General features: G+C 40.1%; 56 protein-coding genes. 26 read left to right on the forward strand and 30 right to left on the reverse strand.

What is annotated here, in order from left to right:
- The 8 genes from Q0X72_RS02145 to Q0X72_RS02180 all read left to right on the forward strand — a co-directional run.
- A partial coding sequence (locus Q0X72_RS02145; protein WP_297761378.1) for an SRPBCC domain-containing protein occupies window positions 1–328 on the forward strand: 328 nt, incomplete at its 5' end.
- Window positions 329–360: 32 nt separating this feature from the next.
- The gene (locus Q0X72_RS02150) at window positions 361–1,848 is read left to right on the forward strand and encodes a glycoside hydrolase family 30 protein (RefSeq protein ID WP_297761381.1); all 1,488 of its coding nucleotides are present in this window, start codon (window positions 361–363) and stop codon (window positions 1,846–1,848) included.
- On the forward strand, window positions 1,845–2,618 hold the full coding sequence (gene modA, locus Q0X72_RS02155; RefSeq protein ID WP_297761384.1) for a molybdate ABC transporter substrate-binding protein: 774 nt from the start codon (window positions 1,845–1,847) through the stop codon (window positions 2,616–2,618). The genes Q0X72_RS02150 and modA overlap by 4 nt, the downstream gene beginning before the upstream one ends.
- Window positions 2,611–3,015, forward strand: coding sequence for a TOBE domain-containing protein (locus Q0X72_RS02160; protein WP_297761387.1), 405 nt, complete (start codon window positions 2,611–2,613; stop codon window positions 3,013–3,015). Before modA ends, Q0X72_RS02160 begins: the two co-directional genes overlap by 8 nt.
- Entirely contained in the window at window positions 3,012–3,683 is a 672-nt protein-coding gene (modB, locus tag Q0X72_RS02165; protein ID WP_297761390.1) for a molybdate ABC transporter permease subunit, read from the forward strand. Before Q0X72_RS02160 ends, modB begins: the two co-directional genes overlap by 4 nt.
- Window positions 3,680–4,564: an ATP-binding cassette domain-containing protein gene (locus Q0X72_RS02170; RefSeq protein ID WP_297761393.1), complete on the forward strand. Its 885-nt coding sequence runs from the start codon at window positions 3,680–3,682 to the stop codon at window positions 4,562–4,564. Before modB ends, Q0X72_RS02170 begins: the two co-directional genes overlap by 4 nt.
- Window positions 4,565–4,579: 15 nt before the next feature.
- Window positions 4,580–5,140 carry a cysteine hydrolase family protein gene (locus tag Q0X72_RS02175; RefSeq protein ID WP_297761396.1) on the forward strand — a complete coding sequence of 187 codons (561 nt, stop codon included), beginning with the start codon at window positions 4,580–4,582 and terminating at the stop codon, window positions 5,138–5,140.
- An 18-nt stretch (window positions 5,141–5,158) separates the two neighbouring features.
- The gene (locus Q0X72_RS02180) at window positions 5,159–6,556 is read left to right on the forward strand and encodes a TIGR00366 family protein (protein WP_297761400.1); all 1,398 of its coding nucleotides are present in this window, start codon (window positions 5,159–5,161) and stop codon (window positions 6,554–6,556) included.
- A gap of 74 nt (window positions 6,557–6,630) precedes the next feature.
- Here Q0X72_RS02180 and Q0X72_RS02185 read toward each other — a convergent pair whose 3' ends face one another.
- The gene (locus Q0X72_RS02185; RefSeq protein ID WP_297761403.1) at window positions 6,631–7,152 is read right to left on the reverse strand and encodes a fasciclin domain-containing protein; all 522 of its coding nucleotides are present in this window, start codon (window positions 7,150–7,152) and stop codon (window positions 6,631–6,633) included.
- A 120-nt stretch (window positions 7,153–7,272) separates the two neighbouring features.
- Between Q0X72_RS02185 and Q0X72_RS02190 the strand changes: the two genes are divergently transcribed.
- The 3 genes from Q0X72_RS02190 (at window position 7,273) to Q0X72_RS02200 (ending at window position 9,238) form a co-directional block, all read left to right on the forward strand.
- Entirely contained in the window at window positions 7,273–7,830 is a 558-nt protein-coding gene (locus tag Q0X72_RS02190) for an RNA polymerase sigma factor (RefSeq protein WP_297761406.1), read from the forward strand.
- Entirely contained in the window at window positions 7,823–8,611 is a 789-nt protein-coding gene (locus tag Q0X72_RS02195) for an anti-sigma factor (protein ID WP_297761409.1), read from the forward strand. Before Q0X72_RS02190 ends, Q0X72_RS02195 begins: the two co-directional genes overlap by 8 nt.
- A 183-nt stretch (window positions 8,612–8,794) precedes the next feature.
- Window positions 8,795–9,238 carry a hypothetical protein gene (locus Q0X72_RS02200; protein ID WP_297761411.1) on the forward strand — a complete coding sequence of 148 codons (444 nt, stop codon included), beginning with the start codon at window positions 8,795–8,797 and terminating at the stop codon, window positions 9,236–9,238.
- Window positions 9,239–9,359: 121 nt separating this feature from the next.
- Here the strand turns inward: Q0X72_RS02200 and rimO are convergent, their stop codons facing one another.
- Window positions 9,360–10,670, reverse strand: a complete 1,311-nt coding sequence (gene rimO / locus Q0X72_RS02205; protein ID WP_297761414.1) for a 30S ribosomal protein S12 methylthiotransferase RimO — start codon at window positions 10,668–10,670, stop codon at window positions 9,360–9,362.
- A 119-nt stretch (window positions 10,671–10,789) separates the two neighbouring features.
- Here rimO and Q0X72_RS02210 point away from each other — a divergent pair, with 119 nt between their 5' ends.
- Complete coding sequence (locus Q0X72_RS02210; protein ID WP_297761417.1) at window positions 10,790–11,887, forward strand: serine hydrolase; 1,098 nt, start codon at window positions 10,790–10,792, stop codon at window positions 11,885–11,887.
- Window positions 11,888–11,901: 14 nt separating this feature from the next.
- On the opposite strand, the gene Q0X72_RS02215 is transcribed toward Q0X72_RS02210, so the two are convergent.
- From Q0X72_RS02215 to recR, 12 genes are all read right to left on the reverse strand, one after another.
- Window positions 11,902–13,596, reverse strand: a complete 1,695-nt coding sequence (locus Q0X72_RS02215; protein WP_297761420.1) for an amidase family protein — start codon at window positions 13,594–13,596, stop codon at window positions 11,902–11,904.
- Window positions 13,578–14,381, reverse strand: coding sequence for a DUF2911 domain-containing protein (locus Q0X72_RS02220; protein ID WP_297761423.1), 804 nt, complete (start codon window positions 14,379–14,381; stop codon window positions 13,578–13,580). The genes Q0X72_RS02215 and Q0X72_RS02220 overlap by 19 nt, the downstream gene beginning before the upstream one ends.
- Window positions 14,382–14,431: 50 nt before the next feature.
- Window positions 14,432–15,385: a signal recognition particle-docking protein FtsY gene (ftsY, locus tag Q0X72_RS02225; protein ID WP_297761426.1), complete on the reverse strand. Its 954-nt coding sequence runs from the start codon at window positions 15,383–15,385 to the stop codon at window positions 14,432–14,434.
- 88 nt (window positions 15,386–15,473) lie between these two features.
- Complete coding sequence (locus tag Q0X72_RS02230) at window positions 15,474–15,626, reverse strand: DUF4295 domain-containing protein (protein WP_297761429.1); 153 nt, start codon at window positions 15,624–15,626, stop codon at window positions 15,474–15,476.
- 6 nt (window positions 15,627–15,632) lie between these two features.
- Window positions 15,633–15,815: a 50S ribosomal protein L33 gene (gene rpmG, locus Q0X72_RS02235; protein ID WP_297761432.1), complete on the reverse strand. Its 183-nt coding sequence runs from the start codon at window positions 15,813–15,815 to the stop codon at window positions 15,633–15,635.
- A gap of 19 nt (window positions 15,816–15,834) precedes the next feature.
- Entirely contained in the window at window positions 15,835–16,071 is a 237-nt protein-coding gene (gene rpmB, locus Q0X72_RS02240; protein ID WP_297761435.1) for a 50S ribosomal protein L28, read from the reverse strand.
- 72 nt (window positions 16,072–16,143) lie between these two features.
- A complete protein-coding gene (locus tag Q0X72_RS02245) occupies window positions 16,144–17,391 on the reverse strand; it encodes a competence/damage-inducible protein A (RefSeq protein ID WP_297761438.1) in 1,248 nt (415 codons plus the stop codon).
- Window positions 17,391–17,729 carry an Hpt domain-containing protein gene (locus Q0X72_RS02250; protein ID WP_297761441.1) on the reverse strand — a complete coding sequence of 113 codons (339 nt, stop codon included), beginning with the start codon at window positions 17,727–17,729 and terminating at the stop codon, window positions 17,391–17,393. The genes Q0X72_RS02245 and Q0X72_RS02250 overlap by 1 nt, the downstream gene beginning before the upstream one ends.
- A complete protein-coding gene (locus Q0X72_RS02255; protein WP_297761444.1) occupies window positions 17,730–18,341 on the reverse strand; it encodes a fumarylacetoacetate hydrolase family protein in 612 nt (203 codons plus the stop codon).
- 21 nt (window positions 18,342–18,362) lie between these two features.
- Complete coding sequence (locus Q0X72_RS02260; RefSeq protein WP_297761447.1) at window positions 18,363–19,136, reverse strand: 3'-5' exonuclease; 774 nt, start codon at window positions 19,134–19,136, stop codon at window positions 18,363–18,365.
- A gap of 54 nt (window positions 19,137–19,190) precedes the next feature.
- Entirely contained in the window at window positions 19,191–20,549 is a 1,359-nt protein-coding gene (locus Q0X72_RS02265; RefSeq protein ID WP_297761450.1) for a dihydrolipoamide acetyltransferase family protein, read from the reverse strand.
- An 87-nt stretch (window positions 20,550–20,636) separates the two neighbouring features.
- Entirely contained in the window at window positions 20,637–21,257 is a 621-nt protein-coding gene (gene recR / locus Q0X72_RS02270) for a recombination mediator RecR (protein WP_297761452.1), read from the reverse strand.
- 58 nt (window positions 21,258–21,315) lie between these two features.
- Here recR and Q0X72_RS02275 point away from each other — a divergent pair, with 58 nt between their 5' ends.
- A complete protein-coding gene (locus tag Q0X72_RS02275; protein ID WP_297761455.1) occupies window positions 21,316–22,776 on the forward strand; it encodes a sodium:solute symporter in 1,461 nt (486 codons plus the stop codon).
- 7 nt (window positions 22,777–22,783) lie between these two features.
- Here the strand turns inward: Q0X72_RS02275 and Q0X72_RS02280 are convergent, their stop codons facing one another.
- Window positions 22,784–23,146 (reverse strand): CoA-binding protein, encoded by a 363-nt coding sequence (locus tag Q0X72_RS02280; protein WP_297761457.1) that lies wholly within the window; start codon window positions 23,144–23,146, stop codon window positions 22,784–22,786.
- A gap of 277 nt (window positions 23,147–23,423) precedes the next feature.
- Window positions 23,424–24,431: a 3-oxoacyl-ACP synthase III family protein gene (locus tag Q0X72_RS02285; protein WP_297761460.1), complete on the reverse strand. Its 1,008-nt coding sequence runs from the start codon at window positions 24,429–24,431 to the stop codon at window positions 23,424–23,426.
- A gap of 207 nt (window positions 24,432–24,638) precedes the next feature.
- Here Q0X72_RS02285 and Q0X72_RS02290 point away from each other — a divergent pair, with 207 nt between their 5' ends.
- The gene (locus Q0X72_RS02290; protein WP_297761462.1) at window positions 24,639–27,098 is read left to right on the forward strand and encodes a prolyl oligopeptidase family serine peptidase; all 2,460 of its coding nucleotides are present in this window, start codon (window positions 24,639–24,641) and stop codon (window positions 27,096–27,098) included.
- 7 nt (window positions 27,099–27,105) lie between these two features.
- Here the strand turns inward: Q0X72_RS02290 and Q0X72_RS02295 are convergent, their stop codons facing one another.
- Together Q0X72_RS02295 and Q0X72_RS02300 are read right to left on the reverse strand one after the other, a co-directional pair.
- Window positions 27,106–28,413: an AarF/UbiB family protein gene (locus Q0X72_RS02295; RefSeq protein ID WP_297761465.1), complete on the reverse strand. Its 1,308-nt coding sequence runs from the start codon at window positions 28,411–28,413 to the stop codon at window positions 27,106–27,108.
- A gap of 29 nt (window positions 28,414–28,442) precedes the next feature.
- Window positions 28,443–29,102, reverse strand: coding sequence for a TetR family transcriptional regulator C-terminal domain-containing protein (locus Q0X72_RS02300; RefSeq protein ID WP_297761468.1), 660 nt, complete (start codon window positions 29,100–29,102; stop codon window positions 28,443–28,445).
- Window positions 29,103–29,467: 365 nt separating this feature from the next.
- Between Q0X72_RS02300 and htpG the strand changes: the two genes are divergently transcribed.
- Both htpG and Q0X72_RS02310 read left to right on the forward strand, forming a co-directional pair.
- Window positions 29,468–31,351: a molecular chaperone HtpG gene (gene htpG, locus Q0X72_RS02305; protein WP_297761471.1), complete on the forward strand. Its 1,884-nt coding sequence runs from the start codon at window positions 29,468–29,470 to the stop codon at window positions 31,349–31,351.
- Window positions 31,352–31,409: 58 nt separating this feature from the next.
- Window positions 31,410–31,763, forward strand: coding sequence for a MauE/DoxX family redox-associated membrane protein (locus Q0X72_RS02310; protein WP_297761474.1), 354 nt, complete (start codon window positions 31,410–31,412; stop codon window positions 31,761–31,763).
- A 36-nt stretch (window positions 31,764–31,799) separates the two neighbouring features.
- On the opposite strand, the gene Q0X72_RS02315 is transcribed toward Q0X72_RS02310, so the two are convergent.
- Both Q0X72_RS02315 and Q0X72_RS02320 read right to left on the reverse strand, forming a co-directional pair.
- The gene (locus Q0X72_RS02315) at window positions 31,800–32,219 is read right to left on the reverse strand and encodes a hypothetical protein (protein WP_297761477.1); all 420 of its coding nucleotides are present in this window, start codon (window positions 32,217–32,219) and stop codon (window positions 31,800–31,802) included.
- The gene (locus Q0X72_RS02320) at window positions 32,209–32,790 is read right to left on the reverse strand and encodes a sigma-70 family RNA polymerase sigma factor (RefSeq protein WP_297761480.1); all 582 of its coding nucleotides are present in this window, start codon (window positions 32,788–32,790) and stop codon (window positions 32,209–32,211) included. The genes Q0X72_RS02315 and Q0X72_RS02320 overlap by 11 nt, the downstream gene beginning before the upstream one ends.
- Window positions 32,791–32,920: 130 nt before the next feature.
- Between Q0X72_RS02320 and Q0X72_RS02325 the strand changes: the two genes are divergently transcribed.
- The 4 genes from Q0X72_RS02325 (at window position 32,921) to Q0X72_RS02340 (ending at window position 36,023) form a co-directional block, all read left to right on the forward strand.
- Window positions 32,921–33,274 (forward strand): DUF6249 domain-containing protein, encoded by a 354-nt coding sequence (locus tag Q0X72_RS02325; protein WP_297761483.1) that lies wholly within the window; start codon window positions 32,921–32,923, stop codon window positions 33,272–33,274.
- Window positions 33,275–33,485: 211 nt separating this feature from the next.
- Entirely contained in the window at window positions 33,486–34,547 is a 1,062-nt protein-coding gene (locus Q0X72_RS02330; RefSeq protein WP_297761486.1) for an AraC family transcriptional regulator, read from the forward strand.
- Between the two features lie 284 nt (window positions 34,548–34,831).
- Window positions 34,832–35,305 carry a hypothetical protein gene (locus tag Q0X72_RS02335; RefSeq protein WP_297761489.1) on the forward strand — a complete coding sequence of 158 codons (474 nt, stop codon included), beginning with the start codon at window positions 34,832–34,834 and terminating at the stop codon, window positions 35,303–35,305.
- An 88-nt stretch (window positions 35,306–35,393) separates the two neighbouring features.
- Window positions 35,394–36,023, forward strand: coding sequence for an MOSC domain-containing protein (locus Q0X72_RS02340; protein WP_297761492.1), 630 nt, complete (start codon window positions 35,394–35,396; stop codon window positions 36,021–36,023).
- 42 nt (window positions 36,024–36,065) lie between these two features.
- Here Q0X72_RS02340 and Q0X72_RS02345 read toward each other — a convergent pair whose 3' ends face one another.
- Window positions 36,066–36,431 carry a hypothetical protein gene (locus tag Q0X72_RS02345; protein WP_297761496.1) on the reverse strand — a complete coding sequence of 122 codons (366 nt, stop codon included), beginning with the start codon at window positions 36,429–36,431 and terminating at the stop codon, window positions 36,066–36,068.
- A 211-nt stretch (window positions 36,432–36,642) separates the two neighbouring features.
- Between Q0X72_RS02345 and Q0X72_RS02350 the strand changes: the two genes are divergently transcribed.
- From Q0X72_RS02350 to Q0X72_RS02360, 3 genes are read left to right on the forward strand one after another with little or no spacing between them, the layout of a single operon-like run.
- Window positions 36,643–37,515 (forward strand): AraC family transcriptional regulator, encoded by an 873-nt coding sequence (locus Q0X72_RS02350; RefSeq protein WP_297761498.1) that lies wholly within the window; start codon window positions 36,643–36,645, stop codon window positions 37,513–37,515.
- Between the two features lie 5 nt (window positions 37,516–37,520).
- A complete protein-coding gene (locus Q0X72_RS02355; protein WP_297761500.1) occupies window positions 37,521–38,114 on the forward strand; it encodes an alpha-ketoglutarate-dependent dioxygenase AlkB in 594 nt (197 codons plus the stop codon).
- A 31-nt stretch (window positions 38,115–38,145) separates the two neighbouring features.
- A complete protein-coding gene (locus Q0X72_RS02360; RefSeq protein WP_297761502.1) occupies window positions 38,146–38,424 on the forward strand; it encodes a TIGR03643 family protein in 279 nt (92 codons plus the stop codon).
- Here Q0X72_RS02360 and Q0X72_RS02365 read toward each other — a convergent pair.
- Window positions 38,421–39,194 carry a S1/P1 nuclease gene (locus tag Q0X72_RS02365; protein ID WP_297761505.1) on the reverse strand — a complete coding sequence of 258 codons (774 nt, stop codon included), beginning with the start codon at window positions 39,192–39,194 and terminating at the stop codon, window positions 38,421–38,423. The genes Q0X72_RS02360 and Q0X72_RS02365 overlap by 4 nt on opposite strands.
- A 133-nt stretch (window positions 39,195–39,327) precedes the next feature.
- Here Q0X72_RS02365 and Q0X72_RS02370 point away from each other — a divergent pair, with 133 nt between their 5' ends.
- The 3 genes from Q0X72_RS02370 (at window position 39,328) to Q0X72_RS02380 (ending at window position 43,518) form a co-directional block, all read left to right on the forward strand.
- Window positions 39,328–41,562: a DUF5916 domain-containing protein gene (locus tag Q0X72_RS02370; protein ID WP_297761508.1), complete on the forward strand. Its 2,235-nt coding sequence runs from the start codon at window positions 39,328–39,330 to the stop codon at window positions 41,560–41,562.
- 66 nt (window positions 41,563–41,628) lie between these two features.
- Complete coding sequence (locus Q0X72_RS02375) at window positions 41,629–42,768, forward strand: DUF819 family protein (protein ID WP_297761510.1); 1,140 nt, start codon at window positions 41,629–41,631, stop codon at window positions 42,766–42,768.
- 45 nt (window positions 42,769–42,813) lie between these two features.
- The gene (locus tag Q0X72_RS02380; protein WP_297761513.1) at window positions 42,814–43,518 is read left to right on the forward strand and encodes a DUF4369 domain-containing protein; all 705 of its coding nucleotides are present in this window, start codon (window positions 42,814–42,816) and stop codon (window positions 43,516–43,518) included.
- Window positions 43,519–43,524: 6 nt separating this feature from the next.
- Here the strand turns inward: Q0X72_RS02380 and Q0X72_RS02385 are convergent, their stop codons facing one another.
- The 8 genes from Q0X72_RS02385 to Q0X72_RS02420 all read right to left on the reverse strand — a co-directional run.
- On the reverse strand, window positions 43,525–43,794 hold the full coding sequence (locus Q0X72_RS02385; RefSeq protein WP_297761516.1) for a hypothetical protein: 270 nt from the start codon (window positions 43,792–43,794) through the stop codon (window positions 43,525–43,527).
- A gap of 65 nt (window positions 43,795–43,859) precedes the next feature.
- Window positions 43,860–44,822, reverse strand: coding sequence for a type I phosphomannose isomerase catalytic subunit (locus tag Q0X72_RS02390; RefSeq protein WP_297761536.1), 963 nt, complete (start codon window positions 44,820–44,822; stop codon window positions 43,860–43,862).
- A gap of 5 nt (window positions 44,823–44,827) precedes the next feature.
- On the reverse strand, window positions 44,828–45,283 hold the full coding sequence (locus tag Q0X72_RS02395) for a peroxiredoxin (RefSeq protein ID WP_297761519.1): 456 nt from the start codon (window positions 45,281–45,283) through the stop codon (window positions 44,828–44,830).
- A 3-nt stretch (window positions 45,284–45,286) separates the two neighbouring features.
- On the reverse strand, window positions 45,287–45,694 hold the full coding sequence (locus tag Q0X72_RS02400) for a 6-carboxytetrahydropterin synthase (protein WP_297761522.1): 408 nt from the start codon (window positions 45,692–45,694) through the stop codon (window positions 45,287–45,289).
- Between the two features lie 5 nt (window positions 45,695–45,699).
- Window positions 45,700–46,224 (reverse strand): isopentenyl-diphosphate Delta-isomerase, encoded by a 525-nt coding sequence (gene idi, locus Q0X72_RS02405; protein ID WP_297761525.1) that lies wholly within the window; start codon window positions 46,222–46,224, stop codon window positions 45,700–45,702.
- A gap of 83 nt (window positions 46,225–46,307) precedes the next feature.
- Complete coding sequence (locus Q0X72_RS02410) at window positions 46,308–47,276, reverse strand: type IX secretion system membrane protein PorP/SprF (RefSeq protein ID WP_297761528.1); 969 nt, start codon at window positions 47,274–47,276, stop codon at window positions 46,308–46,310.
- A gap of 4 nt (window positions 47,277–47,280) precedes the next feature.
- On the reverse strand, window positions 47,281–49,296 hold the full coding sequence (locus Q0X72_RS02415) for a gliding motility-associated C-terminal domain-containing protein (RefSeq protein ID WP_297761530.1): 2,016 nt from the start codon (window positions 49,294–49,296) through the stop codon (window positions 47,281–47,283).
- A 25-nt stretch (window positions 49,297–49,321) separates the two neighbouring features.
- The coding region (locus tag Q0X72_RS02420; RefSeq protein WP_297761533.1) for a hypothetical protein at window positions 49,322–49,988 on the reverse strand (667 nt) is incomplete at its 5' end.

Consider the following 49,988-nt stretch of genomic DNA (forward strand, 5'->3'; position numbering starts at 1 on the left):
CTGGAAATGGCATAACTGGGACGGGGAAGAAACAGGCAAGATACTAATGGCCAACGGCACCGATCAGATCGAATTTTCATTTGCAGGTCATTGTAAGGTAACCATTACCTTGCAAGAAGAAAAAAATAATGTACTGGTGATGTTGAAACAAAGCAATATACCGACAGATGAAAAAAATAAAATGAACATTTATGTTGGTTGCAGTAATGGCTGGACCTTCTGGCTTGCGAATCTCAAGGCCTTTTTAGAACACGGTATTTTGTTGAATGAAACAACAATGGATCTAAAAAAGATCCCATTGTCGAGCTTTCAATTTGTAAATATGTGACCTTTAAAATATAATTTATAAATTTTAGTACTATGAAGAAGCTCTGCGCGATCATTATCCTGGTCCTTTTACTAAGTAGCTGTGGAAATGATAAGGAAACAAAAACCCTGGAGCCGGAAACAGTAGAATCTATTTCCAATCCGTATTCCGCAAAGGATAAAAAACTGGAGGTCTACACCACGGCAAGTGAAACTGATTTGCGTCTCAGCAAGACAGAAAATCTATCTTTTGCAGCGGGCAAGCAACCGCTAGAGAATGAAGTTTCCATTTTTGTGAATCCGAACAAAACTTTTCAAAAATTCCTGGGAATTGGTGGGGCTATTACAGATGCCTCCGCCGAGGTTTTTGCAAAATTGCCTGAAGCCCAACAGGAAGAACTCTTGAAAGCTTACTACAGCAAAGAAGAGGGTATTGGATATTCCCTTGCCAGAACAACCATTCACAGCTGTGATTTTAGCAATGGCAGCTATACTTATGTGGAAGAAAATGATAAAACACTGGCTTCTTTTTCAATAGATCATGACCAGCAATTCAGGATCCCTATGATAAAAAAAGCTATCACGGTTGCCGGGGGAGAACTTCTACTATATGCCAGCCCATGGAGTCCTCCTGCCTACATGAAAGACAACAATAATATGTTGCAGGGTGGTACATTACTACCGGAATATTACGACACCTGGGCTCTTTATTACACAAAATTTATAAAGGCCTATGAGGCCGAAGGAATGCCCATATGGGGTATTACCATCCAGAATGAGCCAATGGCCGTACAACGATGGGAATCTTGTATCTATACTGCAGAGGCAGAACGCGATTTTTTAAAGAATCATTTAGGGCCTGCTATGGTAAAAGAAGGTTTGGGGGACAAGAAGATCGTGGTCTGGGATCATAACAGAGACCTAATTACTCACAGGGCAAATACCATTTTTGATGATCCTGATGCAGCAAAGTACGCCTGGGGGATAGGATTTCACTGGTATGAAACCTGGGCGGGCGGTGATCCTATGTTCAATAATTTGGGCGCCATAAAGGAATCTTACCCCGATAAAAACCTGCTTTTTACAGAGGGTTGCGTTGAAGGTTTTAAGGCTGAAAAATATCAGTTTTGGGCTAATGCAGAACGCTATGGTCGTTCTATGATCAATGATTTTAATCAGGGTACTGTAGGTTGGACAGACTGGAATATCTTGTTAGATGAACGTGGCGGCCCCAACCATGTTGGGAATTTTTGTTTTGCTCCTATTCATGGAGATGTAACGGCGGGTTCCCTGATCTATACTCCCTCCTACTATTATATTGGGCACTTTTCAAAATTTGTTAGACCAAATGCGTTGCGGGTAAGCACTGTAAGCAGCAGAAGTGTATTGCTAAGCACTTCATTTATCAACGAGGATTCTTCCCTCATTACTGTAGTGATGAACCCGGGTGATAAGGCAATCTCATACCAGTATTATGTAGGAGCAGAAGCTACCATAATAAAAATACCACCTCATGCAATGCAAACCCTGAGGGTTCTATGAGCAGGAATAAAAGGGTCCTCTTTTATTGTTTAGTTGCTACTATTATTGCATTTGGTTGTAAAAAAACAAAAGAAGATGAGACCATAGTCCGAATGGCAGTTGCTGCAAATATGCAGTATGCAATAAAAGAATTGGCAGATCAGTTTGAGAAAGATACAGGCTATACATGCGAGGTGATCTTAGGTTCTTCCGGAAAGTTATTTGCTCAGATCAAAGAAGGCGCTCCCTATGACCTATTTCTTTCGGCCGATCTAACATATCCTGAAGCACTTCACGCTATTGGCCTAACTTACGAGCTTCCTAAGGTCTATGCCTATGGAACCCTGGTACTTTGGAGCTACACCTCAACATTAAAGCCTTCCCTGGAAGTATTGCAAACCGACAGCGTTGGGCATATCGCCCTGGCCAATCCTAGAACAGCACCTTATGGCAAAGCGGCCATAGAGGTACTAGATTTCTACGGATTAACAACATCTTTGCAAGATAAATTGGTATTTGGTGAAAGTATTGGGCAGACCAACCAATTTATCACCTCGGGAGCTGCAGATATTGGATTTACTTCGCAGTCTGTTGTTGTGAGCCAGGCAATGAACAAGAAAGGTGTATGGATACGGATCAATGAGAAAGCCTATACACCAATGCCACAAGGTGTTGTATTAACTAAAAGTAAAAAGCCGAAAAAGCGAGGAGCTCAGGCCTTTTATGAGTATCTTTTTTCCGGAGAAGGAAAAGACATCCTGCAAAAATTTGGATATTCGGTACATGAATAGATTAGAGGGGCATATTGAGCATCTTGAAGTTTCGGGAGATCTTTCCCTGGTTACGGTGTTATTGTCTGGGGATTTAAGAATAAAGGCAATTGTGATTGATACTCCTAAAAGTGCGCCCTATCTGGAAAAAAATAAAAATGTAGCTATCCTTTTTAAAGAAACAGAAGTTGTGATCGGCAATCACAGCGATCATAAGGTGAGTTTACAAAACAAGATGTTAGGCCCCCTCAAGTCCCTAGAACAAGGCCAATTGCTAAGTTGTCTGACCATACAAACCGAAGCAGGACAAATTCGTTCAACAATTAGTACCGCTGCAGTTTTAGCACTAAAATTAAAGCCTGGTATGCGGATCATGGCCATGGTAAAATTAAATGAAGTAATGTTGTCGCCATTATGAATTGGGAACCACTTCTATTAACTTTTGAACTGGCATTTACCACAACCCTTGCTTTGTTGGTAGTTTCCATACCGCTGGCCTATTGGCTTTCCAAAACCAACTCCAGAATTAAACCCATCATAGAAACCATGGTTAGTATGCCTTTGGTATTACCTCCAACTGTGCTTGGTTTCTATTTTTTAGTGGCCTTTAGTCCTAATAATGCCTTTGGTGAATGGTTAAATTCCTGGTTGGGCCTGCAATTGGTATTTTCATTTGGAGGTCTTGTACTTGCCTCCATGATCTATAGCCTGCCTTTTATGGTGCAGCCAATACAGGCGGGATTGTCATCGCTCCCCTCCTCATTGTCAGAAGCGGCTGCCGTTATGGGGAAATCCCGAAATATTACCTTGTTTAAGGTCTTACTTCCCAATATCAAAAAGTCTCTTTTAACGGGTATCGTTTTGGCCTTTGCCCATACTGTTGGCGAGTTTGGTGTGGTTCTAATGATAGGAGGAAATATTCCGGGTAAAACAAGAGTGGCCTCTATCGCTATCTATGATGAAGTGGAAGCCCTAAACTATGAAGCGGCCAATTTCTATTCCCTGACCTTGTTTGCGATCACTTTTGGGATGTTGCTGCTGGTATACCTTATCAATGGAGGTTATTTAAAACGATTTTGGAAATGATAAACCTTAGCTTTCAAAAACACCTAAAGACCACAGATGGATCTTTCGAGCTCAGCATCGATCTCGATATCCCAAAAGGTACTTTTGTTACTTTATACGGGCCTTCAGGTGCAGGTAAAACCTCGTTTCTAAGGATGCTGGCCGGATTATTAGTCCCGGACAAAGGAAGTATCCTGGTAAATGATATTCCCTGGTATCATACAGAAAGAAAGATCAATATATCACCTCAAAAACGCAATATTGGGTATGTTTTTCAGGATTACGCCTTGTTTCCCAATATGACTGTAAAGGAGAATCTGAAATTTGCACAGAGAAAGGGACAAACAAAGGATCTGATTCCTGAACTTATGGAAGTTATGGAACTATCCACGTTGGAAAATCGTACCCCGGATACGCTTTCCGGTGGTCAGAAACAAAGGGCTGCATTGGCCAGAGCACTCGTACAACAGCCCGATATACTTCTTCTGGACGAACCCCTGGCGGCTTTAGATGCACAAATTAGTACAAAACTGCAGGACTATATCCTGCAAGCGCACAATAATTATGGACTTACTACCATCCTTGTGAGCCATGATCTTGGAGAAATAATGAAGCTTACAGATACCGTGGTTGTAATGGAGCAAGGGAGGATAACCAAAATAGGTATGCCACAGGAAATTTTTATGAACAAGAAATTAAGTGGAAAGTTTCAATTTACGGGAACGGTGTTGTCCATAGAACAACAAGATGTCATTTATATAGTAACCGTCCTTATTTATACTACTATTATTAAGGTAGTAGCCGATGCTTCAGAAATAAAGGATCTCCACAATGGGGATAGTGTTGTAGTGGCATCCAAAGCATTTAATCCTGTGATCTATAAGGTTTCCGAAGGAGCTTAAATAAACAATAAGACTATGACCCTAAGTGATAACCCGGCACTTTTACTTATCGACATTCAAAAAGGGTTGAATGAATTAGCGTATTACGGCGGTAATCGGAATAATCCCCGGGCGGAAGAACGGGCCGCAGAACTACTTGCCTATTGGCGTGCGCATCAACTCCCGGTGATCCATGTGAAACACAATGGAAGTCCGCCATCTCCCCTGGCAAAAGGCACTCCCGGTAATGATTTTAAGGAGATCATAAGGCCCAATAAGGGAGAACCTATATTTGAAAAGGAAGTGAACAGCGCTTTTATTGGAACCGAACTGGATGCGTACCTTAAAAAAGAAGGGATAGGGCAGTTGGTCTTGGTTGGCTTAACAACTGCCCACTGTATTTCGTCCACTGCTCGTATGGCCGGAAATTTTGGGTATGATACCTATATTATTTCAGATGCTACGGCAACTTTTGATACCTTAGGAAACGATGGACGAAGGTATGATGCCTCTCTGGTGCATGACATTTGCCTGGCCACTCTAAAAGATGAATTTGCTGCCATTTTAGATACAGCAAGTTTATTAGATCAGTTATAGACGATAAAAAGAATTCAAATGATCCAAAAATTAGGGAAGAAGTTTACAGATATCTTTCAAAGGAACATGCCCGATGCATTCGTCTTTGCTCTTACCTTAACTCTTATCACCGGCATCCTGGCATTGGTATGGGTAGATGTTACGCCCTTTGAGGTCTTAGAATCGTGGTATGACGGTTTCTGGATGTTGCTTGAGTTTGGTATGCAAATGGTTTTGCTGGTGATCACAGGGTATTCTATAGCCTTATCTCCCGCAGTTAAAAAAGGGATCGACCTCTTAGCGAAAAAGATAAAATCCCCACAACAGGTATATCTTCTGGTAGTTTTTATTGGATCGTTACTTTGCATGATAAGCTGGGGGTGGGTGGTCATAACCGCCGTTCTGGGCAGAGAACTGGCCATCAGGATCAAAGGGATCAATTATCCTTTTCTGATTGCGTGTGTTTATTTTTCACACCTAGGATGGGTCACCGGACTATCAAGCTCAATTCCATTGTTACTAAATACGGAAGGGAACTTTATCATAGAGGCTGGTATTCTGATCACAACTATCCCCACTACTGAAACCCTTGGATCCGGACTGAATATCGCAATTCTCGTAAGTTTTGTCCTAATTGCACCTTTGATCATGCGCTTTCTCCTGCCAAAGACGGATGATATTCAAACTCTGGAGAGCATGTTGGAGCCGGAGACACAACAAGGGTCGGTTACAATCCATGAGGAAGCACGCTTGCTTACATTGCCTTACAGGGCCCTATCGGACCTGATGAACAATAGCAGTCTTCTGCAATATGTTATTGCCGCCCTGGGAGCTATCTACCTTGGATCTCATTTTATAAGCAAAGGATTCGACCTTAATCTGAATATTATGATCTTTTTGTTCCTGATGCTGGGTTTATTGCTGCATCGCACCCCTATGCGCTATGTGATCGCCATGAAAAGGGCCAGTGGAAATGTTTCGGGTATTTTGTTTCAATTTCCTTTTTACGCAGGAATAATGGGCATTATGATCTATACCGGGTTAGGGGAAAAACTTGCCTACTGGTTGGCATCAGTGGCTACTGTAGACAGTATTCCTTTTTTTTCATACCTGGCGGGAGGGGTGGTTAATTTTGCAATTCCTTCTGCAGGAGGTGAGTTTGCGGTTATTGGCCCTACCATTATAAAAGCCGTACAAGAAATTGGTGTGGGTCTTCCACCTCAGGAAATGTCTGCACTTATCTCTCGTACCGCAATGTCTATCGCTTATGGGGAAAGCCTAACCAACCTTATGCAGCCATTTTATTTACTACTGATCATTCCCATTATGGCAGTTGGTATAAAAATACAGGCACGAGATATCATGGGGTACCTGGTGATCCCATTTTTTATACTTTTTATAGTACAGACAGCATTGGTTACCTGGTGGCCGCTTTAACAAATAATGTTTTCAATTACCTAAAATAAAAAAGGCACCGTTTGCACAGTGCCTTTACTTCAACAACCAACCAACTATTGTGGCATAACCACATCTTCGATGATGTGAATCACCCCATTAGAGGCCATTACATCTGTCTTAGCTATTTTGCTGTAATTTCCGTTGGCATCCATTAGATAGATTCCCCCGTCTTTTTTTACTGCCGTTACAGTTCCCCCGTTCAAAGTAGTAAGGGCCGCTTTTCCATTTCCTGCTTCCAAAGCATTCACTACGTCTGTAGCTGTAACTTTGCCGGATACTACATGATAGGTTAAGATAGCGGCTAACTGCTCTTTGTTCTCTGGCATTAATAAGCTATTTAAAGTATTCGCATCAATTTTTGCAAATCCTGCATTAACTGGTGCAAAAACGGTAAAAGGTCCGTCCCCTTGTAAAGCTCCAACCAGGTCTGCTGCTTTTAGAGCAGTAACCAATGTTGAGAAATCGTCTACAGAAACTGCAATGTCTACGATGTCCTGAGAATTGTTTTGAGCATTTACTTTTGGAGTCATTGCCATCAAGGCAATAGCGGAAATAATAAAGATTACTTTTTTCATGATTTGTTTTTTTAGATTTTGTGTTAAACTTCTAATAGTTGCACTATGCATTAGTAAGTACACCAGTACAGACCGTATGGATGACAAAAGCAGATTTTTATCATATCTTTAACACTTGCTATGAATGATGACCACCATATAGAACTCCTCAAAAAAGGTGACAAAAATGCGCTCTATGCCCTGTACGATAAGTACTCAGGGGCTCTCTATGGAGTAGTGATCCGTATGTGCAGGGATAAGGAATTATCAGAAGATCTTCTTCAAGAAATATTTTTGACCATCTGGAAAAAAATTGATCAATACGACGCCTCTAAAGGCAAATTTTACACCTGGGCATATAGAATTGCCAGGAATAAAACCCTGAATGCTTTACGAAAAACAGATACCCTCATCCAAAATGAGGATATGAGTGTATATAAGAATATAAAGGAAGAGGAATTGCCCCAGGAATATGATGAATTGAATGGGGTTCTGAAAAATTTAGAAGATCATCATCAGAAAGTAATAGAGTTGGTGTATTTCAAAGGGTATACCCATAGGGAAGCTCACAAAATGATGGGTGTTCCTTTAGGGACTTTTAAGTCGTATGTAAGGCAGGCACTAGTTCAGCTAAGAACGAATTATCAGCTTCCCCTTGGATTTATCTTGATATGTTTTGAAGTAATTGGATATGGATAGGAAGGACATTTTAGAAAAAGGCCTGTTAACACAATACCTGCTGGGAGAATTAACCCAGGAGGAGGGGTTGTTGTTGGAATCGGAAATCCAAAAAGATAGTGTCTTACAAGAGAAGTTACATCAGCTAGAATCCGATCTTGAAAAAATGGCCATGGAAAATGCCATTTCACCTCCGGAAAGTATACGTGCTTCACTGGTAAGAGCAATAGATAGCGAAGCAAAAGATACTACTATTCCACTTCATCGAGATTCTCCTAAAAACGCCTTTAATCCTATGCGCTTGCTCGTAGCGGCCAGCTTGGCGGCACTATTTGCCTTAACCTCCTTCTTTTTTTACACCCGTTGGCAATCAGCGCAAGAGAATTTTATCCTGGCTCAGCAAGAACAACAACAATTGCAAGAAGAGGTACAAACTCTTTCGAACGAGGTAAAAGTGACCCAGGCCATGGTTAGTGTTTTGAATAGTAAGGATGCCATCCCATTTCTATTAAAAGGAAATCAGTTATCTCCGAAAGCCAGGGCTGTGGCATATGTAAACCATAAAAACAGGTCCGTTTGGGTAAATCCACAAGCGTTACCGAAACTTAAAGAAGAGGAAACATATCAGATGTGGGCCGATGTAGATGGGGAGATGATCAGTATGGGGTTACTACCTACAGATAAAGAGCTCATTGCTCTGACCTATATTGATAAAGCAGCATCATTGAATATTACAATAGAACCCAAAGGAGGTAATGATCATCCCACGGTAGAGCGACTGATCTCCAATGTTTACCTTTAAGTAATGGTATTACAATTAGTTGAATAGATCTCCAATTACTTAAGTCATTTAAATCCTGTGTAAAAAAATAAAAAATATTTCAAGAATTTTTCCGTTAAAATTGTTCTATACATATAATCTTAAAAAATTATTACTATGTATTTTCAAAATTTGACAAGAAAAAACAATTTCAAAACACTGTGCATGTTCTTACTGTTACCCGCTATGGTTTTAGTAACATCCTGTAGTAAAGATGATGATGCCTTTGTTAGGGTAACCGTTAATGGAACCCAGCTAAGAACTGATCCTTCAGATTTTACTGTTGGGGACCGGTCGGATTTCAATGGGGATATTGATGCGAGCTTTACCGGAAACGGAGGTACTGCTACCCGTATTTTTAGCTGGAATAACAACCTGAGTACCGCAGACTACAATGCCGATATTACAGCTACCACAGAAGGGAGCTTCCGGATGATCGTAGAGGATTCCGAAGGAATAGTGGTTTTGGACAGGTCTATCCAGGGAGGTACAGAACCTGATAGCATTGATGGTGTTACCTCTGCCGGAACTTCCGGTATATGGACCGTGACCATCGAAGTGACCAACTTTATAGGAGATGGCAGTTTTTCCTTGAGTGAAGGAAATTAATGTAATATATATATAACAAATAAAAAGCGCTGTAGGATCATTCCTTCAGCGCTTTTTATTTACCATTTACTCCAACGTGTAAACTATAAAAACGCTGTGTGTCCTGTAGTGGGTTTACTTACTACTCTGCTCTCTCCGGTATTCCATACAGATCAAAATCCGCAGCATCTGTGATGGTTATAGAAGTAAAATCGCCTTGTTTTATGTAATATTTAGAGGCATCAATAAGTACTTCATTATCCACATCGGGGGAGTCGAATTCTGTTCGTCCTACGAAATAATTTCCTTCCTTACGGTCAATGATACAACGAAAGGTCTTTCCGATCTTTTGCTGATTCAATTCCCAGGAGATCTGTGACTGAAGCTCCATGATCTCATTGGCCCGTTGCTGCTTAACATCCTCAGGAACATCATCCTCAAGTGCAAAGGCATGCGTATTTTCTTCATGGCTGTATGTAAAACATCCCAAACGTTCAAATCGCATCTCCGCAACCCAGGACTTTAATGTTTGATAATCTTCTTCTGTCTCACCGGGATACCCAACAATCAAGGTAGTTCGGATGGTCATGTTTGGAACTGCCTTTCTGAAATCTTCCAGTAACCTGGTTGTTTTTTGTTTGGTGGTCCCTCTGCGCATACTTTTAAGGATAGGATCAGAAATATGCTGTAAGGGGATGTCTATGTAGTTGCAGACCTTGGGTTCTTGCCGCATTACTTCCAGCACATCCATAGGAAACCCTGTGGGAAATGCATAATGCAGGCGGATCCACTCAATGCCTTCTACATTCACCAGCGCCTTGAGCAATTCTGCTAAATTCCGTTTTTTATAAAGATCCAGGCCATAATAGGTCAGATCCTGGGCAATAAGAACTAGCTCTTTTACACCTTTAGCCGCCAATTTTTCTGCCTCTATGACCAATTCTTCAATGGGCTTACTTCGGTGTTTCCCACGCATCAGAGGAATAGCACAAAAAGAACAAGGCCTGTCACACCCCTCAGCGATCTTGAGATACGCATAGTTCTTAGGGGTTGTAGTTAAACGCTCCCCCAGCAGCTCATGTTTATAGTCTGCTTCCAGGGCCTTTAATAGATTTGGTAGATCGCTGGTGCCGAAATACGCATCCACATTGGGGATCTCCTTTTGCAGATCTGGCTTATAACGTTCGCTTAGGCACCCGGTGACAAACACCTTATCTACAATGCCTGCTTCTTTTTGCTGTACGTATTCCAGTATAGTATTTACACTCTCCTCCTTGGCATTGGCAATAAAACCACAGGTATTGATCACTACAATATTGCCATCTTCTTCGTGCACCACCTCTTTGTCATTGGCACGCAGTTGTCCCATGAGTACTTCAGAATCGTACACATTCTTGGAACACCCGAGGGTTACCACATTTATCCTGTTCTTTTTTAGCGTTTTAGTTCGCATTCATTATAATTGAGGTGCAAAAATACGGTAAGGAAAACCATATTTTCCTGCTTTACACGATTTCTTTTCTTTTTTCGTTAAACCTAAAGTGAGATTATTGATCTAAAGCTTAGGCAATTATGATAAGGCAAACATTCTACCTTCCGTTATTTCTGTTCGTACTACTAATGGTAGCATGCTCTTCAAATGATGACAGTGAGGATCCCATTCTAGATGATCCTTCTCCTGCGCTATATTTCCCGCCCTTAACTTCTTCTGCCTGGGAGACCGTTTCACCCGAAGAACTTGGCTGGAATGACGATGCTACTCCTAATCTTAATGCGCTACTGGAAGAAAAAGGAACCAAGGCCTTTATAATCCTTAAAAATGGGAAGATAGCCATGGAAACCTATTTTGGATCCTTTACCCGCGACAGCATTTGGTATTGGGCCTCGGCAGGAAAAACTTTAACCGCCTTTACTGTGGGTATAGCTCAGGAAAATAACCTCCTTAGTATAGATGATCCCAGTTCACAATACCTTGGCGAAGGATGGACCTCCGCTGAACCGGAAAAGGAAAATGCCATAACCGTTCGGAATCAACTTACGATGACCTCCGGTTTAAACGATCTTTTCTTTGATTGTGTAACCCCGGACTGCCTCCGGTATACTGCTGATGCCGGAACACGCTGGGCATATCACAACGGGCCTTATACCTTGTTGGAAAGTGTTGTAAGCGCTGCAGCAGGAACTACCTTTTCCTCGTATTTTAATACCGAACTACGTGATAAAATAGGAATGAACGGATTTTGGCTTAGCACCAACGGCAAAAACAATGTCTATTTCAGTAATACCAGAAGTATGGCGCGTTTTGGATTATTAAACCTTAATATGGGCGTCTGGGAAAATACAGTAATACTTGGAGATATGGACTTTATAACCTCTATGAGCACCACCTCCCAGAATCTAAACCTATCTTATGGGTATTTATGGTGGTTAAATGGTAAAGGCAGTTATATGGTTCCCGGTTCACAAACACAATTCAATGGGCTCCTTATTCCAAATGCCCCTCCTGACACCTATGCCGGACTAGGGAAAAATGACCAAAAACTATATATTGTTCCAGACCAGGGGTTGGTAATAGTCAGAATGGGCGAAGATGCCGGTGAAGATCAGGCAGGTCCTTCCAGTTTTGACAATGAACTTTGGGGAGTTCTGCGGGATCTAATTGGATATTAATTCAATAGGCTATTCTATCGATACCCGTCCGGAATTTCTCGCACCCTATTGATCTTTTCATAGGCAGCGCCCAATTGCAATAGTTTTGCTTCCTCAAACTGTTTCCCAATAAAGGTAAGACTAATGGGTTCTCCATCTGATTTATACCCCATTGGAATGGTCAATGCCGGATATTTAGCAACTGCGGCATAGGCCGCATGGTAATTATTGATAGACAGTATGGCATCTAATTGATTGCTGTCTATAGCCTCATTAAAAAAGTTTCTTGTCTGAGCTTCTAAACTGCTTTTTATGATCGATAATTGCTCCATTGAGGTGGTATCCGAAACAACGTTATTAAACCTACCCTGTCCGTAGGGAATACGAACTAAGCTATCCTGCAGGTTGTATTCCATGATATCGGCAACTCCTTTCACTGTTATCTCCTTCTTATTCTCTACATGTTTGGAAATATATGCGGGCAGATCTACCTTCATATCCAGGTTAAGGATACTGATAAAGCCATCAAGAGGCGTAGCAGGTGGTTCTATCACAACTATTTCTGCACCTGCTGCTTGCATTTTATCAAGTGTCAATTTGTAAATGCTATCGCGTTCCAATAAATTGGAAAAAGCTCCAAATCTCTTACCCTTAATCTCCGAGGATGATGAGTTTTGCAACCAGTTCTTTCCAAAGTCTTTATGAACAGAACTTATATCTTCGGAATCTTTACCCATTAATGCATCCAATACAATCGCATTATCGGTCACATTTCGCGTCATTGGTCCGGGCGTATCCAGCGTACTTGAAATAGGTACTATGCCGGTTCTGCTCAACAGACCTATAGTTGGTTTAAGTCCCACTACAGAGTTTTGACTCGATGGTGATAGAATAGAACCTGAAGTTTCTGTACCAACAGCTGCCACCGCATAATTGGCGGCCATGGAGGTGCCACTTCCTGCGCTAGAACCACCAGTTTCAAAGATCTTACGTCCATAAGGATTCAATGTTTGTCCGCCAAAGGCACTATAGCCTACCGGGCAGCCATCGCAGAGGTAATAGGCCCATTCACTAAGATTAACCTTTCCCAGAATAAGCGCACCGTTTGCCTTGAGTTGTTCTACAATAAAAGCATCATCTGTATTATTTTCAGTGAATACCAGTGCTCCTGCCGTAGTATTCATTCCCTTTGTATTTATGTTATCCTTTAAAAGTATGGGCATTCCATAAATAGGGTGGTGACCTTCTTTTCTTTCCTTATCCATTTTACGCGCCTCATTTACCACTTCTTTATTCAGAGCTATGATAGTGTTTAAGGTAGTTTCATTATCCAATTCATATTTGTAGATCCTGTATAAATAAAACAAGACCAGTTCCTCATATGTTAATTTACCCTCTTGAACAAAGGCCTGTATATTGGGGATATCCTGCTCAAGGATCATTGGTTTTAATCGCTCATACTCCTCCTCTGAAACTTGAGAAACTTCATGATATAAGGGTCTGAAAATTTCATTTTTATCAAGGACTTTAGATTGTATCAACTTATAGCGCATACGTGTTTTTGCATGCTCTTTATTGGCCACCACCTCCGCAGAATCATTGTAGGGAGTCCATAAGACAACGTTTTCATCTACAGTTGACCCATTTTTGCAACCTCCCATCCATAGGAGAGAAATAACTAAGGTCATTAAAACAGTGATACTTCGGGGCATTATTTCAATTTTTTCCATCTAGCAATATTTTCTTGATTCATACGAACAAATTCATCCTTCCCTTCTGCCTGAGCCAGGACCAAGGAGCGTTGAGCCGATTTAATAGCTCCCTGATAATTTTTCAAGGAAGCCTCTACCAGCGATTTAACCCTGTAAAAATAATAGGTATCTCCTCCAATAACTATTGCCTTTTCCAAGTAGTGTAGTGCCCTGGTATATTCTATTTCTTCTTCCTGAAGGTATCTTGCGGCTTCGTAATAGGTTTGTGCGCTGGGATTACCATCAAGGCTTTTCTCAATAGCATGCATCATCTCTTTTTGTGTATTAATTACCAAGGGGATAGAGACAGTGGTATTGCCCCATTTCCATTGCATTATGGCACCGTTATGAGAAATAGAATCGAATGAAATTAAGAAGTTCTCCTGCCATTCTGAATTTTCTTCAGGTTCTATATGCACCCTAAAAGCATCTTCTGAAGGATCATAAGCGGTGCGGCCGTCGCCCCAATGAGATGTATTCTTATGAAATACAACTTCCCACGAAAATTCTTCCGGAAAGGCGTAAAGTGCATAGGTTCCCGGTAGCAAGGTATTTCCCAGGACCTCAATTTCACTATTTACGGTAAATTTCGTGGATTCATTTGCTCCAACTCGCCAGATACGGCCGTAAGGAACAAGCCTGCCGAATATCTGTCTGCCTCTAGCAGCCGGGCGCGAATACTCAATTAAAATGGTAGTTAATCCTATATCTTGTGTAATTTTTGAGAAAGGACTGGCCTTTGGGTGAATAAGCTGACTCTGCACTGTAAGGGACAGTAGGAATATAAAAAAATACGGTATGATCTTTAATGTCCTCAACTGAAGAAGGAATCAACAAATTCGTACTTATTAAACACCTGTAGATCTTCAATTTTCTCCCCTACTCCTATATATTTCACCGGGATTTGGAACTGATCCGAAATACCGATAACCACACCTCCTTTTGCTGTTCCATCTAGCTTTGTCACCGCCAGAGAAGTTACTTCTGTAGCCTTGGTGAACTGTTTAGCCTGTTCAAAGGCATTCTGGCCGGTAGAGCCATCGAGAACCAGCAGTACCTCATGAGGAGCGTCAGGAACTACTTTCTGCATTACCCGTTTTACTTTGCTCAACTCATTCATTAAATTAACCTTGTTGTGTAGTCGTCCGGCAGTATCAATAAGCACCACATCGGCATTCTGTGTTAAAGAAGCACTAAGCGTATCGAATGCCACCGAAGCAGGATCACTACCCATCTTTTGTTTAATGATAGGAACATCTACCCGGTCTGCCCAAACCTGCAACTGATCGATGGCTGCAGCGCGAAAAGTGTCTGCTGCACCTAAGATGACGGAATATCCATTATTTTTTAATTGATGTGCTAATTTCCCGATAGTGGTGGTCTTTCCAACACCATTGACCCCAACAACCATGATGACATATGGTTTTTTGTCTTTTGGAATATCAAAATCTGTAGCCTCCCCTACATGCGTCTCTGATAGTAGCCCAGCAATTTCCTCCCTTAGAATTACATTGAGTTCATCTGTACCAAGGTATTTGTCTTCTGAGACCCTTTTTTCTATACGTTCAATGATCTTAAGTGTTGTTTCCACACCTACATCGGAGGTAACCAAGACTTCCTCCAGGTTATCCAGGACGTCATCATCTACTTTCGATTTTCCCGCAACGGCCTTACCTAATTTTGAAAAAAAACTGGTTTTCGATTTCTCAAGACCCTTGTCCAGGCTCTCTTTTTTTTCGGAAGAAAATATTTTCTTAAAGATACTCATGGGTGGCGTTTGCTTGGCGGCTCAAATATAAGAAATAAAAAAAGCCGCTATCCTGGGATAGCAGCTTATTTATTATGAATAATGGTTGCTATTTTTTAGCTAACCATTCGTTTACCATTTCCGGTGACATTACTGATTCAACAAAGGTATAAGCACCACTTTTAGGTGATTTTACCATTTTGATAGCTTTAGTTAGTCTTTTTGAACTTCCCTGGAGGGTTGCTACGGTCTTCTTTGCCATGATGTATTACTTTATCTCTTTATGAACAGTCATTCTTTTCAGGATGGGATTAAATTTCTTAATCTCCAACCTATCGGGCGTATTCTTTTTGTTCTTGGTGGTTATGTACCTGGAAGTACCTTGCATACCAGATTCTTTGTGCTCTGTGCATTCCAAAATTACCTGAACCCTATTTCCTTTTTTTGCCATGATGTATTATTTATTTGGCTTACTTCAGTATTCCATTCTTACGTGCCTCTTTCAACACCGCAGAAATTCCTTTTTTGTGGATACTTTTAAGAGCCCTTGCAGAAACTTTCAATGTAATCCAACGATCTTCCTCAGGAATATAAAACCTCTTCTTAGAAAGATTTACGTCAAATCTCCTTCTCGTTTTATTCATCGAAAAGGAAACGTTATTTCCGAACATCGCCCTCTTTCCAGTAATTTCGCAAACTTTAGACATGGTGCTCTTATTTACTTTGTTTTAAACAGGATGCAAATTTACGTCATTTTAACGGAAGCACAAAAATCTTTTTTAGAATTTTAAAATTTCTTTCTGCAACATTTCCAAGGCCTTATGAACCCCTTTTTGTACGATCCTTGTGCGGTGGTTTCCCATGGAAAACTCCTGTACTTGCACCCCTTTTTCAGAGGCTATGGCTATATATACTGTTCCAATTGGTGCCTCAGAATCGCCTTTAGTTGGACCGGCATTTCCTGTTGTGGCCACTCCAAAATCTGCCTTCATCATTTCCCGTATATTATTGGCCATGGCAGCTGCAACTTCTGCGCTTACCACGGAATGCTTTTTAATTAATTTCTCAGGGACCTTTAGAACGTCAACTTTGGTCCTGGTAGCGTAGCATACCAAACTCCCAACAAAATAGGCAGAAGCTCCCGGAACGGAAGTGATCTGTTCAGCGATCTTGCCCCCTGTAAAACTCTCTGCTGTGGCCATCGTGAGTTTTTTTGCTGTTAGGAATTTTCCAACAACCGCTTCTATGGTTCCTTCTTCCTCTTCTCCTGTGATAATATCTCCTATGAGTTCATAAAGTTCTGAAGAAACGGCTTTGATCCCATTTTCGAGCACTTCCTTCTCTACTCCTTTTGCAGTAAGGCGTAACCTCACCTTTCCCAGATTTGGCAAATAAGCTAGTTTTATAAAGCTCGGCAAACTATCTTCCACGGTGGCAATGCGTTCTGCGATGGCACTCTCCCCTAACCCATATGTCATTATGGTCTTATGAATAATAAAGGGTCTTTTATATTTCTTTACGAGTTTTGGAAGTACCTGCTTCGCCATCAGATCTTTCATTTCATAAGGAACGCCGGGCATGGATATAAAGACACTGTCATCTTCTTCCATCCACATTCCGGGTGCAGTTCCAAAATTATTGTGCAAAATATGGGCTTTGGAAGGAACAAGGGCCTGATCTCTGTTGATGTCTGAAATTGGCGTTGATATGTACTTTTTAAAAAGCGTTTCTATATGTGCTAGCACCTCGCCATTCTGGATGAGGGTATCATTAAAGAATTCACAAAATGTATGTTTGGTGATATCGTCCTTGGTAGGACCAAGACCCCCTGTGATAAAAACGATCTGGGCCCTGGACCGCGCCTCTTTCAAGGCATCCAGAATATGAGCCTTGTCATCTTGAACAGAAGTAATCTGGTATACAGAAATTCCTATTTTATTGAGTTCATTTGCAATAAAAGCGGAATTGGTATCTATGATCTGACCAATGAGGATCTCATCGCCAATAGTAATAATTTCAGCAAACATTAAACGTCAAAATCTTTTCCAAGTTCCGAAATGACCTGAAGGATATCTTGTTTTAATACCGGGAATTTGGTTTCTATCTGGTCTTTGTTCTCAGCACTTTTTCCAAGTGTTTCAATTTCCAATGCAATGGCCCGGGTTTGTTCCATCCCAAGCAGGTCTACATTAGGCTTTATTTTATGAGCAAGCTGATATACATTTTCGTAATTTCCTTCCTCAATGGCCTTTTCAAGATCTTCAAGATCCTGTGGAACTTCTTCCAGGAATACGGTAATCACCGATAGTACGAAGTCTTCGTCACCATCTGCCATCTCATTTAATTTATCAAGACTATAGATCATCTATTTAATTTTTAAGCGCAATAATTCTTTCCCTTCCAAACTTCCCGAAAGGTAGTCATTTGGACTTACTCTGCCAACACCCGCCGGGGTACCTGTAAAGAGTACATCCCCTTTTTTTAAAGTAAAGAATTTGGACACATACCCAATAAGTTCGTCAATCGTCCAAAGCATTTGTGCCGTATCACCATTCTGAACCAGCTCATCGTTTTTGGTTAAGGTAAAATGGAGGTTCTTTAAGTCCTTGAAATCTGCTTTTGGAACCCATTTACCAATAACTGCTGCGCCATCAAATCCTTTAGCCTTTTCCCAGGGCAGTCCTTTCTCTTTTAACTGAGCCTGAAGGTCCCTGGCAGTAAAATCAATTCCCAGACCTATTTCATCGTAATATTTGTGGGCAAACTTTGGATCAATGTGCTTACCCACTTTTTTGATCTTTACCAGAACTTCAACTTCATAATGGATATCCTGTGAGAATTCCGGAATATAAAAATCCTGATCTTTTGGCAACACAGCAGAATCTGGCTTGATAAAAACGACCGGGTCTGTTGGCCGTTCATTAGACAATTCCTTTATATGCTCTGCATAATTGCGTCCAATACAGATAATTTTCATTGCCTATACGCTTAATTTCTATTAAAGTTTGTTATTGAGCTTGCTCAATTTTATTTGTGTGAGGACCTTTTTGGTATACAAGGGGAAATCGGCATTCAGTATCCAACCAAAATAACCCGGCTCCTCCTCTAAAACAAGTCTCACCTTTTTTCCTTTATGTTTCCCAAAGGTGAAGATCTCCTCCTCATCTTCATCCAAGCCAATAAAGCCAGCAAAATCTACGCTCCGTTTGTGTGTAGAAAATGCAGCAAGTTTTTTTATGTTGTTTTCCAGTTCCGGATAACGTTCTAACTGAGATAGCAACACTTCATAGGTGGCTTCAGTATCTGCCTTGGCACTGTGTGCATCGGTCAGATCTTTATCACAATAGAATTTGTATGCTGCAGAGAGAGTTCGCTGTTCCATTTTATGGAAAATAGTCTGAACATCTACAGATACCATACTCTTCATATCAAAATCAATATCGGCTCTTAGCATTTCTTCGGCTAGGAGAGGAATATCAAAACGGTCAGAATTAAATCCTGCCAGATCACTATCTTTTATAAACTGATAGATCTCTTTGGACAAGGCCTTGAAAGTTGGTTCGTTAGCCACCTTTTCGTTTGAAATACCATGTATAGCCACTACTACTGCAGGGATCTCACATTCCGGATTTACTAGCCAGGTACGGTGTTCCTTTTCCCCATTGGGCGATATTTTAAGGATAGATATTTCTACGATCCTGTCTTTTGCCACGTTAGTGCCTGTAGTTTCAAGATCGAAGAAGCAAATAGGTTTGCTAAGGTTTAATTCCATTTTATTAAATTATATACCGCAGGTGAGATAAATAAGAGGCCTTGTTTATATGAACTAAATATCCCGGTTGATGTCCCAGTTCTCGAGATAATCGGCTACTGCTTTTACAAACATGCCTCCCAACGCCCCATTTACTACCCGGTGATCATAGCTATGCGAAAGAAACATTTTACTGCGAATCCCTATAAAATCGCCTTCAGCTGTCTCAATAACGGCAGGTACTTTGCGTATGGCTCCCAGTGCCAGGATCGCAACTTGCGGCTGATTAATGATAGGAGTACCAAAAACACTTCCAAAGGTTCCAACGTTTGTCACCGTATAGGTCCCTTCTTTAATTTCATCGGGTTTTAGGGCATTGTTGCGTGATCTATTGGCAAGATCGTTTACAACTTTGGCCATACCTACCAAATTCAACTGGTCTGCATTCTTAATGACAGGCACAATAAGATTTCCATCGGGAAGGGCAGCAGCCATCCCAATATTGATGTTCTTCTTTTTAATTACGGTATCGCCCTCAACGGAAATATTCACCATTGGGAATTTCTTTAAGGCCTTGGCCACCGCTTCAATAAAAATAGGTGTAAAAGTGAGCTTCTCCCCTTCCCGTTTCTCAAAAACATCCTTTATTTTATTTCTCCAGCTAACCACTTTGGTCACATCTACTTCAATAAAACTCTGAACATGTGCCGAGGTTGCAATACTATTAGTCATATGTTGAGCAACAAGCTTGCCCATACGGGTCATTGGGATTACCTCATCCCCAGTGACTGACTGAGCAGTGGTAACTTTATGAGGAGTTTCTGTGAGTTGTGGAGCAGAAGGTATAGCGGTTTCCTTTTCCTCAATGACCGGGGTTGTAATGGGTTGTTTTACAGCACCTCCATTACGTCTGTTTTCCAGATACGCCAGAATATCATTCTTGGTAACTCTGCCTTCAAGGCCAGAGCCTGCAATAGATTCTAGTTCCTCAAAGGGTATCTGTTCTTGTTTGGCAATGTTTTTAACCAGTGGGGAATAAAAACGTTCTGATGCCCCGTAATCTGCAACGGGTGCCGCAACCGTTTCTTTGGCGCTTACCATTTGCTTTTCAATGGTGGACAATGCAGCTTCGGGAACAACCTCATCTGTTTGCTTTACCTCCACAACGGGTTCCGGAGAAGAAGATTCAGTTCCCTCAACCTCAATAACGGCTACTGTCTGTCCCACTTTAATGACATCGTCTACTTCAAAAAGTCTTTCTAACAGAACACCTTCCACCTCACTTGGCACTTCAGAATCTACTTTATCGGTCGCAATCTCAAAAACTGCCTCATCCAATTCAATAGTATCTCCTACTTCCTTAAGCCAAGAAGTTAAGGTCGCTTCCGCAACGCTTTCACCCATCTGAGGTAATTTCAATTCAAACTTTGACATATTCTTATTAACCGCCTTATTAAGTACTATATTTTTGCAAAAATACTAAATTTATGGACTATTTTTTAAATTTTCCATACAGTTCTATCATTGTGCCTTTAGGGAATTCTCAAAGGGGATCCTATTGATGATGCTTCGCCCAAGGGTAATCTCATCAGCATATTCCAACTCATCTCCAACTGAAATTCCTCTTGCAATGGTTGAGGTATTTACCTCCAGGTCCTGTATTTGTTTAAAAATATAAAAATTCGTGGTGTCGCCTTCCATAGTTGAACTCATAGCAAAGATAAGCTCCTTGATGGTACCGCTTTTAACTTTTTCAACCAGTGAATTAATGCTAAGATCTTGTGGGCCAATTCCTTCCATAGGTGAGATCTTCCCTCCCAGCACATGATACAACCCATTGTATTGACTCGTATTCTCAATGGCCATAACATCGCGAATGTCCTCAACCACACAAACCAAACTTGTATCTCTTTTAGGATTCGCACAGATCTCACAAAGGGCAACATCTGAGATATTATGACAATTGCTGCAGAATTTTATTTGGTTGCGCAAAGATTCTAAGGAGCGTGCCAATCTATCTGTCTGAGAAGCAGGTTGCTTCAAAAGATGCAGTACCAATCTCAAGGCCGTTCTTTTCCCTATCCCAGGTAATTGAGACATTTCGTATACTGCGTTTTCCAGAAGCTTTGAAGAAAATTCCATACGGGCAAAATTACGTACTATTTTTACTTTTTGTACTTTGGACGGGAAATTAATTTGAATGACAGCCTCCTACATTCTGCTGCTTATAGGCGCCTATTTCCTGGTCCTGGTTCTTATATCTTACGTCACCGGACGAAATGATTCCAATGCCGATTTTTTTAAGGCAGGGAAGCAGTCGCCCTGGTTTGTTGTGGCCTTTGGAATGATAGGAGCCTCCTTGTCTGGCGTTACTTTTATATCCGTTCCCGGCTGGGTAGAGTCTTCAGATTTCAGTTATATGCAAGTAGTTTTTGGCTACTTGTTTGGGTATTTCGTCATTGCCTTTGTGCTTTTACCTATATATTATCGCCTTAATGTTACTTCCATTTACGAATACTTACAAGATCGTTTTGGTCCTGTTAGTTACAAGATAGGGGCATTGTCTTTCTTTATTTCCAGGGTTCTTGGTGCTTCCTTCAGATTGTTCCTGGTGGCAATAGTCTTACAACAGTTTGTCTTTGACGCATGGAATGTACCATTTGAACTCACTGTTGTTCTTTCTATTTTATTGATCTGGATCTACACTTTTAGGGGAGGAATTAAGACCATTGTCTGGACAGATACATTGCAAACCCTCTTCATGCTGGTCTCAGTGGGGTTATCTATCTATTTTATTAATCAAAAATTAGGGTGGAGTTTTACCGAATTTCTTAGTTCTGAAGAACTAAAAGAGTACAGCACTATTTTTTTTACTGATGATTTCTATGCCAAGAATCATTTTGTAAAATCCTTCCTGGGTGGAATGTTTATTACCATCTGTATGACGGGGCTCGACCAGGACATGATGCAAAAAAATCTAACCTGCCGGAACTTAAAAGATGCCCAAAAAAACATGGTTTCGTTTAGTGTGATCCTGATCCTGGTGAACTTTGTCTTTTTATTGCTTGGAGCCTTGTTGTTCATTTATGCCCAACGCTTTGAAGTTGCCATCCCTTTGATGGATGGTGCACCAAAATCTGATCTCCTATTTCCTGAGATAGCCTTAAATAGTGGCTTGGGCAGTATTGTAGCCAGTACGTTTATTCTTGGTTTGATTGCCGCTGCCTATAGCAGTGCAGACAGTGCCTTAACATCTCTTACCACCTCTTTTTGTGTGGACTTTTTGGGTATTGATAAAAAAGAGCAACACAAACAAAAGCAGCTGCGCAAAAGGGTGCATATTGGGATGAGTGTTCTCCTGGTATTGGTGGTGATCAGCTTTAAGTACATTTTGGACCGGAATGTCATAGACGGATTGCTTACCGTGGCTACCTATACCTATGGCCCATTATTGGGGCTGTTTGCCTTTGGTATCTGTACCAAATACAAAATTAAGGACAAATTAAGCTGGGTAGTGGCCATTGGCTGTGTGCTGATCATTATGCTGGTGGCAAACCTGCCGGCTGAAGCACTTGGGGGTTATCAGGTGGGTTATGAGCTCTTACCGGTCAATGGTCTGTTAACCTTTTTAGGGTTGTTGTTGATCCGAAGAAAAAAATAAGATCTGGCTAATTATACTGCCCGGTAGCCAGCAGTACAAGCGTGCATGCAATTTCAACTTCAATACCTGCTTTCCGAAGTAGCTCGTAAAATTCAGGATTCTCTGTACCGGGATTAAAAATGACCCTTCTGGGTTTTAGGCCAATGATAATGTTGTAATAGACTTTTTGCCTATTAGGGTTTAAATAAAGAGTAATGGTATCTATATCATTAAACGTATCGAACCTTTTCAAAATTTTAACACCTGCCACGCTACCTTCTTTTGCACCGAAGGCTACGGTTTTCACTGATGCTTCCACCAGTCTTTTAATAGCAATATAGCTATATCTGGATGGTTTTAAAGAAGCTCCGAATACCAAGGTCTTTTTCATAAGCTGAAAGGGATGTTAAAGTGTGTTAAGTACTGTAACGTATTGCAATAATTCTCGTCTCTTGTATTAGAATATAACGCATTCATTGGGACGCTGTATTTTAGTTAATGGTTAGTGTTTAGTGCAGCTTAACAATGGTAGAAACCTCGATGCAACCATCGGGGTTTCTTATTTAAGTCTGTTGGATCTCAGTGAATACTTAAATATAAATTTGTCAATCGGACCATGTTTTCTGCTCGAGATGTTTCCACTAGAAGGTTCTAATGGGTACATTGCTTTACCAGCGCATAATAACACTTCCCCAGGTAAATCCACTTCCAAAGGCCGCTAGCACTACCAGGTCACCTTCTTTGATTCTATCTTTTTCCCAGGCTTCAGTTAAAGCAATAGGAATAGAGGCCGCGGTGGTATTACCGTAATTCATGATATTATTGTATACCTGATCATCAGACAACCCAAATTTCCTTTGGATGAACTGAGAGATACGAAGATTGGCCTGGTGAGGGATCAGCATATCAATATCCTTTACATCTAATTTATTCTTTTTGAGCCCTTCCATAATGACCTCTGAGAAACGCACCACAGCATTCTTAAATACCAATTGTCCATTCATATAAGGGTAATACGACACATCATCAGGATCGTTGTCCTTCAAAATATCCGATACCCATCGATGCCCAATACCTGGTGCAAGGAGGGAGAGTTCTTCTGCATACTGGCCTTCCGAATGTAAATGCGTAGACAGTATCCCTTTTTTAGGATCCTCTTCGCGCGTTAGGATTGCTGCCCCGGCCCCATCACCAAAAATCACTGACACTCCCCTACCGCGTGTTGTAAAGTCGAGTCCTCCGGAATGCAATTCTGACCCTATCACCAGAATATTCTTGTACATCCCACTTTTGATATATTGGTCGGCTATGGAAATAGCATATACAAAACCAGAACATTGATTTCTCACATCTAGAGCTCCTACAGTTTTAATATCCAGATCTCGTTGCACCAAAACCCCCGCCCCGGGAAAATAATAATCCGGACTTAGGGTGGCAAAGACAATAAAATCGATGTCATCCTTATCAATACCCGCTCTTTCAATAGCAATTTTGGCAGCTTTTACGCCCATGATAGTTGTGGTATCCTTCCCTTTAACTACGTGCCTGCGTTCCTTGATACCGGTGCGTTCCTGTATCCAGGCATCGTTAGTATCCATCAGTTTGGATAGATCTTCGTTAGTCACCACATTATCTGGCACATAAAAGCCAAGACCCGATATTCTTGAATTATACATAAATGGTAGATTTTCTTCTAAGACCAAAGAGGGTACCTTTCGACCTTTGTTTAGTTTCGTAATCCTAAAATACCTATTCTCAGGAAGCCTTCCTAGTAAATCCACAAAAGAATATGCCCTTTAAATCTAAGAGCTGCCATTTCTCTATTGGACACTTTGATATTCAGAGGTATTTGTAGTAACTTACCTCTCTTCAAAATCATAAAAATGAAACGAGTATATACCTTTTCGAGATCATTTATCCCAGTACTTTTCACCTTTTTCCTGACCATCGGATCAGCACAGGAAAAACTGACATACCAACAACCTTCTCAAGAAATACTGGAGTTGGTCAATGCCCCTTTAGCGCCAACTGTTAGGGTCACAGATAATGGAGATTATATGCTATTGCTCTATAGAGATCCCTACAAGAGTATTCAGGAACTATCTGAAACGGAGTTGCGCCTGGCGGGGTTACGGATCAACCCTGTTACTAATATTGGCAGCCGAACCAATTACTATACTAACATCAAAATAAAATCTACCTCAGGTAAGGAAGTAATACAAGTAACAGGTCTGCCCGAAAATCCGCGTTTGGCTAATTTCAGTTTCTCCCCTGATGAATCCAAAGTAGCTGTTACAAACACTACTACAAAAGGTGTCGAAATCTGGGTCCTTGATATTACTTCTGCCAGGGTACAAAAGCTCACCGATGCCAGGGTGAATGCCAATCTTGGAGATGTTATTAACTGGTTCAAAAGCGGCGATGCTCTTTTGGTTAAAATGCTTCCCGATTCCAGAAAGGACCTCATCGATCAGGCTGAGGCAATACCGGAAGGCCCAACTATCTCAACAAACGATGGGAAGAAAGCCCAAAACAGGACATACCAAGACCTTCTGACCAACCCTGGGGATGAATTCAACTTTCAGCAATTGGCCTTATCTGAACTGTATAAAGTAACTCTTGATGGTTCCATATCCTTATGGAAACCCGCAGCCATGTATAGAAATATTAGTTTTTCTCCGGATGGATCCTATGTAATGGTCCTTACTGTTGAACATCCTTTTTCGTACCTGGTACCCTACTATCGATTTCCATCAACAACGTCTATTTATACACAGCAAGGGGATTTGGTATCTACCCTATTGGAAGTTCCATTAATCGAGGATCTCCCTAAGGGTTTTATGGCAGAGCGAAAAGGAATGCGGGAAATTAGCTGGCGCGCCGACCTCGATGCAACACTAATCTACGTGGAGGCATTGGATGAGGGTGACCCAAATATTGAAGTACCCTACAGAGATGCCGTTTACCAACTAGATGCACCTTTCTCAGGTAAAGGGGATCTAATTCTGAAAACTATTAACAGATTTAACTCTGTAAACTGGGGAACAGAAAATGTGGCTATTGCTACTGATTATTGGTGGAATACACGGAATACCAAGACTTATGTCTTTGATCCCTCCAGTCCTGAAAAACAACCCTCCATAATCTATGACCGAAATTATCAGGATGTCTACAGTAATCCCGGGAATTTTGTAATGAAACGCAACAAAAATGGCAGCATGGTATTATCATTAGACAATAAGAACAATGCTTTTCTCCTTGGTGACGGGTACTCGGAAAAAGGGCAGTTCCCATTTGTGGATCAATTAAATCTGAGTTCGCTTGAAACTGTGAGACTATACCAATCTAAGCTGTCCGATAAAAAAGAAGATTTTAAAGATTATAACGTACTGAAGGACGAGTTGCTGGTTAGCATTGAATCTAAAAGCATGTATCCAAACTACTATTTTAAACATCTGAAAAAACGAAAAGGACCTACCCAATTAACATTCTTTGAGAATCCGTTCAAAAGCATTGAGGATGTTCACAAAGAAGTTATCTCATATACCCGGGAAGATGGATTAGAGTTGAATGGAACCTTGTATCTACCTGTTGGTTATGATAAGAATTCAGGGGAGAAAATGCCTATGATTCTATGGGCGTACCCAAGAGAATACAAAGACAAGAACAGTGCTTCTCAGAATACACAAAACCCGAATGAATTCACGTATCCATCCTGGGGGTCTCCGGTTTATTGGGTAACCAAAGGATATGTAGTATTAGATGATGCCGCCTTTCCTATAATTGGTGAAGAGGAAGAACAACCCAATGACACTTTTAGAGCACAATTGGTTGCCAATGCCAAAGCTGCCATAGATGCGGTAGATGCTATGGGCTATATTGACAGAGAACGTGTGGCGGTTGGAGGCCATAGTTACGGGGCGTTTATGGTAGCTAATTTGTTATCTCACTCCAATCTTTTTGCCGCGGGGATTGCACGAAGTGGAGCGTATAACAGAACTCTTACTCCATTCGGCTTTCAAAGAGAAGAACGGAACTACTGGGAAGCACCAGAGATCTATTACACCATGTCTCCTTTTATGCATGCCGATAAAATGAAGACCCCTCTTTTAATGGTACATGGGGTGGCAGATAATAATTCAGGGACGTATCCTATGCAGAGCGAACGATATTTTAATGCATTGAAAGGACTTGGCGCCACGGTAAGACTGGTAATGCTTCCAAAGGAAAGTCATGGATATCGTGCGAAAGAGAGTGTTCTTCATCTTTTATGGGAACAAGATCAGTGGCTTGAAAAATACGTAAAGAATAAAGGCAGCAATACTGAAGAAGGGACCCGCTAAACTTTTATTACAAATATTTATGGTAGGCGTTAACCTCCACTTCGGCTTTAAGATCGTGCAGGAGGTTATACAAGCCAAAAAATGTTCTGTTTATATAAAGAAAATGGCGAGATCCTCTATTTCCATTCATCTTTCGAATATGTTCATCCTTAGAATACCGCTGACTGAGATCTGCAATGCGTTCCCAAAAAGTATCGGATCCAAAATTGAAATGTTCCTGGTTAAAGGGTAAGGTGAAAAGCGTCAATAATTCCTTGAACAAGGCTTTAAAAAATATTCGCTCTTCTTCTGTATCGCGAGGAGTTAGAATCTCTAATTCATACAGTTTCTCTTCAAATAAGGCATCATTCTCAATTACCTCTGTCCTTGCTAATTCAAAATAAGGGATATAGAATTCATCCGGCACTTCTTTGATACAACCAAAATCGATCGCTATTAGAGAATTGTTTTCACTCACCAAAAAATTACCCGGATGTGGATCTGCATGTACCTTACGAAGTCCATGCATTTGATACATATAAAAATCCCATAAGGTCTGACCTAACTTATCTCCAACTTCTTTCGAAAACGGCCTTTGAGTGAACTCACTTAAATGTGTGCCATTCATCCAGTCCATAGTAATGATCCGATCACTGGAAAGGTCCTCATAGTAATGAGGAAACTCAAGATTCTGGAGGTGACCGCAAGCATCCGAAATTTCTTTGCTTTGTTGAAGTTCCAGAATATAGTTGGTCTCTTCGAGCAACTTATTCTCTACTTCCTGGAAGTATTTTTCGGAATCTTTCCCTTGAAGGTTAAACATACGCGTGGCTATAGGTTTAACCAGAGCCAGATCTGAAGAAATACTCTGAGCCACTCCCGGATATTGGATTTTTACGGCAAGTTTCTTACCGTTTTTCTCGGCCCTGTGAACCTGACCTATGCTGGCAGCGTTGATTGAATCTTTTTCAAACGTATCAAACACTTCTTCGGGAAAGGATCCCAGATATTTCTTAAAGGTCTTTCTCACAAGGGGAGCCGACAATGGAGGTACAGAAAATTGTGCTAATGAAAAACGCTCCACATAGGCCCTTGGCAACAGGTTTTTATCCATACTGAGCATTTGAGCCACTTTAAGGGCACTTCCCTTCATACTTTTTAAACCGTCATAGATGTCTGAGGCGTTATTTTCATTTAGTTCATCGCGTGTAAGCTCAGAATTCACCAGCTTTTTACTATAATATTTTACGTAATTACCACCAACTTTCACACCGGTCTTAACTAATTTACCAGCTCTCTCAATTTTTCCGGTAGGGATCTTATCCAGTGTTTTCATAGCAATTTGTACTTTTTAAAATTTAATTCCTATCCCATGTTTTCTTTGTAGAGGAACTTACCAAAGTCGATTATACTGTCCAGGGGGGTGTTATCAAAGACATCAAAAATTGTTTGGACCGACTTTTCTATGGCGATGTCTGTTTTCTCGAATGAAGGGGATGAGTCATCACGCCAAAATTTTAAAAGAAACAGGAATTGGAACCAGGCTCCTTCGGAGAATAAGGAAGGATTGTGTTTAGAGATCTTAAACGACTTAGTTTCATTGCCCTCATCAATAAGTTCTGCCGCAAAACCTTTGATGTGTTTTCGCAAACTCTTTAATTGCCCCATTTTCTTGAGCATAAAACCTTGTTGATTGAGAGTGAACAACACATAACTTCTATTGAGCGTCAGCATTTCAAAGAAGGTAAAAAAGAAAGTAAGCATCTTGTCTTTGTTGGAAAAACTATCAAACTCCTTATTCTTCTCCATGAGTTTTTGGGTTTTCTCAAAAAAAGTATCCCAGATACTTTTCTGAAGATTCTCTATAGAACCAAAGTGACCGTAGAATTGGTCTTCTGTGACGTCAATGGACTTACAAAACTTATAGACAGAAGCAGGTACTTTTTCATGTTCCAGGACATATGTCATGTACCCTGAAATAATCTGATCCTTAATAGAAATTGCAGTAGCTTTTTTGGCTGCCATATCGTTATTTTTTGTTTATGTAAAAATACTATTTTATAAACATTTAACTGTTAAAAATATGCGAATAAAACGCCTGAATTAAAAAAGCGTGTTTCCAAGTGAAAACACGCTTTCTAACAACCTAACCAATTAATAAACAAACTGATTACTAAAATCAATTTTACTTTTTCATAGCAATGATCTTTTCGTAATCACAAAACAAATATAACTAATGTTTAATTATTAATCATATTTATTAAACAAAATAATATGTTAAAGTTTTGCTTTACTTAGAAAGAAGATAAAAATGTGTGCCAGTTTGTCACACTGATCAGCTATGGTACTTTTTTTGACCTTACAAAGGAGTTAACTAAAAAATAATAAAAATGGCAACAGGTAAGATCAATGTTTCTGTAGAGAATATTTTTCCGCTTATTAAAAAATTCTTGTACAGTGACCATGAAATATTCCTAAGAGAATTAATATCGAATGCAACAGATGCAACGCTTAAACTAAAACACCTAAGTTCTATTGGCGAAGTAAAAGTGGAATACGGCAATCCCAAGATAGAAGTGAAGATAGACAAGAAGGGCAAAAAACTTCATTTCATTGATGAGGGGATTGGGATGACCCAGGAAGAGGTAAAAAAATATATCAACGAGGTAGCCTTTTCAGGTGCTGAAGAATTTTTGGATAAATACAAGGACGCCGGGAAAGATTCAGGGATCATCGGACATTTTGGCCTTGGGTTCTATTCCTCATTTATGGTTGCCAAAAAGGTTGAGATCCTCACCAAAAGCTATAAAGATGAACCGGCGGCACATTGGAGCTGTGACGGTTCTCCGGAATTCAGTTTGAAGAAAGGGAAAAAGGAATCTCGTGGAACTGAGATCATATTGCACATTGCAGATGATTCCACAGAATTCCTGGAAGAACAACGTATCAGGGAGTTGCTCAGCAAGTACAATAAATTCATGCCTATCCCTATTAAGTTTGGGACCCGTACAGAAACCCTCCCTAAACCTAAAGGAGCTAAAGAAGAAGATCCGGCTCCTACTAAAGAGGTAGATGATATCATCAATAATCCAAACCCTGCCTGGACCAAAAAGCCTACGGAACTAAAAGAGGAAGACTATAAGTCCTTTTACAGGGAACTGTATCCAATGCAGTTTGAAGAACCCCTTTTTAATATACATCTCAATGTAGATTATCCTTTTAATCTAACAGGGATCCTATACTTTCCGAAGCTAACCAACGATCTGAATATTCAGAAAGACAGGATACAGCTCTATCAGAATCAGGTATTTGTTACAGATAATGTGGAAGGAATTGTACCGGAATTCCTTACGATGCTGCGAGGAGTGATCGACTCTCCGGATATTCCGTTAAATGTTTCCCGCTCGTATTTGCAGGCCGACGGGGCTGTAAAAAAGATCTCATCTTATATCTCAAGAAAAGTGGCAGATAAACTAGCCTCTCTTTTTAAAGAGAATCGTGAAGATTTTGAAGCTAAATGGAACGATATTAAGATCGTCATTGAATACGGAATGCTTTCTGAAGATAAATTCTTCGAAAAAGCGGATGCTTTTGCTCTCTACCCAACTGTGGATGGAAGTTATTTCACCTTTGAGGAGCTAAAAGAAAAGACATCGGCTTTACAAACGGATAAAGACGATAAGCTAGTTGTGTTGTATGCTAGTGACAAAGAAGCACAACACAGCTATATTGAAGCTGCAAAAGCCAAAGGTTATGAAGTATTGCTAATGGATTCTCCAATCGTAGGGCACCTGCTTCAAAAACTTGAAACTTCCAAGGAAAAAGTATCCTTCGCCAGGGTAGATGCCGATCATCTGGAAAACCTGATCAAAAAAGAGGAAACTCAGATCAGTAAACTCTCAGACGAAGAAAATGAGAAACTCAAGACTCAAATAGAAGAAGCAGTGGGCGAAAAAGGGTATACCGTTCAACTGGAACCTATGGATAGCCATGCTGCCCCTTTTATTATTACTGAGCCGGAATTTATGCGCAGAATGAAGGAGATGCAGCAAACCGGTGGAGGAATGATGGGTATGGGAAGTATGCCAGACATGTTCAATCTGGTGGTGAATACCAATCATGAGCTTGTTGGAGAGATATTGAATACTAAAACTGCCAAGAAAAGAGAACGACTCATTAATCAGTCGCTAGATCTTGCCAGACTCTCCAAAGGCCTTTTAAAAGGTGAAGCTTTAACCAACTTCATTAAACGCAGTTACGAAATGGTAAAATAAATTTAAAATCTTGCATTAAAAAGGCCGCTTTATCGAGTGGCCTTTTTATTTTTACAACATGAATGAACCCTGGCATCTTTACGCAATGGCTGCAATGTACATGGTTGCAGGGATACTGCATTTTGTAAAACCCGCAGCGTATATGAGGATCATGCCCAAATACCTTCCCAACCACAGGGAATTGGTGTATGCAAGCGGTGTAACTGAGATTGGGCTTGGGATCGGTTTGTGTATACCCCAACTGAAAAATATGGCCATTATAGGCATCATCTTAATGTTGGTAGTCTTTTTAATGGTTCATTTCTATATGCTCCGAGGCGAAAAAGAAGGAGCCGGCATTCCCAAATGGATCCTTTTACTCAGGATACCTCTTCAATTTGGTTTAATGTATTGGGCCTATTGGTATTATTAAGCGGATCGAATAAGCGCAAGATTTTTAAATTATTACCTAAAATATTACCCTTTTTTTTGACCAGCTTTTTTTTAGCCATACTATTTGGATGGCAACACAACTGATTAAAGCCAAGGAAGATAATAGTAATATTTTACTGCTTGAAATAGAAGGCAAATTACCACTGAATATCGCATTTGTTTGCTCTGTTATGGATGAGAAAAAACCGGAAAGCACAGTCCCTTGTTCCCCGGTAATATATCCAATAAGCAAAAGGGCAACAGCTAGGAAACTCATTGCAACCCATGAAGTCATTGAAAATACTGGAGTATAAACAGTTGGAATACTTGGTTCACTAGAAGCTTTTAATTTACCCAGTACGGTATCTGTAAACTGCTCATGGGGTTCCTCCAAAGGGATCTCTTTTGTGAGTTGCCTGATAAAGGCATCTAATGCTCTTTCGTTCTCAGTGCTCATAATTTGTTACTTTTTCTTTTAATAAGGAAGTACTTAAATATATTGCCAATTGTTTTCTACTTCGAAATAACCTGACTTTTATTACTTGTGGACTTAATGAAACGATTTCTGCGATCTCACGGATCGATAATTCTTCAAAATAAAACAAGGTCACAATGGCAGCATCTTCTTCTGACAATCGGTCTATGGCCGCCTTTACAATGCTTGCACGGTCTTGCCGTTCCAGCTCCTCCAAAATCCCACTCATCACCTTTATATCTGTGGGTTTATACCTATCCAACGAAATAGAGGTTATAAGCCGCTTCTTTTTCTTGAGTTGATCCAGACTTTGGAAATAAGCTATCTTATATAACCAAGTAGAGAATTTAGCATCTCCTTTAAAGGTATTCAGTGCTTTATACGCCTTTAGAAAAGTATCTTGTGCTATTTCCTCTGCATCCTCCTTATTTCTAAGCATTCTGCAAGCTAATGTAAAAACCATTTGCTTGTAGCGGTCTATAAGCACTCCAAAAGCCTTCATATCACCATGAATGCTTTTGCTAACTAAATCCGAGTCCTTTAGTTGCGCCATTTGTTCTATAAGACGGTTCACTTCCCAAATAGGTTACAGAATATTTTAAATAAAATATAGTATTTCTGTAACCCATCCTATAAATATACCGTCATACCTCTAAAACATGGTTTAATTAATACACATCAACATGGGAGGAGAAGTTATAGTATTTATTAGTTTATTTTTGGTGGTCTTTGGCATCTGTTATCTTTATTTTACAACGCGAAACAAAGAAAGGCTGGCATTGATTGAAAAAGGAGCAGAGGCCAGTATTTTTGTCAAGGGGAAAAAAGAAGGAGCGGCGCCCTTCTGGAAAGTACTTATTGTAAATTTAGCCTTGTTGCTAATGGGTATCGGAATCGCTATTTTCATAGCATCTTTTTTGGCAAACGCTTTAGGCTTAGACGAAGAGGTGGCATACCCGGGAACAATTTTTCTGATGGCAGGCCTTGGTTTATATGTAGGCTTTACCATGACGAAGAAATTAGAAAAAGAAGAATGACATAATCTTAGAATTCGATAATTTTATTAAACCACCGTTCTTTTGCGCGGTGGTTTTTTATCTTTAACCCCTGAATGAACCTTTTTAATCTATAAAATCCTGTATATCCAGATTAGAAAATTACCGGCCATTAGTTTTGATTGATACCATAGACCTTACTTTTAACCTTCAATCCATATTAGATATCCTGGGATTATTACAGGGTATCACATTGGGTATTTTGTTATTAATATTAAATTACAGGCACTTTAGGAGTACTTATTTTCTTGGGTTATTTTTATTGTTGTTTTCTTTGAAATTGGCGATTTTCATTCCAAAGGGATTAAATATTGATCAGCTATACCCAGAATTATTTCTTTTACCCTTTAATTTTTCCTGGCTACTTTTTCCCATCTTCTTTATCTATACGCAGAAAGTTTCAATATTTTCTGATCAAAAAATAAAATATTGGTTACTCTATCCAGGAATATTATCAATAGCACTTCAATTAATTATTTATTTCCTTCCATACTCCACTAAACTGGTTATTGCCCAAAGTTTTTGGCATGAACTGGTATTTACTATTCTAGGCATAAGTTATTCATGGGTCATCGGTATTTGGAATTTAAAGCTACTGAACCAGCACAGAACCGAAGTTCAGAATACTTTCTCTTTTTTGGAAAACAAGGTATTGCTTTGGGTGCGAATTTTTCTGATTTACAGTTTGTCAACTTCCGTGTTAATACATATACTTTACTATGTTTCCCCTGATAATTACTATTTTAAGATCCTCTTTTCGATTTTTGATCTTATAGCTATTTACTGGATAGCGGTCAATGGCGTAATACAGCAAAATGTTTTATCCATTCTTGCCAAAAAAGAATCTGGTATTCCATCTCAGTACACCTTTGCTATGGAAAATGACCAAAGAAAAATTGTCAATGAAAAAGATCTTAAAACTTTAATGGAAGAAATAGACTCATATATGAAAACAACTGAGGCTTTTTTACTAAGCGAACTTACGATCATTGATTTAGCTGAAAAATTGAATATCCATCCAAAAAAAATTTCCACAAGTATCAATAAAATCTTACATCAAAACTTTAATTCTTATGTTAATCAGCTTCGCATAAAAAAAGCAGAAACCCTATTAAAAGACCAATCTTCAAATTATTTTAGTATTGAAGGTATTAGCAAGGAAGTAGGATTTCATAGTAAAAGTGCTTTTTATGAAGCCTTTAAGAAAGTTACTGGTACCACGCCTAACAAATACAAGGAAAGAAACTCCGAATAAATAAACAGCTCTTCTACTTTCTTTAGGAAATTAAGATCTACTTCTTGATTAAAACCCGGGTACCTGCCAGTATTGATTCCTGATTTCGGAACAAAAGGGACAATTAATCTGCAATTTAGTCCTGAATTCCGAAATCCATACTCATTTGCCCTTTAGATGGTTTGTTTCCGGAAAATATTTATGAAAACTTAGAGTTAAAAGATTGTCAATCTAAATTCCGATTACATTATATTTTACTTTCTCAGGAAATTTAAATTCTTGAAAAGCTTTAATTAAATTATGCTATGACCATTAAAGAAAATCAAAAAGCCAAATTGCTTAAATACGTCGCTATCAATGATGCAGGAAATTTCAATACCTGGAATCCTGCACATATAAGGGAATTAAAAAATAATGAAGTTAATGCGGATCTAGGCCAGAGAATACTATTCGAAAACGAATATCTACGTATTTGGGAAGTTGTATTATTGCCTAAAGAGCGACTTTCATTTCGAAAAATGGAATTAGATTATTGCTGGGTAGCTGGTTCTGAGGGAATGGTGATTTCCAGGTTTTCTGATGGAAAAATTGTGCTAATGCATTTAGAAAAGGGAGATTCTGAATTTTTGGAGCATGAGGATAAACATGCCATATATGATTTGGAAAACATTGGACAAGACATTATCTATTTTCAAATGACAGAATTTAAAGGCGAGCAATTATTTGTTAAAGAAAGTATTCAGGAAGGTTTAAAACGAAATTCTACCCGTAACCAATAATTTTCCAAAATTTTGTAATATAGAGAAACAAAGGATGAAGCCATCTCGTAATTTCTGATTGTACGAGTTGGTTTTTTATCTTTAAGCCATGAAAGTTATCTCTACCAACCTGGGCAAGTCCACAACCATTCATTGGAACAGTAAGGAAGAAAAAACCGGGATCTTTAAATATCCTGTTGCGGAGCCTATTTTTCTTGGGCTCACAAAGGTAGAGAAGGATACCATAACAGATCGCAAACACCATGGAGGCTCTTTTAAGGCCTGCTATCTGTTTTCTTCAACCTATTATCCTTTCTGGCAAGAACGCTACCCATCACTAGATTGGGACTGGGGTATGTTTGGGGAGAATATTACGGTTAAAGGTATGGATGAAGCCCAATTGATTATCGGATCTGTTTACCAACTAGGCAATGCCTTAGTTCAAATAACGATCCCAAGGGAACCCTGTTACAAATTGGGAATACGTTTTAAGGATCAGAAGATTATAAAAGAGTTTATTGAGCATGGTCATCCCGGTACCTACGTCAGGGTATTGAACGAGGGTACAGTCCAAAAAGGAGACTCCTTCTTATTACAAGACCAGGCAAACCACAATGTAAACATCTCCGATTTTTACAGAATGTTATACGCCAAGGAAAAAGACCAAGATCTGCTAAAAATAGTTCAAGGTTTAGAGGCCATCCCGAAACGTACCAGGGATAAATTGAGCAGGTATTAAAAAAGGGGCCATAAGGCCCCTTTTCGCTGAATTAAACTAAACTTACTTAACTACGTAATACTCATAATACGTCTCGTTTCCGTCTTTCACAATTACTTTGTAACTGTCTTGAACGGCACTACTAAAATTAAATGCCTTCTCTACTACCAATGTATTCTTAAGGGTTTCACTATAAACTACCCGGTTTTCACTGTCGATCACCCTGATCTGAACATCACCCATTTCCTGGTTAAAGAAATTCATAAACAATTTGCTTTTAGTTTTTCTGAAAAAAGGCTTGTGTTCCCCATCGGCAGTCATACTAATTCCATTGTTTTTAACTGGTAAAACAGATGGCGTGGTATGTGCAAAACTTAAGGCAGTTGTAAATAAGAAAGCAATTGCAGTAATACTTTTTAATGTTTTCATGTTTCTTTTTTTTTAGTTACTAATTAAATTCAGGACAAACTTACGCCCGGAATAATGGCTGTACTACTGCATATTTTTCTTATTTCTATTCTATTTTAACTACAATCAGCCTTAAAATTAGGTTAATTGATAAAATACCATATATTTTAGGTAATTTTGCAAAGTTACATCCTTTGAAGGAGTAGTAATTTTACATTGATTTACAATTAATATGATTCAACAGAAACCTACTTTTGAAGCTATTGCCCCCAATTTTGGCAACTCATTCACCTATCAGAAATTTGACGAGGACAGGCTTAATAAAAATAATGTTTGGCATTATCACCCGGAAATAGAACTTGTCTATGTAAATGGGGGAGCCGGAAAACGCCAAATTGGTAGTCATGTCTCCTATTATACTAAAGGGGATCTTATCCTTATAGGGAGTAATCTTCCACATTGCGGCCTCACTGATAAATTAACAGGAAATAAAAAAGAAACGGTGGTCCAAATGAAGCAAGACTTTTTGGGGAACGACTTCTTTAACATTCCTGAAATGAAACATATACAGTCGCTTTTCACACTGGCTGCCGGCGGTATTGCTTTTTCAGGTAAAACCAAGAGAAATATTGGTGATAAGATGGAGGTATTGGAGTATCAAACCGATTTTCAACGGTTGCTGTCTATCCTTAACATTCTTAATGAACTAGCCTCCTCTGAAGAGTACAAGATCTTGAATGCGGCCGGTTTCTCATTAAAAACAGAGGTAAAAGACAATGACCGCATCAATGTGGTCTTCAATCATGTTAAACAGCATTTTAAAGAAGATATCTCTTTAGATGATATGGCAGATATGGTAAGTATGACTGTACCTTCCTTTTGCCGTTATTTTAAAAAGATCACCAACAAGACCTTTGTACAATTCGTGAACGAATGTCGTTTGGTCCACGCCTCAAAACTACTCGCCGAACAGCCAATGAGCATTACCGAAGTTTGTTTTGAAAGCGGATTTAATAATTTTTCTCACTTCAACAAATCGTTCAAAGCCTTTGCAGGACGTAATCCTTCCGAATATAGAAATGAGCTTAAAAAAGTAATGACCTGAAAAAAATGACTCAGGATGCCTTAAAAATAAACTTGCCGGAAAGCGACATAATCTACTATCCTAACTTTCTTTCCTCAGAAAATGCTACGCAGTTAATGAACATCCTGCAGACAACTATTGCCTGGCAACAAGACAATATTACCGTTTTCGGCAAAACATATCCCCAACCCCGTCTCACGGCACTTTATGGCAACAACATGCAGCCATATTCGTACTCTGATATCACTATGTATCCTCTACCCTTTACAAAAGAATTAAATGAAGTTAAAACAACTATAGAATCCCTTATTTCTCCTACGGTATTCACCAGCTGTTTGTTGAATCTTTACAGAGATGGAAAGGACAGTAATGGCTGGCATGCGGATGACGAAGCATCCCTGGGTAAAAATCCCGTGATAGCCTCGGTCTCATTAGGTCAGGAACGGTTTTTTAATTTTAAACATAAGAAAGATAAAAGCTTGAAACACAAAATGCTCTTAACGCATGGCAGCCTGCTTATCATGAAAGGAAGTACTCAACATAATTGGCTTCATCAGATCCCAAAGACCAGCAGGAAGATAGGAGAACGAATCAACCTTACATTTCGCGTAATTTTATAACTCAAAGACATTTTAATACCTTTGCAGCGCTATGAAAAAAGAATTTACAGAACGGGAATTAGACCGTATCATTGAAATGGCCTGGGAAGACAGAACACCTTTTGACGCCATAACCTTTCAATTTGAGATCACAGAACAAGAGACCATTGAGATCATGCGAAGGGAGATGAAACCCAGTAGTTTTAGAATGTGGCGTAAACGGGTACAGGGCAGAACAACCAAGCATGCGAAATTAAGATCGGGTACCATAGACCGTTTTAAGAGCAGTCAGCAGCGGAATATTTCGGGAAATAAAATTTCGAAACGTTAATCAAAAAGGTCATTCAACACTGCTGCCAGCCTTACCCCTCCTTTAAGTAGTTGATCTTCTACAGTTGTCCAATAGGCATAGCTGTATTGATATCCTAATTTCTCGCCATTCTCTGCAGAAGCATAAAGTTGATTAGCCAGGATGTGAGATTCTTCCACCCAGTTAAAAACATTGCCTTTTTGTAATTCAATACGTTCTTTTCTGGACAGCTTCGGCATGTTGGCAGAAAGCTCAGTATAGCTCATCCCATAGTGATCAATAAGGTTTGTATCCCATAATCTATGCAGGTTACTGCCATTTCCAAACCATTGAATTTGAATATCATTCCCTCCCCTGTTTTCTTCCCAGCCGGCATGTAAGGGCTGATGAAGGTCTCCAATAAAATGTACCAACATTTTTAGAAAAAATGTCTTCTCTGCAGGAGAGGTCAGCGGGTTTTTTACTTTTTCTATACAGGTCTGAATTGCCACAACTATATCCCCTTCCTGACTTGGTGCTACATCACCATATTTCATTTCTGCCGGATAGTTAACATAGTGCCATGGATAATATTTGTCATACAGAGAATCCGACTTAATATCGTCTGCAAAATTGGCCACAGATGCAAGGCTTTTGCCCTCCAGAATACGGCAAATCATCCTTTTTGCCTTCCTGCTTAGATGCATTTGTGCTATTTCACCTACTACCCTATGCCCCGTTTTACCCCATATAGGTGTATTGGCAAACCCCAATTGAGAAACCAAAAACAATAAAAGTAAACCTTTCTTCATCTCTTATACTTTTTGTCAAAAATAGAGAATCGCCTTTAAAGGCATTGTTAAATATTGAGAGTATACTACCCAAAGTAGATTCTTTGTAAATTTTGGGATTTCTTTAACGGTTTAATCTGTTAAATTTGCCCGGATGTTAAACTCAGATGCCATAACTAGAAAATGGGGCCTACTGACTATTCTCTTAATTCTGTGTTTACAGGCTGTTTGGGGTCAGAAAAACTTTTCTTCCAAACAAAAATCATTTACAGTAAAGTACATTCAAGATTTTATCGAACTAGATGGTATCCTGGATGAAGCCATATGGGAACAAGCCGAAAGTGCCAACAATTTTTGGGAATACTTTCCTGTAGATTCTATACAGGCAGTGGAGCAAACAGACATCAAAATGCTCTATGATGACAAGAACTTATATATCGGGATCACAGTTTATACAAAGGGTACTGACTATGCTATTGAATCCTTGAAACGCGACTTCAGGGCAGGGAACAGCGATAATATTTCCCTCCTTTTTGACACTTTTAACGACGGCAACAACGCTTTCCTTTTTGGTACAAATCCTTACGGTGTAAGAAGAGAAGGCCTTGTATCTGGTGGTGGGTTGGACCAAAGGGGATTTACCATTTCCTGGGATGTAAAGTGGAGGGGAGAGTCTAAGATCTACGATGATTACTACACCTCAGAAATGGTTATTCCCCTAACCTCATTTAAATTCCGCGAAGGGGAAACGAAATGGCGTTTTAACAGCTATCGATTTGATACCCAGAGTAATGAAAATAGCACCTGGGTGCGCATTCCACAGAATCAGAACATCTTCGGGCTTACCTTTATGGGGGATATGGTTTTTGAAAAACCCCTTGGCAAATCCAGAACACCGTTTGCCATTATTCCTTATATCAATTATCTGAATGCCCAGGATTTCGAAAATGAATCTTCGATTAATAGTTTTAAAGTGGGCGGTGATGCAAAGGTGTCTATCGGTAATAGCCTGAACCTCGATATCACACTAAATCCCGATTTTTCACAGGTAGAAGTGGATAATCAGATAACCAACTTAACGCGTTTTGAAATTGGCCTTCCCGAAAGGCGGCAATTTTTTATTGACAATATTGACCTCTTTGCTGACTTTGGGGATTCCCGGGACAGTAACCCCTTTTTTTCCAGACGTATTGGTATTGCGCGGGATACGGCTGATAACACCATTGAAAATAGTATCATAGGAGGGATAAGGCTCAGCGGTAAACTGAACAACCGACTCCGAATTGGTTTCCTCAACCTTCAAACCGAGGCCGATGAGGCCAACGAAATTGCCTCCAACAACAATATGATGCTGGCCGTTCAGCAGCAGGTATTTGCTCGTTCCAACATTGGCTTCTTCTTTATTAACCGACAGTCCACACAAGACTACGACTTTCTGGCTGAAGAAGAACGGTATAACAGGGTCGCCGGAGTTGATTACAACCTGATATCGGAAGATAATTTATGGAGCGGACGATTATTCCTGCACAAATCCTTTGAACCGGAGGGAAGGGATGAAGACCTTTCTTCGGGAATGCAGTTAGAGTATAACTCCCGTTACTGGAACTTTTTTAGCAAAGCTGTATTTGTTGGCGAAGATTACCAGTCTGATCTGGGCTTTATCCGTAGAACCGATATTTTCAAGAGTATCTTAAGCATGAGAAGGATCTTTTGGCCTGAGAGAGGTATTATTCAGAACCACAGTATACGATTCTTCCCGAATTTAATTTGGAGCCCAACCCGTGATTTCCAGAACACAGATTATACCACCCGTCTGGACTGGGAGGTACGGTTTAATGATTTATCTGAGGCACAAGTATCATTTTCTCATCAGTATACCTTTTTATTAGACGAATTTGACCCTACCCGAAGTGATGATGCCTTACCGCTACCCGGTGAGCAGGGCTACTATTACAATGCTGTCAATTTTAGGTACCGATCAGACAGGCGACGTATTTTGTCATATTCAATAGAGCCTACCGTCGGAAGGTTTTTTAATGGTGATCGTTTTACGTTGGAAGGAGGGATAAACCTTCGTTTGCAGCCCAAAGCGATCGTCTCCATGAACTTTAGGTATGACCAGATACAATTACCGGAACCTTACGGTAGTGCAAATATCTGGCTGATAAGCCCAAGGTTTGATCTGACCTTCAGTAAATCGATCTTTTGGTCGACCTTAGTTCAGTACAGTAACCAGCGGGATAACCTAGGAATTAATTCGCGCCTACAATGGCGTTTTGCTCCGCTGTCTGACCTTTTCCTGGTATACAACGACAATTATTTTGTCAATTCTTTTATGCCAAAACTAAGATCGATTAATCTCAAGCTTACCTATTGGCTCAATATCTAGGTATTGAATCAGAGTCCCGTTTTTTTATTTCTATATTTGGTGTTTTAGCAAACTAACCAAAGATTAATGAATCAGTTACCTCTTACGGATGATACTGTCATCCTTGGCCTACTCTGCCTTTGCCTGGGATTCGTATTCTTAACATCCTCTATTAAAACAGGATTTTGGAACAAATTTTATAAAGTTGTACCAACCCTCCTTATGTGCTACATGCTTCCGGCAGTACTCACTAGTATTGGTCTTATTTCTGAAGAATCTTCTAACCTTTATTTCATCGCCAGTCGGTATTTATTACCGGCAGCCCTTATTCTTATGACCCTTAGCATTGACCTCAAAGCCATCTTAAATCTTGGTTCAAAGGCGCTGATCATGTTCTTAACAGGCACAGTGGGAATTATAATAGGTGGGCCCATTGCCATACTGATTGTCTCAATTTTCTCGCCCGAAACTGTTGGTGGCGCCGGTTTTGATGCCGTTTGGAGAGGACTGGCTACCATTGCCGGGAGTTGGATTGGTGGGGGTGCCAACCAGGCCGCCATGCTTGAAGTTTTTGAGTACAATCCAGCCAATTTTGGAGGCATGGTCCTCATAGACATTGTGGTCGCGAATATTTGGATGGCCATTATTTTATTGGGTGTGGTGTTAACATGTCTGGCCTTTGCCGGGGTTGGTCTTGCCCATTTCCTAGGCTTTCATTTTGCAGATTTTCTGGAATCGAATTTTGAAATGATCCGCAATAAGGAAAAAGCGCTTTCCTCATTGGGATCGGAATTTCTTTGGATGGTCGTTTTTGCGACCACCGTTGGGATACTTCTTTCTTTCACAAAGGCGAAGAGTTTTGAAGGAGCAGGTGCAAGCAAAATAGGTGGACTTTTTATTTATATCCTTGTGGCCACCATTGGGATGAAAATGGACCTGAGTAAGGTATTAGAAAATCCTGGGCTTATTTTGATCGGGGTCATTTGGATTGCTATACACGCCGGACTATTAATACTTATGGCAAAACTCATTAAAGCACCATTCTTCTTCCTGGCAGTTGGGAGTCAGGCCAATGTAGGCGGAGCGGCATCCGCACCTATTGTAGCTGCTGAGTTTCACCCTTCACTTACCTCCGTAGGAATCTTATTGGCTGTGCTCGGTTATGTGGTTGGTACTGCAGGTGCATATATCTGTGGGTTACTGATGGAAATTGCCTCGAAAGTATAGAATAACGGTTAAGATTGTAGATATTTGCGCCAAAATATAATTGGCATGAAGCAGCTTTCAATCTCCCTCCTTTTTGTGATCTTATTCACTGCCTGCGCAGATACCTCTGAAAACACCATGTTTGTAACCGGTGCAGTTAAAGGATTAAAAAAAGGTGTTCTTTATCTTCAAAAGGTATCAGATACCACTTTAGTTACTTTAGATTCCCTGGAAGTGAAAGGTGACGGTAATTTTGAATTTACCACCTCTTTGGATAGCCCTCAGATCTTCTATTTATACCTGAAAAAAGAGGATAATAATGATCTGAATGATCGGATCACCTTTTTTGGTGAACCCGGCACTATAACGATACAGACGTCCTGGAATACCTTTGCGACCAAAGCAGTCATTGAAGGATCTGTTACTCAAAAGAAATTAGAAGAATATCTGAAAGTAATGAGCCGATTTAACTCTCAAAATCTGGAACAGTTTCAGGCCTCTGTTGATCCGGACCTTATCAATGATCAACAGGCCATAGATTCATTACAAGAAGCTTACGAGAAGAATATACGCAGAAGTTATCTATACGCACTCAATTTTGCTCTGAGCAATACAGAGTCGCATATCGCTCCCTATGTTGCCTTGACAGAAGTGGCTGATGCCAATATTAAATATCTAGATTCTATCTATAATTCCTTATCACCTGAAGTTGCCAATGGCACTTATGGACTGGCATTGAAAAAGCACTTGGATAAAGTTCGAGAGAACTAATAAGGTTTATCCCAGTTTATTAAGCTTTCCAATTAAGGTGGTAGCTTCTTTCTCCAATTCCTTGCGAACAGTTTTAAGATGGGCTTTTCTATTCTCTACATCTCTTTTGTTCACCTTGGCGATCAAATCATCAAAAGTAACGATGGCCTGATCAATGATGGCATTTCCTTCTTTTGAGCCTGTAGTTTTATTTGATTCTTCTATAATATAGACTGCTTCAATAATGTCCCCAAGTACGTAATTGATATCTTTCTTTAAGTCGCGTATGTTTGCCATCTCACTTATTTTTTTGCAAAAATAACCTTTAGTTCGCCTCTTTTAAAAAAAAAGCTGTTTTTCTTTTACAGCGTGATCTCCAGAAGCTTGCAACCTCCTGTTTTTATGTCTATTGTATTTGTACTTGCAGGAAGTAAAACTGTCTCTCCTTTTCGAATCGTGGTATCTCCGTGTTCATTACCAATCTGAGCCTCTCCTTCCACGCACATATAGATGGTGAAAGAATCTCGATGGGTTGTATCCTGAATAAGATCACCTTGCAAGTGAAGAAAGTTGGTCTTAAAATAAGGACAGGCTACCATGGGGTTAATCCTATCTTTATTTTTCTCATACGATACCTTAAAATCGTCTTTCAGATCGAAGTCTATTGCCTCCAGGGCCATATCTGTATGCAACTCCCTTAAGTTCCCTTCCTTATCACGTCTGTTAAAATCGAATACGCGATAAGTTACATCCGAGGTTTGTTGAATTTCGGCAAGCAAGACGCCAGCGCCTATGGCATGAATCTTCCCCGTATTAATAAAAAAAGTGTCGCCAGACTTCACTTTTTCGTAGTTCATATAGTCTAGCAGTGTATTGTTTTCTAAACTTTGCACATACTGTTCTCTGGTAACAGGCCGGTTGAACCCAACAATAAGGTTAGCGTCCTTTTCAGCGTCCATGATGTACCACATTTCGGTCTTGCCAAAGGAATTGTGTCGTTCTTTTGCCAATGCATCGTTGGGGTGGAGTTGAATAGACAGGTCTTGTTTCGCGTCTATAAATTTTATCAAAATAGGGAATTCCTTTCCAAACCTTTCAACAACAGAGGAGCCCAACAATTCATCAGCCCTGTTTTCTATGAGCGTATTTAATGAAGTTCCTTTTAATGTACCATTGGAAACTACAGACACATCCCCCTCTACACCCGATAATTCCCAGCTTTCTCCGGTAATATCACTGCTGATAGGCTTGTTGAGTTGCGCTCCTAATTTAGTGCCGCCCCAAAGACGTTCTTTTAAAATGGGGTCAAATTTAAGTGGATACAAATTCGTCATTGCGATTTTTTTAATGCCTTCAATGCTTTGACTATGTGTTTGGATGCGCTCATGCTATTAAAGACCATGATCACCTTTCCCTCTTTGTTTATCACATAGGTCTCTCTTCCGGGAAGCAGATTAAATAAGGCCTTTTCTACCTTAAATAATTTCCTCACCTTATTTCGAGTGTCTGCCAGTAATATAAAAGGCAATTTATACGTGGAAGCAAATTTACGATGTGAAGATTCAGAATCTGCGCTGATCCCGATGACTTCCGCTCCTCGGTCGGTGAATTCCTCATAACTGTCTCTGAACGAACAAGCTTCTTTAGTACAACCTGGTGTATAATCTTTTGGATAAAAAAACAAGACCAACGGTTTCTTCCCAAAGTGGTCTTTACTATCAAACACATTGCCGTGTTGATCATTCAACGTAAAATGTGGAGCAACATCTCCAATGGCCAGACCCATAATCTATCCCGAGTAGGTTACAAAATTTCTGGGAGTTTCATATAACACCACTTCCAGATCTTTATTTTTTTCAATATGTGATCTCAATTTGTTCCATATCACAACCGCTATATTCTCTGCGGTGGGATTGAGGTCTTTAAATTCCGGAACTTCCAGATTTAGATTCTTATGATCCAGGGCCTCTTCTATTTCAGATTTAATAAGGTCCTTCAGAAGTTTCATATCCATCACAAAACCTGTGACAGGATCTATCTCCCCAATGACACTTACAATCAATTCATAATTATGACCGTGAAAATTTGGGTTGTTGCATTTTCCAAAGACTGCATCGTTCTTTTCATTGCTCCAGTCTGGTCTGTATAATCTGTGAGCAGCATTAAAATGGGCACGGCGGCTTACTTTGACACTCATAATACTTATTTATTTTGAATTAAGTGGTCGTAGAATTTTTCAAAGATGATCTTAAACCAAGCCGTATACTCTTGTGGTGATGCTTGGATATCTCGCTTAATGTCCTCAGGTCTCATCCATTTCCAACTAGCAACTTCTTCCTTGTTGATCTGAGGATCTCCTTCAAAGAACCCCATCATCACATGGTCTAGCTCATGCTCGGTAAGTCCATTGTCAAACGTTGCCTTATAGATAAAACTAAAGAGCTCTTTGAGGTCTGTTGTGAACCCCATTTCTTCCTGAAGCCTGCGCTTCCCGGCCTCTATATTAGATTCACCAAGGCGTTGATGACTACAACAAGTATTGGTCCATAAGAGGGGGGAATGATATTTCTCTGCTGCTCTTTGCTGCAGCATGGTTTCCCCTTTGACATTCATTATAAAAACAGAAAAAGCCCTATGCAGGACAGCTTTTTTATGGGCCTCCATTTTTGGCATGGTCCCAATTTCCTCATCATTCTGGTTAACCAGGATTACATTTTCTTCTTTCACAATGTAAAAATAGTACGTTTCCCCTATTATATGGGTTAAGTCTATCTTAAATCTTAAAGAAGATAGGATTTAAATGGGTGAGTTTAGAAGAATCGGGGCGACTTTAAGTTGTCTTTTACTTTTATAAAATCGTACCTGATGATCACCTCGAAAGAACCGTCATTGAATCTGGCCGTTCCCAGTTCTGTAATTTCCCTGTCATAGGCGATCCCGATCATAAATTCGGGGGAAAGCTGAAAGCCGGCCAATGCACTGACTGCGGCATCCCAGCGATAGGCGGCACCTATGATAAATTTCTCATTGTACATAAAGTTCACTGAGCCATCTACCTGCAGTGGTGCCCCCTGGACAACTTTGGCAAGAATGGTTGGTTTAAACTTCCACAAAGGGTTCATATCAAAGACATAACCAGTAATAAAGTAGAAGTTTAATTGTTCTGTAGCAGTTGAGAGCGAAGATTCATCGAAATGCGAAGTCTCCAGAAAACGAGGCACCGATAATCCAAGGTAATAGTTATTAGTGTGGTAATAAATACCGGCACCAATATTGGGTGAAAGTTTATTCTGTATATCTTGTTGTAAGGTAGGATCCGGGCCACCTGGATTTGTATAATCCTGGTTTAGTTCAGAAAAGCGAATATCGAGCAGGTGTACACTTCCCTTTAGTCCAAAACTCAGTCTCTTTTCGGCTGCCAGCTGTATGGTATATGAAAAATCCATATCGAAATAGGTTTCAGAGGTAGGCCCTATCTGGTCATTTACAATAGATAGCCCCATCCCTACTCCACGATATCCTACCGGGGTATGGAAATTAAAGGTCTGTGTTTTAGGAGCACCTTCCAGGCCTACCCATTGTGCCCTATATAAAGCAGCCACACTTAGTTGTCCTCTGGATCCGGCATAACCGGGATTGACACTAACGGTATTGTACATATACTGGGTATATTGAGCATCTTGCTGTGCAAAAAGACCAGACACGGAGAACAGCAGGAACAGTATCCATATAGGTCGCAGGATCTCTGAAATAGTTGAATAAATTGGTTTCTGTCTCATTGGTCTATCTGTTAAGGTAAATATAGCCGGTCATTGATTTCATAGCACCGGTATTGTCCTCGTAATCTAGTATATAGAAATATGTTCCTACTGGTAGTTTGTTTGCCTTATCTATGGTCACCCTACCTTCTGAACTACCATCAAATACATTCCCCTGAGTGTTATATGCCTTGGTAACGTATACCTGCACACCCCAACGGTTATAAATACGAATGGTATTATTGGGATAAGGCTCTAAGCCCCGGATGGATAATACATCATGGATACCGTCACCATTTGGAGTTACTACATTGAATACTTCAATATCGGCCTCAATAGCATTAGGTTCCAGGTAATCTGGAGTGCCATTGTTGTCGGAATCATCATTCGCGTAATTTCCATCGCCGTTGTAATCCTCATCTACAGTTGGAATTCTGTCATCATCATCATCAGTATCACGATAATCAGATTCATTATCCCCATCTGTGTTAGGCAGATCATTATAAGGATCGTCTATCTCATCATTCTTATCATCATCTATGGTTGAACTTCCTTCATAACCATCGTCTAAACCATCATTGTCCTTATCAGAACCAATAAAGGTAACATCAGGAATTCCATCGTGATTGTGATCATGTCCTTCAATTGAATCTGGAACACCATCATTATCACTATCTGGATCTACGTAATCTGGCAGGCCATCACCATCCGTATCAACTGGAATTATTCCAAGGCTGCCACCATCTTCATAGGCATCATCCAGGCCATTGTCATTAACATCATCACCGGTAGGAGAAATATATCCATCGGTAGTTTGTGCTTCCACATTATCAGGAATTCCGTCATCATCACTGTCTATATCCAGATAATCCGGGATACCATCACCGTCTGTATCGGTCGGATTGGTTAAAGGGTCATTATCTCCATCCAGATTAAGGTCTTCAAATGCATCTACGATGCCATCATCATCGCTATCCAGATCTACATCCATTTCATTGATATAGATATAAATAGTAGCCGAGCTACAAACGCCCATCATATCACAAACGGTATAAATAAAGTCGTCTGCCCCTAAAAATCCCGGGTTTGGAACGTAGTTATAGATGTCATCAGTAGGATCATTTGGGGTTCCATTATCATCCCTCGTTAAGATACCATCAGTTGGGTTTGTATTTGTTATCGTACCGGTGGTAGGAAGGTCATTATCGTTATTTGGCCAAAAGCTAATATCTACAGGGGTATCCATTATTGTGGCTACCGCATCATCTGCAGTATCTATTACCGGTAAAACGTCTATGGTTACAGTAGCAGTGCTACAATCGCCCAGGGTATTACAAACCGTATAGGTAAATGAATCCGGACCATTATAATCTGCAAATGGCGTATACTGAACAATATCATCAGAAGGATCATTGGGAGTCCCATTTTCATCCACAACTACAGTGCCATTGGTAGGATCTGTAGTAGTCAAAGTTCCAGTTCCGGGTATACCGCTGTCATTATCATAAATGGGCACCAAAATGGATGTGTCCTCATCAAGTGTCACGAAATCATCAAGCAAGGTAGCTGCTTGTTGTAAACACACCACTGTAAAGATTGGCAGGTCCATTGAATTACCAGCCTTTGTCAGCGTTGCTGTATAGTTGGTAACCGTTGTTGTTGCGGTTACAACAGGTCTTAGCTGGTCACCACTAACGGCAGGAACCCATGAAACCGTAGCACTCCCTGTTACATTGGCAGTGATATCTAATGTTACCTGATTATCCGGGTTCTCGCAATCTGTCAGGATAAAATAGCCTGTGGCATTAGAACCACAGAGCGTACCGTCATAAGTTGCAAAATATACTCCAGGCGTTGAGGTCTCATAAAAGAAGTTGGTCCCCAGAACCGTACTTGTATCGGAAGCCTCATACCAGCGATAATTACTCTCATCGCCACTGTTTGGTGCCTGCAATAAAAACTGTGCATTAGATGCAACAATCCCCAGCAATGTAAAAACAAAGCTGAGGATGAAAAGTTTATATATGCGAGTAGTTTTCAAGCCTTTTTGGGGTCGGGTTATGTTATTATTTTACTACAAACACTACATTGATCAATGAGTTATAATCTGAAGGCTGTCCTATGATATCATAACTCAATACCCCATTTCCATCAATGGCCATAGTTGCCGTATTAAAGACGGTAGGATCTGCATAGGTTACATAGTAATATAGTTCGGTGGCACCATAGGTTGGAACCGCTGCAGGTGCTCCTGCACTGGCTACTGTAGGTGTTCCGAATTGTGCCGTATACTGGGCATATAGATCAATTGAGAAACTTCCGTTTGTAGAAGCGTCTACGGCAATGGATGGCGGATAAAAGATCCTGGCCGCTTTTGATGTAATTGGTGCAATAGCCTGAATAACTTCTTCAACAGTAGTTTCATTTGTAGGCGATCCTACACCACCTTCATCTACGTCTATAGGTGTTCTTAAAAGAACTTCATCATCGTATTGGTCATCTGTTCCGGCATCGTCTAAATGAGATAAGTCTACAGTCTGACTAGTACCATCCTCAATACCAACAGTTAATATATTTGTACCTGCATCAACTGCAAGGCTTTCAATATTCTGATCGTCTGTTCCAACTAAGGCTGATAGATCTACTGTTTCGTTGGTTCCGTTTTCTATACCAATAGTAAGGATATTTCCAGCCAACCCAGATCCAGCAATGTTCTGATCGTCTGTACTCCCA

This window comes from uncultured Muriicola sp., from assembly GCF_947258935.1.
Taxonomy (GTDB): Bacteria; Bacteroidota; Bacteroidia; order Flavobacteriales; family Flavobacteriaceae; genus Muriicola.

Coding starts and splice junctions, on each gene's coding strand:
- Q0X72_RS02150 (WP_297761381.1), top strand. CDS start 361: ATGAAGAAGCTCTGCGCGATCATTATCCTGGTCCTTTTACTAAGTAGC.
- modA (WP_297761384.1), top strand. CDS start 1,845: ATGAGCAGGAATAAAAGGGTCCTCTTTTATTGTTTAGTTGCTACTATT.
- Q0X72_RS02160 (WP_297761387.1), top strand. CDS start 2,611: ATGAATAGATTAGAGGGGCATATTGAGCATCTTGAAGTTTCGGGAGAT.
- modB (WP_297761390.1), top strand. CDS start 3,012: ATGAATTGGGAACCACTTCTATTAACTTTTGAACTGGCATTTACCACA.
- Q0X72_RS02170 (WP_297761393.1), top strand. CDS start 3,680: ATGATAAACCTTAGCTTTCAAAAACACCTAAAGACCACAGATGGATCT.
- Q0X72_RS02175 (WP_297761396.1), top strand. CDS start 4,580: ATGACCCTAAGTGATAACCCGGCACTTTTACTTATCGACATTCAAAAA.
- Q0X72_RS02180 (WP_297761400.1), top strand. CDS start 5,159: ATGATCCAAAAATTAGGGAAGAAGTTTACAGATATCTTTCAAAGGAAC.
- Q0X72_RS02185 (WP_297761403.1), bottom strand. CDS start 7,152: ATGAAAAAAGTAATCTTTATTATTTCCGCTATTGCCTTGATGGCAATG.
- Q0X72_RS02190 (WP_297761406.1), top strand. CDS start 7,273: ATGAATGATGACCACCATATAGAACTCCTCAAAAAAGGTGACAAAAAT.
- Q0X72_RS02195 (WP_297761409.1), top strand. CDS start 7,823: ATGGATAGGAAGGACATTTTAGAAAAAGGCCTGTTAACACAATACCTG.
- Q0X72_RS02200 (WP_297761411.1), top strand. CDS start 8,795: ATGTTCTTACTGTTACCCGCTATGGTTTTAGTAACATCCTGTAGTAAA.
- rimO (WP_297761414.1), bottom strand. CDS start 10,670: ATGCGAACTAAAACGCTAAAAAAGAACAGGATAAATGTGGTAACCCTC.
- Q0X72_RS02210 (WP_297761417.1), top strand. CDS start 10,790: ATGATAAGGCAAACATTCTACCTTCCGTTATTTCTGTTCGTACTACTA.
- Q0X72_RS02215 (WP_297761420.1), bottom strand. CDS start 13,596: ATGGAAAAAATTGAAATAATGCCCCGAAGTATCACTGTTTTAATGACC.
- ftsY (WP_297761426.1), bottom strand. CDS start 15,385: ATGAGTATCTTTAAGAAAATATTTTCTTCCGAAAAAAAAGAGAGCCTG.
- Q0X72_RS02230 (WP_297761429.1), bottom strand. CDS start 15,626: ATGGCAAAGAAGACCGTAGCAACCCTCCAGGGAAGTTCAAAAAGACTA.
- rpmG (WP_297761432.1), bottom strand. CDS start 15,815: ATGGCAAAAAAAGGAAATAGGGTTCAGGTAATTTTGGAATGCACAGAG.
- rpmB (WP_297761435.1), bottom strand. CDS start 16,071: ATGTCTAAAGTTTGCGAAATTACTGGAAAGAGGGCGATGTTCGGAAAT.
- Q0X72_RS02245 (WP_297761438.1), bottom strand. CDS start 17,391: ATGTTTGCTGAAATTATTACTATTGGCGATGAGATCCTCATTGGTCAG.
- Q0X72_RS02250 (WP_297761441.1), bottom strand. CDS start 17,729: ATGATCTATAGTCTTGATAAATTAAATGAGATGGCAGATGGTGACGAA.
- Q0X72_RS02255 (WP_297761444.1), bottom strand. CDS start 18,341: ATGAAAATTATCTGTATTGGACGCAATTATGCAGAGCATATAAAGGAA.
- Q0X72_RS02260 (WP_297761447.1), bottom strand. CDS start 19,136: ATGGAATTAAACCTTAGCAAACCTATTTGCTTCTTCGATCTTGAAACT.
- Q0X72_RS02265 (WP_297761450.1), bottom strand. CDS start 20,549: ATGTCAAAGTTTGAATTGAAATTACCTCAGATGGGTGAAAGCGTTGCG.
- recR (WP_297761452.1), bottom strand. CDS start 21,257: ATGGAATTTTCTTCAAAGCTTCTGGAAAACGCAGTATACGAAATGTCT.
- Q0X72_RS02275 (WP_297761455.1), top strand. CDS start 21,316: ATGACAGCCTCCTACATTCTGCTGCTTATAGGCGCCTATTTCCTGGTC.
- Q0X72_RS02280 (WP_297761457.1), bottom strand. CDS start 23,146: ATGAAAAAGACCTTGGTATTCGGAGCTTCTTTAAAACCATCCAGATAT.
- Q0X72_RS02285 (WP_297761460.1), bottom strand. CDS start 24,431: ATGTATAATTCAAGAATATCGGGTCTTGGCTTTTATGTGCCAGATAAT.
- Q0X72_RS02290 (WP_297761462.1), top strand. CDS start 24,639: ATGAAACGAGTATATACCTTTTCGAGATCATTTATCCCAGTACTTTTC.
- Q0X72_RS02295 (WP_297761465.1), bottom strand. CDS start 28,413: ATGAAAACACTGGATAAGATCCCTACCGGAAAAATTGAGAGAGCTGGT.
- Q0X72_RS02300 (WP_297761468.1), bottom strand. CDS start 29,102: ATGGCAGCCAAAAAAGCTACTGCAATTTCTATTAAGGATCAGATTATT.
- htpG (WP_297761471.1), top strand. CDS start 29,468: ATGGCAACAGGTAAGATCAATGTTTCTGTAGAGAATATTTTTCCGCTT.
- Q0X72_RS02310 (WP_297761474.1), top strand. CDS start 31,410: ATGAATGAACCCTGGCATCTTTACGCAATGGCTGCAATGTACATGGTT.
- Q0X72_RS02315 (WP_297761477.1), bottom strand. CDS start 32,219: ATGAGCACTGAGAACGAAAGAGCATTAGATGCCTTTATCAGGCAACTC.
- Q0X72_RS02320 (WP_297761480.1), bottom strand. CDS start 32,790: ATGGCGCAACTAAAGGACTCGGATTTAGTTAGCAAAAGCATTCATGGT.
- Q0X72_RS02325 (WP_297761483.1), top strand. CDS start 32,921: ATGGGAGGAGAAGTTATAGTATTTATTAGTTTATTTTTGGTGGTCTTT.
- Q0X72_RS02335 (WP_297761489.1), top strand. CDS start 34,832: ATGACCATTAAAGAAAATCAAAAAGCCAAATTGCTTAAATACGTCGCT.
- Q0X72_RS02340 (WP_297761492.1), top strand. CDS start 35,394: ATGAAAGTTATCTCTACCAACCTGGGCAAGTCCACAACCATTCATTGG.
- Q0X72_RS02345 (WP_297761496.1), bottom strand. CDS start 36,431: ATGAAAACATTAAAAAGTATTACTGCAATTGCTTTCTTATTTACAACT.
- Q0X72_RS02350 (WP_297761498.1), top strand. CDS start 36,643: ATGATTCAACAGAAACCTACTTTTGAAGCTATTGCCCCCAATTTTGGC.
- Q0X72_RS02355 (WP_297761500.1), top strand. CDS start 37,521: ATGACTCAGGATGCCTTAAAAATAAACTTGCCGGAAAGCGACATAATC.
- Q0X72_RS02360 (WP_297761502.1), top strand. CDS start 38,146: ATGAAAAAAGAATTTACAGAACGGGAATTAGACCGTATCATTGAAATG.
- Q0X72_RS02365 (WP_297761505.1), bottom strand. CDS start 39,194: ATGAAGAAAGGTTTACTTTTATTGTTTTTGGTTTCTCAATTGGGGTTT.
- Q0X72_RS02370 (WP_297761508.1), top strand. CDS start 39,328: ATGTTAAACTCAGATGCCATAACTAGAAAATGGGGCCTACTGACTATT.
- Q0X72_RS02375 (WP_297761510.1), top strand. CDS start 41,629: ATGAATCAGTTACCTCTTACGGATGATACTGTCATCCTTGGCCTACTC.
- Q0X72_RS02380 (WP_297761513.1), top strand. CDS start 42,814: ATGAAGCAGCTTTCAATCTCCCTCCTTTTTGTGATCTTATTCACTGCC.
- Q0X72_RS02385 (WP_297761516.1), bottom strand. CDS start 43,794: ATGGCAAACATACGCGACTTAAAGAAAGATATCAATTACGTACTTGGG.
- Q0X72_RS02395 (WP_297761519.1), bottom strand. CDS start 45,283: ATGGGTCTGGCCATTGGAGATGTTGCTCCACATTTTACGTTGAATGAT.
- Q0X72_RS02400 (WP_297761522.1), bottom strand. CDS start 45,694: ATGAGTGTCAAAGTAAGCCGCCGTGCCCATTTTAATGCTGCTCACAGA.
- Q0X72_RS02410 (WP_297761528.1), bottom strand. CDS start 47,276: ATGAGACAGAAACCAATTTATTCAACTATTTCAGAGATCCTGCGACCT.